General features: G+C 58.1%; 52 protein-coding genes and 1 tRNA gene. 26 read left to right on the top strand and 27 right to left on the bottom strand.

The genetic code is table 11. The annotated features are described in order from the left end of the window. Positions 1 to 222: 222 nt before the first annotated feature. Positions 223 to 1,029, top strand: coding sequence for a TSUP family transporter (locus PMI28_RS23530; protein ID WP_007983263.1), 807 nt, complete (start codon positions 223 to 225; stop codon positions 1,027 to 1,029). 30 nt (positions 1,030 to 1,059) lie between these two features. Here the strand turns inward: PMI28_RS23530 and PMI28_RS23535 are convergent, their stop codons facing one another. Continuing rightward, positions 1,060 to 1,509: a hypothetical protein gene (locus tag PMI28_RS23535; RefSeq protein ID WP_007983261.1), complete on the bottom strand. Its 450-nt coding sequence runs from the start codon at positions 1,507 to 1,509 to the stop codon at positions 1,060 to 1,062. Between the two features lie 254 nt (positions 1,510 to 1,763). Between PMI28_RS23535 and PMI28_RS23540 the strand changes: the two genes are divergently transcribed. The 6 genes from PMI28_RS23540 to vapC all read left to right on the top strand — a co-directional run bounded on the left by PMI28_RS23540 (position 1,764) and on the right by vapC (position 5,582). After that, positions 1,764 to 2,822 (top strand): PDDEXK nuclease domain-containing protein, encoded by a 1,059-nt coding sequence (locus PMI28_RS23540; RefSeq protein WP_007983259.1) that lies wholly within the window; start codon positions 1,764 to 1,766, stop codon positions 2,820 to 2,822. A gap of 68 nt (positions 2,823 to 2,890) precedes the next feature. Beyond that, the gene (locus tag PMI28_RS23545) at positions 2,891 to 3,865 is read left to right on the top strand and encodes an alpha/beta hydrolase family protein (RefSeq protein ID WP_007983258.1); all 975 of its coding nucleotides are present in this window, start codon (positions 2,891 to 2,893) and stop codon (positions 3,863 to 3,865) included. 36 nt (positions 3,866 to 3,901) lie between these two features. Beyond that, a complete protein-coding gene (locus tag PMI28_RS23550) occupies positions 3,902 to 4,318 on the top strand; it encodes a hypothetical protein (protein ID WP_007983256.1) in 417 nt (138 codons plus the stop codon). A gap of 6 nt (positions 4,319 to 4,324) precedes the next feature. Then, positions 4,325 to 4,774: a hypothetical protein gene (locus PMI28_RS23555; RefSeq protein ID WP_007983254.1), complete on the top strand. Its 450-nt coding sequence runs from the start codon at positions 4,325 to 4,327 to the stop codon at positions 4,772 to 4,774. Between the two features lie 170 nt (positions 4,775 to 4,944). Further along, positions 4,945 to 5,175 carry a type II toxin-antitoxin system VapB family antitoxin gene (gene vapB, locus PMI28_RS23560; protein ID WP_007983252.1) on the top strand — a complete coding sequence of 77 codons (231 nt, stop codon included), beginning with the start codon at positions 4,945 to 4,947 and terminating at the stop codon, positions 5,173 to 5,175. Further along, the gene (gene vapC, locus PMI28_RS23565) at positions 5,175 to 5,582 is read left to right on the top strand and encodes a type II toxin-antitoxin system tRNA(fMet)-specific endonuclease VapC (protein WP_007983250.1); all 408 of its coding nucleotides are present in this window, start codon (positions 5,175 to 5,177) and stop codon (positions 5,580 to 5,582) included. Before vapB ends, vapC begins: the two co-directional genes overlap by 1 nt. Before the next feature lie 77 nt (positions 5,583 to 5,659). Here vapC and gabP read toward each other — a convergent pair whose 3' ends face one another. Then, on the bottom strand, positions 5,660 to 7,051 hold the full coding sequence (gene gabP / locus PMI28_RS23570; protein WP_007983248.1) for a GABA permease: 1,392 nt from the start codon (positions 7,049 to 7,051) through the stop codon (positions 5,660 to 5,662). Positions 7,052 to 7,615: 564 nt separating this feature from the next. On the opposite strand from gabP, the gene PMI28_RS23575 reads away from it, so the two are divergent. From PMI28_RS23575 to PMI28_RS23605, 7 genes are all read left to right on the top strand, one after another. Then, positions 7,616 to 8,389, top strand: a complete 774-nt coding sequence (locus PMI28_RS23575; RefSeq protein WP_007972784.1) for an ABC transporter ATP-binding protein — start codon at positions 7,616 to 7,618, stop codon at positions 8,387 to 8,389. A gap of 13 nt (positions 8,390 to 8,402) precedes the next feature. Then, positions 8,403 to 9,149 (top strand): ABC transporter substrate-binding protein, encoded by a 747-nt coding sequence (locus tag PMI28_RS23580; RefSeq protein ID WP_007983246.1) that lies wholly within the window; start codon positions 8,403 to 8,405, stop codon positions 9,147 to 9,149. Between the two features lie 77 nt (positions 9,150 to 9,226). Then, on the top strand, positions 9,227 to 9,922 hold the full coding sequence (locus tag PMI28_RS23585) for an ABC transporter permease (RefSeq protein ID WP_007983243.1): 696 nt from the start codon (positions 9,227 to 9,229) through the stop codon (positions 9,920 to 9,922). Beyond that, positions 9,919 to 10,608, top strand: coding sequence for an ABC transporter permease (locus PMI28_RS23590; protein ID WP_007983240.1), 690 nt, complete (start codon positions 9,919 to 9,921; stop codon positions 10,606 to 10,608). Before PMI28_RS23585 ends, PMI28_RS23590 begins: the two co-directional genes overlap by 4 nt. Continuing rightward, the gene (locus PMI28_RS23595) at positions 10,589 to 11,818 is read left to right on the top strand and encodes a methyltransferase (protein WP_033063116.1); all 1,230 of its coding nucleotides are present in this window, start codon (positions 10,589 to 10,591) and stop codon (positions 11,816 to 11,818) included. The genes PMI28_RS23590 and PMI28_RS23595 overlap by 20 nt, the downstream gene beginning before the upstream one ends. Before the next feature lie 343 nt (positions 11,819 to 12,161). Continuing rightward, the gene (locus PMI28_RS23600; protein WP_007983236.1) at positions 12,162 to 12,986 is read left to right on the top strand and encodes an FkbM family methyltransferase; all 825 of its coding nucleotides are present in this window, start codon (positions 12,162 to 12,164) and stop codon (positions 12,984 to 12,986) included. 78 nt (positions 12,987 to 13,064) lie between these two features. After that, positions 13,065 to 13,140 (top strand) — tRNA-Thr (locus tag PMI28_RS23605). Between the two features lie 514 nt (positions 13,141 to 13,654). On the opposite strand, the gene PMI28_RS23610 is transcribed toward PMI28_RS23605, so the two are convergent. The 16 genes from PMI28_RS23610 to PMI28_RS23675 all read right to left on the bottom strand — a co-directional run bounded on the left by PMI28_RS23610 (position 13,655) and on the right by PMI28_RS23675 (position 28,966). Beyond that, positions 13,655 to 13,966, bottom strand: coding sequence for a TM2 domain-containing protein (locus tag PMI28_RS23610; protein ID WP_007983234.1), 312 nt, complete (start codon positions 13,964 to 13,966; stop codon positions 13,655 to 13,657). 619 nt (positions 13,967 to 14,585) lie between these two features. Next, positions 14,586 to 15,080, bottom strand: coding sequence for a class I SAM-dependent methyltransferase (locus tag PMI28_RS29390; protein ID WP_157395751.1), 495 nt, complete (start codon positions 15,078 to 15,080; stop codon positions 14,586 to 14,588). A 120-nt stretch (positions 15,081 to 15,200) separates the two neighbouring features. Continuing rightward, positions 15,201 to 16,367: a His-Xaa-Ser system radical SAM maturase HxsC gene (hxsC, locus tag PMI28_RS23615; RefSeq protein WP_007983232.1), complete on the bottom strand. Its 1,167-nt coding sequence runs from the start codon at positions 16,365 to 16,367 to the stop codon at positions 15,201 to 15,203. Next, the gene (gene hxsB, locus PMI28_RS23620; protein ID WP_007983230.1) at positions 16,361 to 17,818 is read right to left on the bottom strand and encodes a His-Xaa-Ser system radical SAM maturase HxsB; all 1,458 of its coding nucleotides are present in this window, start codon (positions 17,816 to 17,818) and stop codon (positions 16,361 to 16,363) included. The genes hxsC and hxsB overlap by 7 nt, the downstream gene beginning before the upstream one ends. Then, complete coding sequence (gene hxsD, locus PMI28_RS23625; RefSeq protein WP_007983228.1) at positions 17,811 to 18,113, bottom strand: His-Xaa-Ser system protein HxsD; 303 nt, start codon at positions 18,111 to 18,113, stop codon at positions 17,811 to 17,813. Before hxsD ends, hxsB begins: the two co-directional genes overlap by 8 nt. Beyond that, entirely contained in the window at positions 18,113 to 18,397 is a 285-nt protein-coding gene (gene hxsA2 / locus PMI28_RS31550) for a His-Xaa-Ser repeat protein HxsA2 (protein ID WP_081501386.1), read from the bottom strand. The genes hxsD and hxsA2 overlap by 1 nt, the downstream gene beginning before the upstream one ends. Before the next feature lie 626 nt (positions 18,398 to 19,023). Beyond that, positions 19,024 to 19,734: an SDR family NAD(P)-dependent oxidoreductase gene (locus PMI28_RS23630; RefSeq protein ID WP_007983225.1), complete on the bottom strand. Its 711-nt coding sequence runs from the start codon at positions 19,732 to 19,734 to the stop codon at positions 19,024 to 19,026. A gap of 44 nt (positions 19,735 to 19,778) precedes the next feature. Next, complete coding sequence (locus PMI28_RS23635; protein ID WP_007983222.1) at positions 19,779 to 20,435, bottom strand: DsbA family oxidoreductase; 657 nt, start codon at positions 20,433 to 20,435, stop codon at positions 19,779 to 19,781. Then, positions 20,432 to 20,653 (bottom strand): tautomerase family protein, encoded by a 222-nt coding sequence (locus tag PMI28_RS23640; protein WP_007983221.1) that lies wholly within the window; start codon positions 20,651 to 20,653, stop codon positions 20,432 to 20,434. The genes PMI28_RS23635 and PMI28_RS23640 overlap by 4 nt, the downstream gene beginning before the upstream one ends. A 219-nt stretch (positions 20,654 to 20,872) precedes the next feature. Then, positions 20,873 to 21,157: a helix-turn-helix domain-containing protein gene (locus PMI28_RS23645; protein ID WP_007983219.1), complete on the bottom strand. Its 285-nt coding sequence runs from the start codon at positions 21,155 to 21,157 to the stop codon at positions 20,873 to 20,875. Then, positions 21,147 to 21,464, bottom strand: coding sequence for a hypothetical protein (locus PMI28_RS23650; protein ID WP_007983216.1), 318 nt, complete (start codon positions 21,462 to 21,464; stop codon positions 21,147 to 21,149). The genes PMI28_RS23645 and PMI28_RS23650 overlap by 11 nt, the downstream gene beginning before the upstream one ends. Before the next feature lie 203 nt (positions 21,465 to 21,667). Continuing rightward, on the bottom strand, positions 21,668 to 22,954 hold the full coding sequence (locus tag PMI28_RS23655; RefSeq protein WP_007983214.1) for an OprD family porin: 1,287 nt from the start codon (positions 22,952 to 22,954) through the stop codon (positions 21,668 to 21,670). A gap of 258 nt (positions 22,955 to 23,212) precedes the next feature. Beyond that, positions 23,213 to 23,884: a DsbA family protein gene (locus tag PMI28_RS23660; protein ID WP_007983212.1), complete on the bottom strand. Its 672-nt coding sequence runs from the start codon at positions 23,882 to 23,884 to the stop codon at positions 23,213 to 23,215. A 311-nt stretch (positions 23,885 to 24,195) separates the two neighbouring features. Then, positions 24,196 to 24,408 (bottom strand): hypothetical protein, encoded by a 213-nt coding sequence (locus PMI28_RS23665; protein ID WP_007983210.1) that lies wholly within the window; start codon positions 24,406 to 24,408, stop codon positions 24,196 to 24,198. Positions 24,409 to 24,651: 243 nt separating this feature from the next. Next, complete coding sequence (gene aguA / locus PMI28_RS23670) at positions 24,652 to 25,758, bottom strand: agmatine deiminase (protein WP_007983207.1); 1,107 nt, start codon at positions 25,756 to 25,758, stop codon at positions 24,652 to 24,654. A gap of 295 nt (positions 25,759 to 26,053) precedes the next feature. Further along, positions 26,054 to 28,966: an aminotransferase gene (locus tag PMI28_RS23675; RefSeq protein ID WP_007983205.1), complete on the bottom strand. Its 2,913-nt coding sequence runs from the start codon at positions 28,964 to 28,966 to the stop codon at positions 26,054 to 26,056. A 255-nt stretch (positions 28,967 to 29,221) separates the two neighbouring features. Between PMI28_RS23675 and rfbC the strand changes: the two genes are divergently transcribed. The 4 genes from rfbC (at position 29,222) to PMI28_RS23695 (ending at position 33,557) form a co-directional block, all read left to right on the top strand. After that, entirely contained in the window at positions 29,222 to 29,767 is a 546-nt protein-coding gene (gene rfbC, locus PMI28_RS23680; protein WP_007983203.1) for a dTDP-4-dehydrorhamnose 3,5-epimerase, read from the top strand. Between the two features lie 94 nt (positions 29,768 to 29,861). Continuing rightward, on the top strand, positions 29,862 to 31,670 hold the full coding sequence (locus PMI28_RS23685; RefSeq protein ID WP_007983201.1) for a sensor histidine kinase: 1,809 nt from the start codon (positions 29,862 to 29,864) through the stop codon (positions 31,668 to 31,670). Then, positions 31,667 to 33,061, top strand: coding sequence for a sigma-54-dependent transcriptional regulator (locus PMI28_RS23690; protein WP_007983199.1), 1,395 nt, complete (start codon positions 31,667 to 31,669; stop codon positions 33,059 to 33,061). The genes PMI28_RS23685 and PMI28_RS23690 overlap by 4 nt, the downstream gene beginning before the upstream one ends. Before the next feature lie 40 nt (positions 33,062 to 33,101). Beyond that, positions 33,102 to 33,557 (top strand): YiiD C-terminal domain-containing protein, encoded by a 456-nt coding sequence (locus PMI28_RS23695; protein WP_007983197.1) that lies wholly within the window; start codon positions 33,102 to 33,104, stop codon positions 33,555 to 33,557. Positions 33,558 to 33,727: 170 nt separating this feature from the next. Here PMI28_RS23695 and cysQ read toward each other — a convergent pair whose 3' ends face one another. Both cysQ and nudE read right to left on the bottom strand, forming a co-directional pair. After that, positions 33,728 to 34,555, bottom strand: a complete 828-nt coding sequence (cysQ, locus tag PMI28_RS23700; protein WP_007983196.1) for a 3'(2'),5'-bisphosphate nucleotidase CysQ — start codon at positions 34,553 to 34,555, stop codon at positions 33,728 to 33,730. Next, positions 34,552 to 35,118, bottom strand: coding sequence for an ADP compounds hydrolase NudE (gene nudE / locus PMI28_RS23705; protein ID WP_007983195.1), 567 nt, complete (start codon positions 35,116 to 35,118; stop codon positions 34,552 to 34,554). The genes cysQ and nudE overlap by 4 nt, the downstream gene beginning before the upstream one ends. An 88-nt stretch (positions 35,119 to 35,206) precedes the next feature. Here nudE and yrfG point away from each other — a divergent pair, with 88 nt between their 5' ends. After that, complete coding sequence (gene yrfG, locus PMI28_RS23710; RefSeq protein WP_007983192.1) at positions 35,207 to 35,869, top strand: GMP/IMP nucleotidase; 663 nt, start codon at positions 35,207 to 35,209, stop codon at positions 35,867 to 35,869. Between the two features lie 154 nt (positions 35,870 to 36,023). Here the strand turns inward: yrfG and lysM are convergent, their stop codons facing one another. Next, positions 36,024 to 36,464 (bottom strand): peptidoglycan-binding protein LysM, encoded by a 441-nt coding sequence (gene lysM, locus PMI28_RS23715; RefSeq protein WP_007983190.1) that lies wholly within the window; start codon positions 36,462 to 36,464, stop codon positions 36,024 to 36,026. 128 nt (positions 36,465 to 36,592) lie between these two features. Here lysM and PMI28_RS23720 point away from each other — a divergent pair, with 128 nt between their 5' ends. From PMI28_RS23720 to PMI28_RS23735, 4 genes are all read left to right on the top strand, one after another. After that, positions 36,593 to 37,480, top strand: coding sequence for a LysR family transcriptional regulator (locus PMI28_RS23720; protein WP_007983189.1), 888 nt, complete (start codon positions 36,593 to 36,595; stop codon positions 37,478 to 37,480). Positions 37,481 to 37,572: 92 nt separating this feature from the next. Further along, complete coding sequence (gene fdhD / locus PMI28_RS23725; protein WP_007983187.1) at positions 37,573 to 38,412, top strand: formate dehydrogenase accessory sulfurtransferase FdhD; 840 nt, start codon at positions 37,573 to 37,575, stop codon at positions 38,410 to 38,412. After that, positions 38,409 to 40,757, top strand: a complete 2,349-nt coding sequence (locus PMI28_RS23730; RefSeq protein ID WP_007983185.1) for an FdhF/YdeP family oxidoreductase — start codon at positions 38,409 to 38,411, stop codon at positions 40,755 to 40,757. Before fdhD ends, PMI28_RS23730 begins: the two co-directional genes overlap by 4 nt. Positions 40,758 to 41,112: 355 nt before the next feature. Continuing rightward, a complete protein-coding gene (locus PMI28_RS23735; RefSeq protein WP_007983183.1) occupies positions 41,113 to 41,601 on the top strand; it encodes a glycine zipper domain-containing protein in 489 nt (162 codons plus the stop codon). 66 nt (positions 41,602 to 41,667) lie between these two features. On the opposite strand, the gene PMI28_RS23740 is transcribed toward PMI28_RS23735, so the two are convergent. The 3 genes from PMI28_RS23740 to PMI28_RS23750 form a co-directional block, all read right to left on the bottom strand. Beyond that, positions 41,668 to 42,090, bottom strand: a complete 423-nt coding sequence (locus tag PMI28_RS23740) for an acyl-CoA thioesterase (protein ID WP_007983181.1) — start codon at positions 42,088 to 42,090, stop codon at positions 41,668 to 41,670. A gap of 178 nt (positions 42,091 to 42,268) precedes the next feature. Next, entirely contained in the window at positions 42,269 to 43,495 is a 1,227-nt protein-coding gene (locus PMI28_RS23745) for a 3-hydroxyacyl-CoA dehydrogenase (RefSeq protein ID WP_007983179.1), read from the bottom strand. A gap of 218 nt (positions 43,496 to 43,713) precedes the next feature. Continuing rightward, positions 43,714 to 45,648, bottom strand: a complete 1,935-nt coding sequence (locus tag PMI28_RS23750) for a RecQ family ATP-dependent DNA helicase (RefSeq protein ID WP_007983177.1) — start codon at positions 45,646 to 45,648, stop codon at positions 43,714 to 43,716. 514 nt (positions 45,649 to 46,162) lie between these two features. Here PMI28_RS23750 and PMI28_RS23755 point away from each other — a divergent pair. From PMI28_RS23755 to PMI28_RS0128320, 3 genes are all read left to right on the top strand, one after another. Further along, positions 46,163 to 46,501 carry a hypothetical protein gene (locus PMI28_RS23755; protein ID WP_007983175.1) on the top strand — a complete coding sequence of 113 codons (339 nt, stop codon included), beginning with the start codon at positions 46,163 to 46,165 and terminating at the stop codon, positions 46,499 to 46,501. 230 nt (positions 46,502 to 46,731) lie between these two features. Beyond that, complete coding sequence (locus tag PMI28_RS23760) at positions 46,732 to 47,028, top strand: hypothetical protein (RefSeq protein WP_007983173.1); 297 nt, start codon at positions 46,732 to 46,734, stop codon at positions 47,026 to 47,028. 293 nt (positions 47,029 to 47,321) lie between these two features. After that, complete coding sequence (locus PMI28_RS0128320; protein ID WP_033063114.1) at positions 47,322 to 47,678, top strand: DUF1493 family protein; 357 nt, start codon at positions 47,322 to 47,324, stop codon at positions 47,676 to 47,678. A 136-nt stretch (positions 47,679 to 47,814) separates the two neighbouring features. Here PMI28_RS0128320 and PMI28_RS23765 read toward each other — a convergent pair whose 3' ends face one another. The 3 genes from PMI28_RS23765 to PMI28_RS23775 form a co-directional block, all read right to left on the bottom strand. Further along, positions 47,815 to 49,356 (bottom strand): phosphoenolpyruvate carboxykinase, encoded by a 1,542-nt coding sequence (locus PMI28_RS23765; RefSeq protein WP_007983170.1) that lies wholly within the window; start codon positions 49,354 to 49,356, stop codon positions 47,815 to 47,817. A 180-nt stretch (positions 49,357 to 49,536) separates the two neighbouring features. Beyond that, a complete protein-coding gene (gene hslO, locus PMI28_RS23770) occupies positions 49,537 to 50,439 on the bottom strand; it encodes an Hsp33 family molecular chaperone HslO (RefSeq protein WP_007983169.1) in 903 nt (300 codons plus the stop codon). 228 nt (positions 50,440 to 50,667) lie between these two features. Further along, a complete protein-coding gene (locus PMI28_RS23775) occupies positions 50,668 to 51,072 on the bottom strand; it encodes an RNA-binding S4 domain-containing protein (RefSeq protein WP_007983167.1) in 405 nt (134 codons plus the stop codon). Positions 51,073 to 51,191 lie beyond the last annotated feature (119 nt).

The following is a 51,191-nucleotide window of genomic DNA, read 5'->3' as shown; positions in this document are numbered from 1 at the left end:
CAGCCTCGCGGGCTCGGCAGCTGCTACAAAGGGTGTCGCGGCTGAAATTGCTTAACTGACTGGCGTTAGGCCCTGGTTCGTATTTTCGGACTTTAAAAATTTTCTTCCCCTATCTTTGCTTCAGACGATCCGTTAGTGCCGCAGGGCTGATTTTTTATGTGATCAGGCTCCTGAACGACCAGTCATGTGATTCATGGCCAATAACCATAAAGAGAGAATGCAATGTCTTGGGACGTAATAGGCATGTTGGCGCTCGTCGCTTTTTGCGCCGGTTTTTTTGATGCGATTGCCGGTGGTGGCGGCTTGATCACCTTGCCTGCATTGTTCCTGGCAGGTGTAGATCCGATCAGTGCAATTGCCACGAACAAATTCCAGGCCGCTTCGGCAACTGTTTCGGCAACGGTAACCTTTGCCCGCAAAGGCATGATCGAGTGGCGCGAAGGCCGTTTCCTGGTTATCTGCGGATTTATTGGCGGCGCCAGTGGTGCCTTGCTGGTCAGCTCTATTGATAAGCGCTATCTGGAAGTTTGCGTACCTATCATGCTGATTCTGGTAGCCATCTATTTTGCGCTCTCTCCAAAGCTGGCCAATGAAGATCGACGCAAGAGAATCGGCATTCTGCTTTTTTCGTTTACCGTGGCGCCGATCCTGGGCTTTTACGACGGTATATTTGGCCCCGGCGTGGGTTCTTTCTTTATTGTCGGATTTGTACTGCTCTGCGGCTTGGGCATGATGCGGGCAATGAGCTTTACCAAACTTGCCAACGCCTCATGCAATCTCGGTTCGCTGTCGGTCTTCATTACCAAAGGTGTGATTATCTGGCCGGTAGCCATAGCCATGGCTTTGGCGGCCTTCGTCGGCGCTCAACTGGGTGCACGAGCCGCTGTTCGGGTCGGACCACGGTTGATCAAACCCATGTTGATCGTGGTCTGCTGCGCCCTGGCCATCAAGCTGCTGAGCGTAGAAACCAACCCTTTACGCGTTGCACTCATCCAAGCGTACGCGGGTGTTAATAACGAACAACCCTGAGTCGCAGGACTCAGGGTTTAGAGCTTCTCGTTAACTCGCATCATTCCAGTGGAAAACCAGGTTACGCGCCGCACCACTACCGACATCGGCAACGTCATGCCGTGTTTCGCCGTTGCGCGTTGCAATGACCGTGTACTTACCGGCAGGCAGTTTCACGTAAACCAGCGGACCGGCGTTATTGAGCGTCAGCACGGTTTGCCCCGGGGCTTTCTGAATAACGACGGTCACGTCAGAAGTGTATTCATTCCCCGACCCGACAGAAAACGTCATGTGCAGGTTGTAACCAGTGGTCTGCTGGATGGCCTTGGACTCATCCTCGCCGATACCGCCGGACAGGTAGGCAATGCCGTTTTGCTCCTGGCTTTGCACCTGCACGCCCGTGCTGTCGATGGGCTCAAGACTGGTGGCGGGCGACATCGCTGGAAACATCAGCACGCCTACGGCGGTGAGGGGCAACAGGAGTGAATGGAGGTATTTCATGATGACGACTCCCGGGCTCTACAGAACCCAATCGTTACATCCTTTGGATTTCCGGTCGGAGGCAGGGGTTTTAGATTGATTTGGCCTGAGTACGAAACGTACTACGCTATTTGTTCCTCAGCCCTCGCCTGCCCTCCGATACGTCCTGCCAGCGAACCCGGTATTTCCTGCCTGTTTCTCAGTAACTCCCGGCAGCTTCGAAGGGTGCTCACTTGCCATTCTCTTTCGCTGTCCAATCTGCTGCGGAAGACCTCATGACGGCCCTCACACCCAACGACACTCACGACCCCTATCTGGCTTCACTGCTGGGCAACCTTGGCAAACTGATCCATCAGGCACGCCAGAAGGTGCTTCGGGCGGTCGATACCGCTCAAGTGCAAACCTGTTGGCAGATCGGGCGACATATTGTCGAGTTCGAGCAGGAGGGGGCTCGGCGGGCGAGGTATGGCAAACGTTTACTGGCCACTTTGGCGAAAGTGCTCAGTGCCGACTTCGGCAAAGGTTTTGACGAGCGCAATCTGCGTTATATGCGAGATTTTTATCAAACTTTTCCAATTTGGAACGCAGTGCGTTCCGAATTGAGCTGGACCCACTACCGCCGTCTGCTTCGGGTCGACAACGACAGCGCCCGTCTCTGGTACATGAATGAATCAGCCATCCAAAACTGGTCAAGCCGCGCCCTGGAACGCCAGATCAATACCTTGTACTACGAACGCCTGCTGGCGAGCCGCGATCGCGGCAGTGTCAAGCAGGAGGCCGCCACCAACATTCAAAACATGAAGGCCAGCCCTCGGGATTTCATCCGTGATCCGGTGGTACTGGAGTTTCTGGGTTTACCCAATGCCGGCAAGCTTCAGGAAAGCGAGATCGAACAAGCGTTGATCGAACAACTGCAAGGCTTCTTGCTGGAGCTGGGCAAGGGCTTCGCGTTCATTGCCCGCCAGCAACGCATCAGTACCGACAGCAAAGACTTCTACATCGATCTGGTGTTCTACAACTACTTGCTCAAGTGCTTCGTCATCTTCGATATCAAGCGCGGTGAACTGACCCATCAGGATGTGGGGCAGATGGACATGTACGTGCGCATGTACGACGACCTGAAACGCGGCGTGGAAGACGGCCCCACTGTCGGCATCATTCTCTGTGCGCAAAAAGATGAATCCGTGGTGCGTTACTCGGTGCTTGAAGGAAATGAACAACTGTTCGCCAGCAAGTACAAGCTCGTCCTGCCGAGTGAAGAGGAACTCCGTAACGAACTGGATCGGGAACGGGCAGCACTTGAAGAACGACTGCTCGATCAATCACTGCGTTGAGGCCAATGGATTGTTCATCAACGACATCAAGACTATCGTTGGCAGCTACCCGTAAAGGTCCGACGCCGATGAATTTGCAGGACACGCCTTCACTCGTTCCAACTCAAATCGAGTTGCCATTGCAATGCGTCGCGTCCGGCGAACCGTTCAAGGAAACCGCTGCAGACGGCTTTGTCCTCGGTGGCTTCACCTGGCGACACCCTTCTCGGCACGCCACTCGTCCGGTCGTGATCATCAACGCCGCCACCTCGGTTCGTTGTCGTCATTACTCGCGCTTCGCCGACTACCTGTTCGCCCACGGCTTCGATGTCATCACCTACGACTACCGCGGCATCGGTGAGTCGCGGCCGGCATCGCTCAAAGGTCTCCAGGCTTCATGGACCGATTGGGGAGCGCTGGATTTCGAGGCGATGCTCAAGCGCGCACAGCGTGAGTTTCCCGGACAGCCTATCGATGTGGTCGGCCACAGCTTTGGCGGCTGTGCAGCGGGCCTGGGGGCGTCCGGGCACCTGATCCGGCGCCTGGTGACGGTCGGTGCGCAATTCGCCTACTGGCGCGACTATGCGCCTGCCCATCGCTGGCGCATGTTCGGCAAGTGGCATGTACTGATGCCGCTGGTGACGATGATCTATGGCTACTTCCCGGGCAAACGCCTCGGCTGGCTGGAAGACACACCCGCTGGTGTGGTTCGTGACTGGAGCCTCTCCACTGCCCGTTACGAAAAACGCCCCAGCGGCCGCGCGATCAGCACAACCTCCGGGCAACTGCCCTTTGCCGGTGTTACCGCGCAAACCCTGGCCATCAGCATCAGCGACGATCCCTACGGCACGGTCCCGGCCATCGAACGCCTGCTCGGCTACTTCACCGGCAGCACAAACTCCCACCTGCGTATCCATCCCGAAGACATCGGCGAAGAAGAAGTCGGACATTTCGCCTTTTTTCGCAGCGCATACCAAGCCACACTATGGCCCATTGCACTGTCCTGGCTGCAAAACGGCGAACTGGCCCCCGATACCCCCGGGCGGCGAGTACCGCGCAGCTAAGTCAATTGCCCTTTCAACGAATACGGAACGACGCCCATGGCCTCCGCCAACAAGCAGCACAAACGCGCCTCCCGCGCCAAGGCCAAGGCCAAGCAGAACCGCACCCAGCGGGCGGCCGCGCCGGTCGAACTGGACCCGAACGACGATCGCATCGACTTCGAGTCGGTTGACCTGACCGAGCTGTTCAAGAAAATGATCGACGCCGAAAAAGTCAGCCAGCAAGCCATGTGCACGGCCTTCCTCGAAGACCCGCTGCTGGAACTGGTGTACGAGCAGGAAGGCGAGGAAGGCGCGATGGACTTCATCCTTGCCGCACTGATCGAGTACCGTCAATGGTCCACGGAAACCGACGAGGCCGGCGCCCTGGCGTGGATCGAATCACCGGCCTTCCAGGCCGACTACGTGGCGGCGTCCGACGCCATTGCCGCGCAAACCCAACAGAAACCGAACTGAGTTCCCATGGCCTCCCTGAACAAGCAACAGAAACGCGCCAAGCGTGCAAAAGCCAAAGCCAAGCAAATCCGCATGGTCGGCAGAAAATCCATCGTGGATCAGGACCTGCCCGATTTCCCCGAGCCGATCCCGGAATACACCCTGGCGATGTTCAGCAAAATGCGCGACGCCGAAGCCGTCAGCCGCAGCGAAATGCTCTCGGTGTTGCTGACGAACCTCGCCTTTATCATCATCGACCATCCAGAACTGCTGGACATGGAAAACGCCGACGACGAAGGCATGGCCGCCACCCACCTGGCCGCCGACATGCTGATCGACTACCGCATGTGGGCCGACGGCATGGACCGCGACGCCGCCCAGGCATGGCTGAGCGAGCCACAGTTCATCGCCGATTTCGGCGCGGCACTGGATGTCTACCGCGAGTCGCTGGAAGTACCGGAAGAAAAAGCCGAGTAAGTGTTGCTGCTTGAACAAACACGGCCGCTTCTCATCACTGACAGCGGCCGTTTTTTTGCTCTGAATTGGGCGCTTTCCTTCCGTCAGGCGCCGCGTATATCCCATTGACATATCCAACACAAAACCTATCCTTTGGACTCAAAGCGTCAGCAAAGGCGCAGGAGGCCCAAATGGAACAGACAACCCTTTTCATGAGCAATCGAAGCCAGGCCGTTCGCCTGCCAAAAGCTGTGGCCATGCCAAGCGACGTGAAACGGGTCGACGTCGTCGCCGTCGGCAGAACCCGCATCATCACGCCCGCTGGTGAAACCTGGGACAGTTGGTTCGATGGCGAAAGCGTCACGGCAGACTTCATGACCGATCGCGAGCAACCTGCCGAACAGGAGCGTGAGTCGTTCTGATGATCAAGTACATGCTCGATACCAACATCTGCATCTTCACCATCAAGAACAAACCACAGGCGGTACGGGAGGCGTTCAACCGTCATCACGGCCAACTGTGCATCAGTGCGATAACGCTGATGGAACTGATCTACGGAGCGGAAAAGTCAGCAGCCCCCGAAAAAAACCTGGCGGTCATCGAGGGCTTCGCTGCCCGACTTGAGGTCCTGCCCTTCGATAACGAAGCGGCAGCACACACCGGAATGATCCGATCCGAACTGGCAAAGGCCGGCACCCCCATAGGCCCGTACGACCAAATGATTGCCGGGCACGCACGCTCACGCGGGTTTATCGTGGTCACTAACAACCTGCGGGAGTTCGAGCGTGTTCCGGGGTTGCGTGTAGAAGACTGGGTTCATGTCGAATGAACACAGAGCAATCGACAGAAACAAAAACGGCCGCTCGTCATCACTGACAGCGGCCGTTTTGCATTACGCGATATGGATCAGTTCAGCACTACCGCGCCACGCTTTTCCAGTTTGCGACGGCGCGCAACCAGCAAGCCGGCCGCTACTACCAGGGCACTGAGCAAGCCGGTCGCGAGGATTTCCACACGATGGGCATCCTGGAACAGCATGATGGTCAGGGCCGCAACGATGAATACGATCACCGCGTAGGTCAGACCCGGGAACAGCCACATGCTGAAGGCGATTTTCTCCCCGCGCGCTATACGCTGCTTACGCATGCGCAGTTGCGAAATCGCGATCACCAGGTACACCAGCAGCGCGATGGCGCCGGAGCTGGCCAGCAGGAATTCGAACACCGCAGCCGGGGCCACGTAGTTGGCGAATGTTGCCAGGAACGCTGCGCCAGTGGACAACATGACCGCCCAGTAAGGCGTGCCACTTTTGTTGGTGCGCGTGGACATGGCCGGTGCATCACCGCGCTTGCCCAGGGAGAACAACATACGCGACGACGTGTAGAGCGCCGAGTTCAGGCAACTGGTCACGGCAACCAGTACCACGATGTCGACGATAATCTTGGCATTCGGGATGCCCATGCGCTCAAGCACGGTCTGGTAGGAGCCGAGGCTGGCCAGAACCGGGTCGTTCCAAGGCACCAGGGCCACAACGATGAAGATCGACACGAGGTAGAACAAACCGATCCGCCAGATCACCGAGTTGGTGGCCTTGGAGATTTGCTTGCCAGGGTTTTTCGATTCCGCGGCCGCGATGGTCACGATTTCGGTACCCATGAAGGAGAACATGGTGGTCAGGATGGCACCCAGTACAGCGCCCATGCCGTTTGGCAGGAAGCCTTGGGTGTCGAACAGATGCGAAACACCGCTGACCTGGCTGTTCGGCAGGAAGCCGAAGATCGCCGCTACGCCGAGAATGATGAAACCGATGATCGCCAACACTTTGATCAGGGCAAACCAGAACTCGAATTCACCGTAGTTCTTTACGCTGAAGAGGTTGGTCACGGTCAGCAGCATCGTGATGACCAGAGCAAAGGCCCAGATGTCTACGCCAGGGAACCAGGCATGCAGGATGGTCGCGGCAGCGTTGGCTTCCAACGGGATGACGAGCACCCAGAACCACCAGTACAACCAGCCGATGGTGAAACCGGCCCAATGACCGATCGCGCGGTCGGCGTAAGTCGAGAACGAACCTGTGTCCGGCGAGGCAACGGCCATTTCGCCGAGCATGCGCATCACCAGCACCACCAACATGCCGGCGGCGGCGTAAGCCAACAGAACAGCCGGACCTGCAGCGGCGATGGCGTGACCCGAGCCGACGAACAAGCCGGCGCCGATAACCCCGGCAATCGACAGCATGGTCACGTGGCGCGGTTTGAGCCCCTGTTCGAGGCCATTAGAGCTTTGGGTACTGCTCATTAAAACTACCTTTGTAAGGAGAAGCGAATGCATGCATCCCGTTCGGCGATCCTTCTCGTAAAAAGAAGCCAACGGGGCGTTCTGGATTCTGCACGCAATAATTGCGCCAAAATGTTTCAAATCCCTCTAGCCCGGCGATCTCGCTTTGACCGGACGGTCATCGCAACCCATTGAATTTAATGGCACTTCGCCAGAACGTTACCCTGCGACCCACTTTGCGTGACAAATCAGCGCACCGGAAACACACCTGAAAATGGCCCTGCGCACATTAAAAGTGCACAACCTGTGCATTTGGCCGGATAGCGCTTCCAACACCCCGTCAAAGCTGGCAACATCGCGCCTTTTTTTGCGACAGCCACCGCGCTTTTTATCGACGAGCAAGGTTCAAACGGCTGTTCGGTTGTTGATGGGGCGACAGTCTGCTGCGCCGATGCGACAACCTGCCACACGCCAGCCGTTTACCGTCCGTAGCGCTGTTGGCTGCCATTGAAACGCTATGCTAGGTTGGCCGCCTCGTCAGGAAAGCCGCCAACAGCAGGAGCGCAACATATATGAGGAACGCACATGGCTGAGGCCACGCCCGCGCTTGAAATCCGCAACTTGCACAAACGCTACGGTTCGCTGGAGGTGCTCAAAGGCATCTCGCTGACCGCCCGCGACGGCGATGTGATCTCGATCCTGGGTTCCTCCGGCTCCGGCAAGTCCACGTTCCTGCGCTGCATCAACCTGCTGGAAAACCCGCATCAGGGCCAGATCCTGGTGGCCGGCGAAGAACTCAAGCTCAAGGCCGCGAAGAATGGCGAGCTGGTGGCCGCCGACGGCAAGCAGATCAATCGCCTGCGCAGTGAAATCGGTTTTGTGTTTCAAAACTTTAACCTGTGGCCGCACATGAGCGTGCTCGACAACATCATCGAAGCCCCGCGCCGCGTGCTCGGCCAGAGCAAGGCCGAAGCCATTGAAGTCGCCGAAGCCCTGCTGGCCAAGGTCGGCATCGCCGACAAGCGCCACGCCTACCCGGCGCAATTGTCCGGCGGCCAGCAACAACGGGCGGCCATCGCCCGCACCCTGGCCATGCAGCCCAAGGTCATCCTGTTCGACGAGCCCACCTCCGCGCTTGACCCGGAAATGGTCCAGGAAGTACTTAATGTCATCCGCGCACTGGCCGAAGAAGGCCGCACCATGCTGCTCGTGACCCACGAAATGGGCTTCGCCCGTCAGGTCTCCAGCGAAGTGGTGTTCCTCCACCAGGGCCTGGTAGAAGAGCAAGGATCGCCACAGCAGGTGTTTGAAAACCCGCTTTCGGCACGCTGCAAACAATTCATGTCCAGCAACCGCTAACGGAGCTATCCACATGCAGAACTACAAAAAGGTCTTCCTGGCTGCCGCCGTCACCCTGGCGTTCAGCGCCGGTGCCATGGCCGAGACCCTGAAGATGGGCATCGAAGCGGCTTACCCGCCGTTCAACAATAAAGATGCCAGTGGCAATGTCGTCGGCTTCGACAAAGAGATCGGCGACGCCCTGTGCGCCAAAATGAAAGTCGAGTGCTCGGTCGTGACCTCCGACTGGGACGGCATCATCCCGGCCCTCAACGCCAAGAAGTTCGACTTCCTGATCTCCTCGATGTCGATCACCGACGAGCGCAAGCAAGCGGTGGACTTCACCGACCCGTACTACTCCAACAAGCTGCAGTTCATCGCCAAGAAAGACGTCGACTTCAAGACCGACAAGGACTCCTTGAAAGGCAAAGTGATCGGCGCCCAGCGCTCGACCCTGGCAGGCACCTTCATGGAAGACAACATGCCGGGCGTTGAAGTCAAACTCTACGACACCCAGGAAAACGCCTATCTCGACCTGACTTCCGGCCGTCTGGACGGCATCCTGGCCGACAAGTACGTCAACTACGAGTGGCTGAAAAGCGACGCTGGCCGTGGCTACGAGTTCAAGGGCGACCCAGTGGAAGAAAGCGACAAGATCGGTATTGCCGTGCGCAAGAAGGACCCGATCCGCGAGAAGCTGAACGCTGCCCTGAAAGAAATCGTTGCTGACGGCACCTACAAGAAAATCAACGACAAGTACTTCCCGTTCAGCATCTATTGATCCTGACTGCCTGACCGGCACCGTCCTTTGGCGGCGCCGGTTCTCGGCCTTGCCTGCCGCGATTTGAAAAGAAATCCATGACTATCGACCTCTACGGATTCGGCCCGGCGCTCGCCGCTGGCGCGCTGATGACTGTGAAACTGGCACTCTCGGCCCTGTGCCTGGGGCTGGTGCTCGGTCTGCTCGGCGCCTTGGCCAAGACTTCCCCGTACAAGCCGCTGCAATGGCTTGGCGGCACTTATTCGACCCTGGTTCGCGGCATCCCGGAATTGCTCTGGGTGCTGTTGATCTACTTCGGCACGGTCAACCTGATGCGCGCCCTGGGCGAGTTCTTCGGCAACCCCGACCTTGAACTCAACGCCTTCGCCGCCGGCGTGATCGCGCTGGGCCTGTGCTTCGGCGCCTACGCCACGGAAGTATTTCGCGGCGCCATCCTCGCCATTCCCAAAGGCCATCGTGAAGCCGGCGTGGCCCTGGGCCTGTCGAAATGGCGCATCTTCACCAAGCTGATCATGCCGCAGATGTGGCGCATCGCCCTGCCCGGCCTGGGCAACCTGTTCATGATCCTGATGAAAGACACCGCGCTGGTGTCGGTGATCGGCCTGGAAGAAATCATGCGTCACGCGCAAATCGGCGTGACCGTCTCCAAACAGCCTTTCACCTTCTATATGGTCGCCGCATTCATGTACCTGGGCCTGACGGTACTGGCGATGACCGGCATGCACTACCTGGAAAAACGCGCCGCTCGCGGCTTCGCGAGGAGCACCCAATGAACTGGGAAGTCATCATCAAGTGGCTGCCGAAACTGGCACAGGGCGCGACTCTGACCCTGGAGCTGGTGGCGATCGCCGTGATCGCCGGTTTGCTGCTGGCGATTCCACTGGGTATCGCCCGCTCGTCGCGCCTGTGGTGGGTGCGGGCATTTCCCTACGGCTACATCTTCTTTTTCCGTGGTACGCCGCTGCTGGTTCAACTGTTCCTGGTCTACTACGGCCTGGCGCAGTTCGACGTGATCCGTAACAGTTCGATGTGGCCATACCTGCGCGATCCGTTCTGGTGCGCCACCGCAACCATGACCCTGCACACCGCGGCCTACATTGCGGAAATCCTGCGGGGCGCCATCCAGGCGATTCCACCGGGTGAAATCGAAGCGGCGCGAGCACTGGGCATGTCCAAACCCAAGGCACTGATTTTCATCATGCTGCCCCGTGCCGCACGCATCGGCCTGCCGGCCTACAGCAACGAAGTAATCCTGATGCTCAAGGCCAGCGCCCTGGCCAGCACCGTGACGTTGCTGGAACTGACCGGCATGGCCCGCACCATCATTGCCCGGACCTACCTGCCGGTGGAGATATTCTTCGCCGCGGGCATGTTCTACCTGGTGATGGCCTATGTGCTGGTGCGCGGCTTCAAGCTGCTGGAGCGCTGGTTGCGCGTCGATGCCTGCCAAGGGCGTTGAGGATGGCGTGTTGACGGGCGAGGCCCTGCTCGCCCGCTTCACCGCGCTGGATGCTTTTCTGACAGAGCATCAGGCGCTGTGGAAACCTCGGCCGTTTACTCATCTACAGCTTCCCTGGGAAGCGTCCTACCCGGCTCTGGCCGAATGGCTACGCGAGCGCTCGCTGGAAGACGCGGAAAACGCTCACAACCAACCTGCCCTCCTGAATGCACCCGAACCCTTTGCTTCGTTGGCGGCAACATCCGTTGCCTTGAGTGCTGTGGATGAATTGCCCACACGCGTACTCGAAGCGCCGGGCCATCGATTGAACGTCGACGTACCAGGGCGAAAATGGCAGCAAATCGAAGCCTTCTCCAGTCGATTGCAATTTTCCGAAGCACCGAAGCATTGGCTGGACTGGTGCTCGGGCAAGGGACATCTGGGGCGCCGCCTGCTGCAACCGGGGCAACAACTGACTTGCCTGGAACACGACCCGGCACTGGTAACCAGCGGCCAGGCACTCAGCCAACGCCATCACCTGCATGCGCTGCATATCGAACAGGATGTGCTTGCGACAGACGCAGCTAATTTACTGAGCGCAGACCACACACCCGTCGCGCTGCACGCCTGCGGTGATTTACATGTGCGACTGATTCAGCTCGCCAGCGCGACAGACTGCAAACAACTCGCCATTGCACCGTGCTGCTACAACCGGATCAGTCTTACCGAATACTCACCGATTTCCTCGGCCGCCAAAGGCTCCGGCCTACAGCTTTCCCTCGACGACCTTGCGTTGCCAATGAGCGAAACCGTTACCGCCGGCGCCCGCGTGCGACGTCAACGCGACACCTCCATGGCCCGGCGCTTGAGTTTCGATCTGCTGCAACGGCAACTGCGCGGCATTGACGAATATCTGCCAACCCCTTCCCTCCCCAGCGCCTGGCTGGACAAACCCTTCGCCGATTACTGCTATCACTTGGCCGCACTAAAAGAATTATCCACAATCGGCCCGCAAGATTGGCCGGCCCTCGAAGCCGCCGGTTGGCAGCGACTGGCCGAAGTACGCAACCTCGAGCTACTACGCGGACTTTTCCGACGTCCTCTGGAGCTTTGGCTGGTCCTTGACCGGGCACTTTTCCTCGCCGAGCAGGGATACAGCGTCCGTGTCGGCATCTTCTGCGAAACCCCGCTCACGCCGCGCAATTTCCTGCTTCTGGCCGAACGCGCTTAAACACACCCAGCCTGTGGATAACTCTGTTGATGGAATTATCATGGATCCAATATCCACGCCTGCTTCAGGGCCAAAACCACACTGTTCATTTTTTGTACGACTACATAAAAAATCATAAAAACAAGCATTTGCGAACGAATGAGAACGAGTCCACAAATTCGGGTTTTATCTAGTGCGTTATAAATCGCATTGTGCATAAGCATTCAGCGAAAAGGACATAAATGCCTAATCCCGGACCGCAAGCAGGGGAAATTGCACCGTTTCATTACTCTTGCTATACACACACGCTAGGGCGCCAGCAGCGCAGCCACGAACAAGAACATTCTTCCGACAGGATGCGCCAGTGACGTTCATTTCTTACGCACAGAATTTCGAAGACATACGCCTGTGGCGCGCCCTCAAAACCGTCGAGAACGGTTTCTACATCGACGTCGGGGCAAACGATCCCACCCATGACTCAGTCACCAAGGCGTTCTACGACAACGGCTGGACCGGCATCAACGTCGAACCGATGCCCAACTACTACGAAGCCTTGTGCCAGCAACGCCCCAAAGACACCAACCTGCAATGCGTGGCCGGCGAAAGCGCCGACAGCCTGACCTTCTACGGCATCGCCGGCACCGGCCTCTCGACCGTCGACCCGGCCATGGCACAGATGCACAAAGACGCCGGCATGGACGTGCGCAGCCAAACCGTCCAATCCCGCACCCTGACGTCCATCTGCGAAGAACACGCCCAGGGCCGCGCTATCCACTTCCTGAAGATCGACGTCGAAGGCCACGAAGAGACCGTCCTGCGCGGCATGGACTTCACCCGGTGGCGGCCGTGGGTCATCCTCATCGAAACCCCGTGGGAGCGCGACCAGAGCTGGGAAAACCTCGTCACCGGCGCCGGCTACCAGTCCATCCTGTTTGACGGCATCAACACCTACTACCTCGCCGAAGAACACCTGAACCTCAAACCCGCCTTCGATATCCCGCCGTGCAACCTGGACGAATTCCGGTTCTGCAAAGGCCACAACTTCAGCCACCCGATCAGCGACACAGAAAACCAGCTCGCCGCCGCCCTGCAACGCGCCGAACAGGCCGAAGCACAACTGCGCGCAATGCAAAACAGTCGAGCCTGGCAAGCCATTCAGAAACTCAAGAAAACCCTGCTGCGCGCCTGACCTGACGCCCGCGTAAAAATAGTCAAAATTCAGGGGTTTACAGAACCAATCCAATCGCTATAATCGTCGCCCTGACACGCCGGTATAGCTCAGATGGTAGAGCAACTGACTTGTAATCAGTAGGTCCCGGGTTCGATTCCTGGTGCCGGCACCATACAAAACGAAGCCCTCGTAGAAATACGAGGGCTTCGTTGTTTCTGGCATCCAGAAATCCAACTGCCACAAACAGCCCTAGTCGATACCGTCTGCCCCCCACGCCAAATCTGCCTGCGCTACCAGTTACAATTTCACTTCAGCGCGACGTTGACGATCTCTTCCTGCGACCTAAAATGCCCCCCAATACACCCGCCAAGCCTAGGTTGACCCAGTCAACAAGCTCAAATCGTGCGGGTTTTTTTTGCCTGGAAAAAACTACATCAGGCCCTTCGACAAGCCGGCCCTCAGCGTAGAACAGCAATTTGAGCTGCTAAGCAACGAGGCTTGCACGTCGATCTGTCCACTGATGGCCAGGCTGGCCAAAGTTGAGATTGCCGGTACTCAAATCGATTCGTTACCAGCAAGAGCTGACAGGGTCTGGATCCTTTTCTGGGTTGATCCAGCGGGGCAGAACCTCATCAGTCGTGTTTACTCAGCGGCCTCCAAGACTGACTCGAATCGGGTAACGAACTTTAATTTTCCTGCATGAGAGCCACTTCAAGGCGGGCATTGTGTCGAACTTTTTCAGAATGCTCACGAATAATGCCAGGAATCAAAAAGAGGTCCACTAGCAGCCAGATGCCTGTGACGATAAAAGGGATCAGAGTAAAAACCCCGACGATCGTGATAATCAATTGGGTGACCGCAGTTCCGGTCTTACCGAGATAGAACCGATGGCCACCGAAGCCTCCCAGGAAAAACCACAGCAGATAAGCCACGCCTGTAGACTTTTGAGCATTGGCGACCTTTTGCTCAATTAGCATCTCAGCTTGCAGGGAAGACATTCAGATTTCCTTTCCCGTCAGGGAGTCCAAGTGCCGGGATGACACTAAGGTCAATTGAAGCGCAACGATGGCATCTTGCAATCAATCATTTGAAATTGAGTGAGCTGGCGGCGCGTTTTTCAAGGTCGCCGGCTAAAGGCAAAACATGGAGCAATAGAGTAGGCGAACACCCTCAACATCTCAGTGCCCCGCTGGCCCATCCAACCCAAGCTGCAAAGCCGCCTTGGTTGGATGGATCTCACTTATAAAATCTAAACGCCGCTGACGAGTCTCTAGAAAACCACAGATTTCCACCGGTGGATAATTTCATCCACGACCTCAGAACATCCGAAAATTCGAGCCTTCACCCAAATTATCCACAGACGTAGAAAAGATCGGGCAAAGCACTGTCGTCGACAGCAACCCAGGTAGCCAGAACCTTTAAGGTTACGCCACACCGTGGTGGTTCTCCCAAAGTGCGATTAGCGTCCGGCGGCTCGCACGGTCACAGCGATGTGATGGATACACCTTCAATGAATCGCTTCATGATCGTCCCCCGATACAATCTCGACGATCAGAAGATTAGTCAATCCTCAGCGTTTTCACACAGTCTGAACCTGAAGCCGACGATCAGATGCGCCTATAAAGCTACGAGCGATTCATGTTTTTTCTGGGCAACCACTTTCACGGTGGCATTTTTTTTATCAGGACCTACAGGTCGCTCTAAGTAATACTTGATAGTAAACTGTTTTTCTAAAAGCCTTTTCACTTCTCCGGAAAGACTCAGCTCTCGCCAGTTTTCGCCATTGCCAGCAATGCTTTCATAAATAAAAAAACCGTCCGGCTGGATTGCATCAATCAAATTAGCAATTAAATCTTCATGGTATAAATGAATAACTATGACAGCTGAGAATGCGTTATTTAAAAACGGTAGTAATTGCCGGCAATCCAGAATCACCGGATGTATGTTTTTGCAACTTAAATACCATAAGTCGCTAAAACTTTTATAAGAAAAATCAGCGGCTATTACATTCGCAAAATGCTTTGATAACAAGACGGAATTACGACCATAGCCGCACCCCAAATCAAGAACAAGAGACCCTTCAGGTAAATTCAGCCCGGATATCTCTCTCACCAAAAAACTTGATGGCTCATTGGATATTGGCTTTTTATGTCGACTGTATTTTTCTATAATTAATTTACTCCGCAGCGCAACAAACTACCGAACAGTCTTGATGCTGACCTTTAACGTAGATCAACAAAAAGGTATTAGGCTCTTACTGTAGCCATGCTTGATCCCTGACGAAAAAAATCCTCCGCAGTCCGACTTGCGGGTGCATACCTCACACTCGGTGGCGTATTCATTCTTCCAGTCACTGATTGACTTGCGGTAATAGGGATAAATGTCTGAGTTCACTAGGCAGAGTTGATGATTGTAGACCGAGATATGCATGCCATACTTGGCCAGAATTCCAACCGATTTGCTGAGTATGTCTTTGTACTCGAATGGGTCGATCCATAGCTCATCAAGATTTGCCCTAGTAAACCCCATCATCTCAAGGCCCATCAGCGCCACATGATCAACAAACAAAAGATTACGTACGATGAACTCACATAGTTCAGGAAGGCGTTGTATCGATAGCTTGTGGATGACGACTCGGATCTCAACCTTCTGGCCCAAGCGTTTCAAATTGAGAATGCCCTGAATGGTTTCATCGAACGCGCCTTGGGCCTGGACAATGTAGTCATGCAGAGTTGGATCGTCTGAATAGACAGGGATTCCGATCATCGCGTCGGGCAATTCAATTTGCGCATACCGTTCAGCGAACACTGGATCCTTGAAACTGCGCCCGTTCGAGAGAATGTGAATCGCGGTTCTTGGCAGATAACTTTTTGTCAGGCTGATAATATTAAGGAAACGTTCCCGACTGGTCGTCGGCTCGCCCCCGGTAAATACCAACTCGCGGGTATCTTTTGGAATCAGCGGAATCAGGCTCTCGATTTCGTCGAGTATCCATGAGTCATCAGCGGCTTTCGGCGGTTGGGAACACATGAGGCAGTAATGATTACACTGCTCTGTGACCAGGATACTGTTGTGGGGCGACGATGCACGAAACAACACTCGGATGCTCTGACGATCCGCTGAAAGCCGGATAACGTCGCCATCACCGATATAGCTGTAGTCATCCGGCAGAATTGAAAAATCAGAGTCCAAAGGGAGCGCATCAACCAGATACCGATGTTTCTCAACCAGCAAATAGTGCGCGAATCCTTGGGGAATCTGGTTATCGGAAACCATGTAGGCCATTTCTCGTCGCAAAACTTCAGGCAAATTCCGACTGGTTGATACTTTGGCCAAGGTGATGGTCTTATCAACATCAACCGCATGTATTCGGATAATCTTTCCGCCGAGCTTCAGCATCGGTTGGCCCACCCCATAAAAATCCGTTTCGTTTGCTCATCGCTTCCCATCAGTTCTATGAGGTACTTGAAGATCGACATATTCCGCTTGCAGAAAGCAGACTCAGGCTTTCTTGCCACCACATCCTTGTGTATTGCGTGATGGTAGACAGGCTCAGCGCCACAGTAAGGTTCGAACGCACAGTCAGAACACATGGGGGCACTTAAAGTGAAGGAGTTTTCCAGTGCATCCAGAAGCTGATCCGAGAGGATGATCTCCTCATATGAATGCTCAAGAATGCTCCCCAACCGGAACGTATGATCACCCATTTCGGCAAGCATACGGCTTTCATCTGAGGCGTAGACCGATCCGTCGTAGTTGAACACGATGGCTGCGATACCAGCACCGGCAGGGTTCATTAAATCAACAAACCCGGGGTCCCCTGATGTCAGCATTTTTGTCAGCACGATCGCGGAATACTGCTCAACAAATCGTATACCCGATTTGTTTAGCTCAATGATGTACTCAAGACCTTCCTTGTAAAATTCCAGCCAGCGCTCCGTGTCATACGACATGAATTTCTTGGTCTTGATAGCAAAGCCGTAAGGGGAAAGCGTGCGCAGGAAGATGCCATCAAAGCCCAGGCGCAAGTATTCATCAATGATCTCACGTGCTCGTGGCAGGCTCTTATCTGTGGTTGTCATCAGGGCTGACACTTGGTCATAGCCGAGGGCCGCACGGGCTTTCTTCAAGCCTTCCTCGAAACGCTGGTGACTATCTCGACCTGGCCGTGGGCGATTTGCATTATGTAGATCCATTGGCCCATCAAGAGAAGATGAAAGCACGATGTTGTGCTGCTTACAGAAATCGAGCATGTCATCCGTCAGTAACGATAAAGTAGTCGCAATGACGAACCGCAGGTCACGTCCTTCCTTGAGGTTACGTTTTTTTGCCTCAAGAACGACGTACTTCACCATCTCAAAGTTCAGCAGCGGCTCGCCACCCTGAAATTCAATTTTGATGGCTGGATTCGGAGACCTAAAAACGAAATCTAACGACTTGTCTGCCATCTCCGTGGTCATGTCGAATTCGCCTTTGCTCTCCGACTGCCTCGATACCTGGCAATACGGGCAGCTATGGTCGCAGCGAAGGGTCACCACAAAGATATGCAGATTGGTGAACTGGGCCAACCTGGACAGCCGCGTGCGAATCTTGAGTGCCAGAAGCTGGAGTGGAGCCTGCTCATTGGTGAATCGAATGAACTGTTTTGATCGCAGCGTAGCAATCAGTTCTGGTGAGAGCGCAAACGTCTTGCTTATGATCGGCTCAAGCATCGGCGCCGGTATGACATGAAACTCGCCAGCCATGTTGGTGATGACGTACTCGTCGTCATTCAGGCGATCAAACTTAAAGGGCAGCAACTCGTAGGTCTGTTGCTGCGCGTAGAACTCCAGCTTCTGGAATTTACTCACTAGTCAGCCCGGTTTTTGAAAAAGCCAGTCCAAGGATCAGGTTCTTGATCGGCTGCGTCTCAACGTTCAGCCGGTGGCGCAGTTGGTAGTCAAGTACGTCCTTCTTGAACTCTTGCACTGCAGTCAGAAAGGAAGGCTCGTCAACACCAATATTCGAGGATAAGGCACAGATAAATTGCCCCCCTGTTGATGTGATATCAACCGTCAGTGAATTGATTGAGCGATAAGCGGCTTTTTGCAGAACCTGCGCGTCATAAAGCCGCTCATCAAAGACAAGCGTATCCGAGAGTGCCATTAGGAGCCCGAGGTATGAGAGGCATGAGAAACGTGAGAGGCATGTGAACTGTGAGAACTGTGGTAAGCCATCATCTGACCTTGGTCCCCGCGTTTGAGAACAAAGGCGAATTGATCATCGCCACTGCGTACCAAAAGGTTTTCGCTTTGTGCATCGGTTTGGAACGTGTGCGTGGCGTCGGTTCTGGGCTCGACAACCTCATGAGTAGTTATCGCTGAAGCTTGTTCTGTGGCTATGGCTGCAGCCAGAGTAGTCAGAGGAACTAGAAAAGAACGCTTTTTCATTTGGATGTCCCTATCATTGTGGGGGTTATTTTTGAGTTTCGGCGCGCGCCTCTGTGATGTCAATATGCAATCGATTTTTGGCGCCTTTTCCCGATGGCGGGCATTCTCGAAGACTAGCAGCGTATGGCTTCTCTCGCTGGATTCATGCCTTAAGCACCTCCTTGTGTTCTTCAGCGAGCTTCCCGACAGGTAATGCAGAGCCATAAATTCGAGGCGGCATTGAGCGAGGAATACTTTTCTGCCGTGGAAACCGAAGCCGACTTTTTCAACACAATCGGCCGTCTGCTGCCTGTCGCCACTGGTAGCTCTATTTTCTACGGAGGGGATGGTCGACAACGTTCGAACTCAGGAGGTTTACCATTCCGTATGCAGCTCTGAATGCTTTACTTGCAGACCGACAACGTGCTGACATCTAAAAAATCCCGAGTTCGATTCCACCGAACACCATAATTAGCTGATTCATTTATAGTTACTAGTTGGGGTACGCCGAATTTTCCAGCGAACTCCAGGCGCCCGAAAAACCTAATTTCGCCGAAATATACCGTTCGTATGGTGCCACCATACAAAACAAAGCCCCTGCAGAAATGCAGGGGCTTTGTTGTTTCCGGGGTTTGAAAAAATCGCTTTCAGTGACCCGCGCTCTGACCACCGTCCACGTGCAGGATTTCGCCAGTAACAAACTTGGCGCCGTCCAGGTACACGACAGCTTGCGCAATATCATCGATCTCGCCCATGTGTCCGACCGGGTGCAGGTTGCCCAGTGCGGCATGGGTTTCTTCGCCGTGCATCGGGGTCTTGATGATGCCCGGGCTGACCGCGTTCACCCGAATCCCGCGCTTGGCGTACTCGATGGCCAGGGATTTGGTTGCCGCGTTGAGGCCGCCCTTGGTCAGCGAAGCCAACACCGATGGCACGCCGTCGATGGCGTGGTCCACCAGGCTGGTGGTGATGTTGACGACGTGGCCGCTGCCCTGCTTTTCCATTTCGGCGATGGCGAGTTGGGTGATGTAGAAGAAGCCATTGAGGTTCACCGACAACACATTGGCGTAGTCTTCTGCGGTGTACGCGGTGAACGGCTTGGCGATGAAGATCCCGGCGTTGTTGACCAGGGTATCGATGCGGCCGAAACGGGAAATCGCTTCACGGATGACGCGTTGAGCGGTTTCCGGTTCGCCGATGTCACCGGCCACGGTGTGAATGTCCGGATCGGTGGACGGCTTGATCGAGCGCGAGGTGGCGACGATCCGGTAGCCGAGTTCACGAAAGGCTTTGACCATACCGTCGCCGAGACCTTGGGAGGCGCCGGTGATTACGATGACTTTTTTCGAAATGCTCATGATGAAGACCTCTGACAATAAAGAATGGGGTAGAAAATCTGTGATCAGGCGTCGGCCGGTGCCTTGGCCATTTCTCTCAACATTTGTTCGTAGTACTCGACCGATTGCGAACCGGACACCAGGTGGCGACCGTTCAGCACCATGGCCGGGACCGAGTTGATGCCACGCTGCTGGTAGTACGTTTCAAGTTCCCGCACCTCAGCGGCGAACGCACCAGACGCCAGCACCTCTTGTGCAGTTGCCCCGTCCAGCCCCGCTTCAGTCGCCAGACTCACCAGCGCCTGGTGATCACTCGGGTTCTGGCCTTCGCTGAAATAGCCCCGCAGCAGCACCTTCTTCAGCTCGACTTGCCGGCCTTCCTGCAACGCCCAAAGCAACAAGCGGTGTGCATCAAAGGTGTTGTAGAAATGCGTGCGCTTCTCCAGATCGAATTTGAAGCCGATGGCCTCGCCGCGAGCGATCTGCATGGCCTTGCCGGCGGCGACGTCGTCGGCGGTTCTCCCGTACTTGCGCATCAGGTGCTCGACCGCTTGCTCACCTTCGGCCGGCATGTCCGGGTTCAATTCGAACGGCTTGTAGGTCAGCTCGACCGAGACCTCTCCGGCCACGTTCTCGATCGCTTGCTCCAGCGCAGTCGCCCCCAGTGCGCACCAGGGGCACACGACATCGGAGATGAAATCGATGGTGACGGAGGACGTCATGACTTGCCCTCCGCCTCAGCCAGTTGCTTGCGGTACTGGGTGGTGGTGATTCCGGCGTAACCCCAGTTATCGGTGTCGACTTCCTCGATCACGATGTGGGTCAGGTCAGGGCGCTTGTTGAGGACGCGTTCCAGGGTTTCAGTGATTTCTGCGATCACCTGGGCTTTCTGCTCAGGGGTAACGCCATCGCGGGTGATGCGTACACTTACGAAAGGCATGAGGGAAACTCCAGTGACCTTCCCGTCGGGATGATGGGAGAGGCGTTGGAGATGAATGTATGGGGTTGGCGGGAGGGGATAAAGGTGGGGGCGGGAACTTCATTCGTTACGCGGGGTAATCAATAAAAGAGAAGACATGCAAAGTACTCGCGCCCATCGAGAGACTTGGCAACTTTCTCAATTTCGGCAATGTGTCGAGAAGGGAGTTTGGCTTCCTAGCTAAATCGCTTGGAGGTCAAGTAAGGCCTCTGGATGCTGACTCGCCACACGCAGCAACGTTTGTGCGGCTCCCGTCGGTTGCCGCCGCCCTTGCTCCCAGTCCTGTAGCGTACGCAAACTGACTCCAATCAGCTTGGCGAATGCACTTTGAGACACACCCACTTTGGCCCGTGCTTCAGCTGCCGCAGACAACGGCACCTCTGTCACGCGAGCGGCTTTGCCTGCTTTCATTTGACGCACAGAGTCCAGCAAGTCCTGCTGGAATTGCTCCAGTTCATTGACCATTGCTGATTTCCTCCTTCAGTTGCTTAAGGAAGGCTACGGGTAAATTGTCAAATTTCGCCTTGGTGTAGGCGATTAGCAACCAGATAGAGCCTTCAGAAAGCGTGTTGTAGTAAATGACACGAGTACCGCCTCGTTTGCCCATTCCGCTACGGGACCAACGAACCTTGCGCAGACCACCGCTACCAGGAACCACATCGCCAGCCAACGGATTAGTCGCCAGCCAGGTAATGAATTCATGACGTTCGCCATCGTCCCGGATGGACTCAGCATAACGCTTGAAAATTTCGGTTTCGATAATCGTGAACATGGGCGAACTATACGGCAATGCCGTATACACGAGCAATCGGTTCGAAGTGCTAAGACATGTCGCCGCGGACGACACGTTCGCAAGACGTGTTACCGAAATCGAGTTTCGGCGACATGAACACATCAAAAGCAAAAAAAGCCCCAAACCAGTCGGGGCTTTTCCTTTCTCAGCCTTTGATCAGGCCTCGATACCGCAACCCATCATCAGAAAATGTTGATCGGGTAATCCACGAACACACGCACTTCGTTGCCGCTGACGTTGTACTCGCTCGACTTCTGCGACACGCGCAGGACCGAGCTGCGCAGTTTCACGCTGAGGTCTTTGGCCGGGCCGCTTTGTACGACGTATTTGATCTGGTTGAAGATCTCGCGCTCGGTGCCGCCTTCGCTGGTGGACGTGGTGATGTTGTCACCGCGCACATAGGCCACGTTGTAGCTCAGACCCGGTACACCGAAGGTGCTGAAGTCGAGGCCGTAGCCCAGCTGCCAGCTGCGTTCGTCTTCGGCGTTGAAGTCGGACCAGTAGGAGTTCGCCAGGTAGATGGTGTTGCCACCGTCGCCGATGCGACCTTGGTCTTTCTGGTAGCCGCCGTAGGCGTAACCCAGGTTGCTGTCGCCAGTGCTGCGCTGGTGCGCGAGGGTGAACGAGTGTGGGCCGGTGATGAAGGTGGCCGCCAGGCTCCAGATTTTGTTGTCGTCGCCGGTGATAGCGTTTTCGCGAACGTAGGAGTCTTCCAGCTTGGTGCGGTAGCCGTTGAAGTCCAGGGTCAAGGACTGATCCTTGTCGATCGGGAACACGTAGTTGGCGTTCACGTATTGTTTCTTCAGCACGTCTTCGACGTCGGAAGCGTACAGCGCGGCCTTGAACTGTTCGGTGAACTGGTAGCTACCGCCCAATACGTTGATCGACTTCAAGCCACCGCTGTCACGGCCTTCGGCGCTTTTACGCGATTCGGCGGTGAAGCGACCGGCGTCCAGTTGCAGGCCTTTGATCTCTTTGGAAGTGATCAGGGTGCCGGTGTAGCTTTCCGGCAGCAGGCGCGAGTTGTCGTAGTTCAGCACCGGCAGGGCCGGCATCTGGTCGCCGTAGGTCAGGGTGGTGCTGGACAGGCGGAACTTGATCGCTGCGCCGCCCTTGGACAGGTCGTCAGCCGGCTGGCCGCTGTCGCCTTTTTTGAAGAAATCGATGCCTTGCGCGCCGCTACGGTCTTCGCTGCGCTCCAGGTTCAGTGCATACAGGCCGAAAGCGTCTACACCCACACCCACGGTGCCTTGGGTGAAGCCCGACGAGAACGTGCCGATGGCCGCCTGGCCCCACTCGGATTTATCCGGATTGCCGTCTTTGAAGTCACGGTTGATGTAGGCATTGCGCAGCAGCACTTTGAGGCTGCTGTCTTCAACAAAACCCTTGGATTCGGCCTGGTCGTTCGCCATGGCCTGTGTAGCGCTCAAAATCCCCAGTGCGATCAGGCTGATTCGCTTGTTCAACATTTTGTTTTTTCCTTGATACGGTTGATACGCGCTGTGTCGAACGGCCGAAACGGCGCTATTGCGCTCTTATTTCAAGGCGAAAACAAAAAGGCCCGCCCACGATTTCTCGCGGCGGGCCTTTTATTGTTTTGAGTCGTGGCGGTCGGCCACAGGCGTTGGGCCGAATCGTAGCTGCGCGCTCAATAACGTGTCAATTTCATGAGTCTTCTAAAAATAGGCGAAAAACGTCTAAGAAACTGCTTTACGCGGCAGGAATATTCAATCAATGCAGCTATCGAGACCACAAGCTGCTACAGAATTGGATGAGTCGTGCTCGGGGAGCGACTGACCCAGCCACTGCGCGAATGCCTGGGGTTTGCCCAGCCACGGCCCGATATCGATCAAGGTGAATTGATCATTGTGCTCAAGAGCCAGGGTCGGAAAACCCTGCCCGCCCACCTTGGCCAGAAGCGCCCGGCTGTTCCTGATGTGGCCTTCGGTGTCGGCAGCCATGAAGGCTCTTTCGAAGCCTTGATGGTCCAGCCCCATGTCGTGGGCCAGTTCAAACAGTACCGATTCGTCGGCGATGCGGCGCCCCTCCACGTAGTGAGCACTTTGCAAACGCCCCAGCAACTCCAGCCCGCGACCTGCCATTTGCTCGGCAGCCAACACTGCAGCGATCGGTGGCGTCGAGTCGAACACGGCGCTGTGATCACGCAACAAACCTTCGAAATAGGCTTCACCGAACGGCTGCCCGCTGTATTCGGCGATGCGCCGGTCGTGAGGCATGACGTAATTGCGCAGTTGCGGCGAGACCCGTTGCCGATTGGCCCCCGTCATCATGCCGCCGCCGTGGGCAATCACGGGCAGCACAGCCTGGGCGGCTTGCACCAGTGGTTTGGCGCCGTAGCACCAACCGCATAACGGGTCGTAAATGTAATGCAGGATCATGGGAAAGCTCCGACAGAAATTCAGGAAAATTCGATGTCGGCAGATTAGTGCCGCAGCGCCCCCGGAAAAACGCCGGATTGGCTTCCAGTCTGTTGCCTGAATCGGTCGAATGGTTGCGCCACAAACCCCGTAGGAGCGAGCTTGCTCGCGATAGCGGAGGATCAGTCGACATTTACATTGACTGGCACGACGCCTTCGCGAGCAAGCCCGCTCCCACAGTCGATCTCCCGTGTTTGGGAGATTTGTATCAGGCAAAAAAAAACGCTGCCATCCCGGCAGCGCTTTTCTTGATCAATCCGTTGTTATTCTTCTTATCCTTCCATCACATCCCACAACGCATCCAGTTCCGCCTCGCTGAATAAACCAGCAGGGTAACGCTCGATCATCGTCCGGCGCGGATCAGTTTCGCTGATCTGACGCATTCCATTGGACTTGAACCAGTGCGCCAGAATCTGGAGCGATTCGCTGTTTACTGCCAGGGGATGCAACGCCTTGTTGCTCACTACATTCGCTTCGGCGTTCATTTCAGCGCTCTCTCCTGGTTTGTGAGCGGCTAACTTATCCAAGGTTTATGACAGAACATCGAAGTCCTCTCCCTCCCCGAGTTACAACAGCAGAGATACAAGAGCTGTGCCAAGGTTTCTGAATGTGGCCAGGCGGATACAAAAAAGCCCGCAGCCCTTCAGGGCTGCGGGCTCTGCGTAACGCAGGAGGCAAATCGACAGCCTGAGGGATTTCGCAATCAACTCAAGCTGTTACGACCGCACTCACTCCTTGTGCGGCGCGGGTTGCTGCTGGGTAAGGCAGTGAATATTGCCGCCACCCAGTAACAGTTCACGACCGGGCACCATCACTACTTCATGCTGCGGGAACAGATTCTGCAGGATTTCCTTTGCCGGGCCATCCTGCGGATCGTCAAAGCTCGGCGCGATGATGCCGCCGTTGACGATCAGGAAGTTCACGTAGGAACCGGCCAGACGCACAGTCGGGTTACGTTCCTGCGTACCATCGACCGGATCGACTCCGGCACATTCTTCCTCGGTCGCAAACAGCGGGCCCGGGATCGGCATTTTGTGCACCGTGAATGGGCGGCCTTTGGCGTCGGTGCTGCTTTGCAGCACTTTCATCGCCGCCTGGCAGCGCGGGTAGTTCGGGTCTTGCGGATCATCGGTCCAGGCCAGCAGCACTTCACCCGGACGCACGTAGCAGCAGAAGTTATCCACATGGCCATCGGTTTCGTCATTGAACAAGCCATCTGGCAGCCAGATGATTTTATCCACAGCCAGGTTCGCACTCAGGACCGCTTCGATTTCTTCGCGGTTCATGTGCGGGTTACGATTGCGGTTGAGCAGGCACTCTTCAGTGGTGATCAGGGTGCCTTCGCCGTCGACGTGAATCGAACCGCCTTCAAGCACGAAGCCTTCGGTGCGGTAACGCGGGCTGCGCTCGATCTCGAGGATCTTGCCGCCGACCTGCGAGTCACGGTTCCACGGCGAATACAGGCCGCCGTCAAAACCGCCCCAGGCATTGAAGTCCCAGTTCACACCGCGGACTTCGCCACTGTTATTGATGACGAAGGTCGGACCGGAGTCGCGAACCCAGGCGTCGTCACTGGACATTTCCACCACGCGAATATTCGGCACGTCCAGACGGGCACGGGCGTTTTCGTACTGGCCGGCGGAAACCGCCACGGTCACCGGTTCGAAGCGGGCGATGGCCTTGGCCACTGCCGCGTGTGCGGCCTGTGCCGGTTTGCCACCCAGGCGCCAGTTGTCCGGGCGCTCGGGCCAGATCATCCAGGCCTGGGTTTGGGGTGCCCATTCGGCTGGCATGTAGAAGCCGTCGGCGCGAGGGGTGCTGTTCAACGTGGTCATGACTCAGGACTCCAGAGTGGCGTTGATGCCTGACAGAAATGGAAGCGCATTGGTACACGCCGTGGACTGTGGTGACTTTATATCCGATAAATATCGGCTTTTAAAGCACCATCAATCCACGATTACAAAAACAATCGATAAAAAGCCGATATCAATCGAATTAACACCCTGCCCAATGTGGGAGCGGGCTTGCTCGCGAAGACGATACTCCAGGCGCAAGAAATGCTTCGGATGTACCGCCCTCTTCGCGAGCAAGCCCGCTCCCACATTGGGCCGCATTCAGAGGTGGGCCGGTTTACAAACCTTCCGCCAGCACCTTCGACAGCATGTCCACGAAGAAGTCCACGCTCTGGCGCGAGGTGACCATCGGCGGTTTGATCTTGAGGATGTTCAGGTAATCGCCGGTCGGCTGCATGAAGATCCCCAGCTCACGCAAGCGATCGCACAGCGCGGTGGTTTCTTCGGTGGCCGGCTCCAGGGTTTCGCGGTTGCGGATCAGTTCGACGCCCAGGTAAAAACCGGAACCATGCACCGCACCCACTAACGGATGAATATCGATCAACGCTTCGAGGCGCTTCTTGAAATGCCCGCCAACGACCTGGGCGTTCTCCCAGAGCTTTTCCTCTTCCATCACATCCAGCACGGCCATGCCGACCTGGCAACTGACGGGGCTGCCACCGGCGGACGAGAAGAAGTAACCCTCGGCCTCGAGTGCCTCGGCGATTTCCTGGCGGGTGATGACCGCGCCCAGTGGCTGGCCGTTGCCCATGCCTTTGGCCATGGTGATGATGTCCGGCACCACGCCTTGCTCTTCGAAGCCCCAGAAGAAATCGCCCATGCGTCCGTAGCCGACCTGCACTTCATCGGCGATGCACACGCCGCCCTGGGCCCGGACCATGCCATAGACTTGTTTCAAATAGCCGGGTGGCAGCGAGATACCGCCGGCATTGCCGTACACCGGTTCGCAGATGAAACCGGCCAGTTGGCGTTCCTGCCCGGCGATTTTCGCCAGGTTGTGCTCGACGCTGCGCACATAATCCGGCGCACTGTCGGGACCACGGAATTCACCGCGATAAGTGTTTGGCGCGGTCACCGGGTGCACCCAGTCCGGGCGGCTGCTCAAGGCTTTGGGGTTGTCGGCGATCGAGGTCGACACCGAGTCCGCGCCCACCGTCCAGCCGTGATAGGCCTCCAGCACGCTGAGCATGTCACGGCCACCGCTGTAGGCCCATGCCAGGCGAATCGCCAGGTCGTTGGCCTCACTGCCGCTGTTGACCAGGAACACGCGGTCCATGCCGTCAGGGGACAGTTTCAGCAAGCGTTCGGAGAACTCGGCCACGGCTGCGTAGTTGAAGCGCGAGTTGGTGTTGAGCAACGACCACTGCCGACTGGCGACCGCCGCCATGCGCGGATGACCGTGGCCCAATACCGCGACGTTGTTGAGCATGTCGAGGTAGGAGCGTCCTTGCATGTCAATCAGGTGGTTACGCCAGCCACGTTCGATGCGCGGCGGATCGACGTAATAGTGTTTTTGCGTGCGGGCGAAACTGGCGTCGCGCCGGGCCAGCAAGGTCGCGCCATCGAGTTCTGCTTCGGCGTCACAGGCCAGCCCCAGCAGTGCCGCAGGTGATGGGCACAACGCCTGCCAGGCAGCGGCGCGCGATGGCGTGCAGAACAACGGCGCATCGATCGACACGCCCCGGCACAACTGCACAATCAATGGCCCACTGACCGAACCCAACACCTGGCCTTTGACCAGTGCCGCGCCACTGTGCAGCGACGGCGTGACGCCCCATAGCCGCACACTCAATTGCGGACCGTCCAGTTGCAGCACGCCCGTCGATGGGTAATGCACCACCCCGGCAAACGGCGCTTCGACCGCCGTGCCCTGAGGCACGCGCAACTCGACGTGCAACGGGCAAGTGTCCGGTTCAGCGGCGCTGTCCGGCCGGGTGCGGGACAATCGGTATTGCCCGTAACGGCTGGCCGCCAGACCATGTGCCGTGGCCGCTTCATCCAGCAGGCGCTGATCGACGCCCGCCTGCTCCCAGTTCCCGGCCTCGAAGTGCGGACTGAGCACGCCCAGGTCGATCAGCGCGAACTCACGTCCCACCAGACTCGGCAACAGTGGCGCGAAGCCTTCGCTGCCGATGGCTGGCAGGTTCTGGCCAACGGCCGTGAGGATCGCCGCTTCCATCAACGCCAACGGCACCGAGGTGGCCACGCGGAAGATTTCCCATTCATGGACCAGGTTATCGCGACTGTAGGCATTGCCCGGATCGATGCTGACTTGCTGTTCGCCGCTGAGCACCAGCACCGCCGCACGGGCGACGATCAGCGGCCATAGCGCCAGCAGCTCTTCGTGTTGCAACGGGTTGACCGCGTGATACGCCTGGATCGCCGGCAAAATGCAGAACGGATCGCCCTCGCCATGATGCAGCAGTGCGGCGCAGGTCACCGACAGATCGGTAATGCGCCAGGTGCGCACCAGGTCGCCGAAATCGATCACGCCTTGCAGCTGCCAATGGCGCAGCGCATCGCGCTGCCACACCACGTTGTCGTCGGTGATGTCCATGTGAATGGCCTGCACCGGCAGCTTGTCTTCCAATGGCTGCAAATGACGCTCGGCTTGTGCGGACGCTTCGACGATCAGTTTGCGCCGGGCTTCATCCTTGATCACCGGCAGCAAGTGCGCGATCAAGGCGTGGGCATGGCGGGCGTCCCATTGCAGAGTGCGCACCAGACCCGGATGGTCGAAATCCGCCAAGGCCAGGTCCATTTCGCCGCACAGTCGGCCGAAACCGGCCACCACCGTACGACTGAAATGCCCCAGGCTCGTCAAGGGCTGGCCTTCGATGTAATCGAGCAGTCGCACATGCACCGCCTGGCCACCCACCTCCAGTGACAGCAGGTCTGCACCGTTTTTTGCCGGCATCACCCGTGGTACATGCACCTGCGGGTGTCCGTCCAGATGCTTGAGCCCGGCGTGCTGGGCCTGCAGCTCCAGCGCCGAATAATCGCCACGGCAGATTTTCAGGACGAAACGCCCCCGCTCGCTGTCGACGCGGTAGTTCAGGTCCTGCTGGCTGCCAAGGGCCTGCAGTTTGCCGCTGAACCCGTAATGTTCTTCCAGCAGCTCTAGCGCTTGCTCCGCAGACACCTGCGGGCTGGGCAAACTGGCGCGATGAATCAACGTGGCGAGCGGCATACAACGACCCCTGAAATTTTATTAGGCGCCTATATCGCCACTGCTCCGGGCGATACGCAACCCCCCGCAAGCCGGTATGAGGGCATTTGTGGGAGCGGGCTTGCTCGCGAAGGCGGGGTGACAGGCAGCCTGAATGTGACTGACACGCCCTCTTCGCGAGCAAGCCCGCTCCCACAGGTTTTGCTCTGGGACTCGCCTCCAATGGCACTTTGCGCAAGAATGGCGGCCCTAAATGCATGCATCTGGAGAGCCACCATGAACGTAGTGACCACCGACCTGCCCGGTGTTCTGATCCTCGAACCCAAGGTCTTTGGTGACGAGCGTGGTTTCTTCTATGAGAGCTTCAACGCCAAGGCTTTCGAAGAAGCTACCGGCCTGAACCCCCAGTTCGTTCAGGACAACCATTCCCGCTCGCAAAAGGGCGTGTTGCGTGGTTTGCATTACCAACTGACTAACACACAAGGCAAACTGGTTCGCGTCACGGCCGGTGAAGTGCTCGACGTTGCCGTGGACATCCGCCGCAGTTCGCCACATTTCGGTAAATCGGTTGCGGTGCGTCTGTCCGCCGATAACCATCGCCAGCTCTGGGTACCGGAAGGCTTTGCCCACGGTTTCGTGGTGCTGAGCGAATTCGCCGAGTTCCTCTACAAAACCACCAATTACTACACCCCGTCCGCCGAGCGCTGCATTCGCTGGGACGACCCGGACCTGGCGATCGACTGGCAACTCGAAGGTACGCCGCAACTGTCGGTGAAAGATCAGGCCGGCGTGTTTTTCAAGGACGCCGACGTCTTTGCCTGAAAGGCCGCTTGAAATTCCCTCCATCAAGATGCACCTGACCCAAGCTGCGCAAGCCTAGGCATAATGCGCCTGTACCCACAGGCGCATGCTGCTCATGAAACCGACTCTCCCCCCCAGACCCCGTTGGCGCAGCCTGGCCCTGCTGGCACTGTGCCTGGCGCCGTTGCTGTGGCCGCTGGAGCATCTTGCCGAGCGCTATTACCGCAGCGAACTGGCCAGTCAGAATCGTCAGACTCTCGACCTCTACGTCGCCAACCTGTTGGGTACCCTGCACCGCTATGAAGTGTTACCGCAGATCCTCGGCGACCTGCCGGCTCTACGCGCGGTTCTCGGCGCACCTGACGACGGTGTCACCCAAGGCAATGCCAACCGCCTGTTGAAAAATATCGCCACCCAGACCGGTGCCGAAGTCATGTACCTGATGGATGCCACCGGCAAGACCCTGGCCGCCTCCAATTGGGACAAGCACGACAGTTTTGTCGGGCGAAATTTTTCCTTCCGGCCATATTTCAGCGAAGCCATGGCCGGCCAGCTCGGGCGCTTTTTCGGGCTGGGCACTACCTCCGCCAAGCGCGGTTACTTCTTCGCCGCCGGTGTTCGCGATGGCGAGAAAATCGTCGGCGTGCTGGTGGTCAAGGTCGACCTCGACCACACCGAAAGCCTGTGGGGCAAAACCCCGGAGCAGCTGCTGCTGACCGACCACAACGGCGTCGTCATTCTCACGTCGCGACCGGAGTGGCGATTCCGCTCGACCCGTCCGTTGAACGAGGAAGAAAGCAAAGCCATCACCGCGATTCAACCCTACCCGACCCGCGACCCAAAACCGCTGGAACTCAATCCCAACGCCTGGCTGACCCAGACCCGGCAAATCACCGAAACCGGCTGGAATGTCAGCATCCTTGCCCCGCGAACCTTGATCGACCGCCCGGTGCGCACAGTGGTGGCCATCGGTGGCGCAACGCTGCTGGTGTTGATGCTGCTGCTCGGCCTGATGATGCAGCGCCGCCGCCATTACCTCGAACGCATTGCCTTTGAAGCCAAGGCCCGCCGCGAGCTGGAAGGCCGGGTCGCCGAACGCACCAGCGATCTCGAAGGCCTGAACCGACGCCTGAAACAGGAAGTGCTGGAACGCGAACAGGCCCAGCAGGAACTGGTACGCGCCCAGGATGATCTGGTGCAGGCCGGCAAATTGTCGGCACTGGGCACGATGTCGGCGAGCATCAGCCACGAACTCAACCAGCCGCTGGCAGCGATTCGCAGCTACGCGGAAAACGCTGAAGTGCTGCTCGACCACCAGCGCACCGACGATGCCCGCGGCAACCTCAAGCTGATCAGTGAATTGACCGGTCGCATGGCCTCGATCATCGCCCACTTGCGCGCCTTTGCCCGGCGCGACCGGCATGCTCCGGAAAGCGTTGCCCTGCAACCGGCGCTGGATGATGCCCTGGCCTTGCTGGCCAAGCGCCGACGCAGTATGGACGTCGAGCTGATCCGCGACTTGCCCGCCGCCACCTTGTGGGTCGAGGCCGGGGAAACCCGCCTGCGACAGGTGCTCGGCAATCTGCTGGCCAACGCCCTGGATGCCCTGACGGAAAAAGGCCCACCACGCAAACTCTGGCTAAGTGCCCAATCCACGGCCGATGGCGTCAACCTGTACATTCGCGATAATGGCCCCGGCTTTTGCATGGAAGCCCTCGGGCGTGCCAGCGAGCCGTTCTACACCACCAAGACCCGAACCCAGGGCCTGGGTTTAGGGCTGGCGATTTGCGAAACCCTGATGCGCGCCTTCGGCGGTGAACTGTCGTTCGCCAACCACAAGGAGGGCGGCGCCCTGATTACCCTGAAACTGCGCGCAGGCGCACCGGGCGTGAGCCTGCAACCGTCCGAGGACCGAAGTGCATGACCATCGACAGCCGCATTCAGGTCGTGTTGATCGACGACGATCCCCACTTGCGCCAGGCCTTGAGCCAAACGCTGGATCTGGCCGGCCTGAAAATCCTGCCGCTGGCCGAAGCCAAAGGCCTGGCCGCGCAACTTGAACGCGACTGGCCGGGCGTGGTGGTCAGTGACATCCGCATGCCTGGCATGGACGGTCTGGAACTGTTGACCGAACTGCACGCCCAGGACCCGGAATTGCCAGTGCTGCTGATCACCGGCCACGGCGATGTGCCGCTGGCGGTGCAGGCCATGCGCGCCGGGGCCTATGACTTTCTGGAAAAGCCGTTTGCCAGCGACGCCCTGCTCGACAGCGTGCGCCGTGCGTTGGCCCTGCGCCGGCTGGTGCTGGACAACCGCAGCCTGCGGCTGGCCTTGAGCGACCGCAATGAACTGAGCGCCCGCCTGGTTGGCCAATCACCTTCGATGCTGCGCCTGCGCGAGCAGATCGGCGCCCTGGCGGCGACCAGGGCCGACGTGCTGATCCTCGGCGAAACCGGCGCGGGCAAAGAAGTCGTGGCCCGGGCGCTGCACGATTTATCGAATCGTCGTAACGGACCGTTCGTAGCCATCAACGCCGGCGCTCTCGCCGAGTCGGTCGTGGAAAGCGAACTGTTCGGCCACGAGCCCGGCGCCTTCACTGGCGCGCAGAAACGCCGCATCGGCAAATTCGAATTTGCCAACGGTGGCACGCTGTTCCTCGATGAAATCGAAAGCATGAGCCTGGATGTACAGGTCAAATTGCTGCGTTTGTTGCAAGAACGGGTGGTCGAACGCCTGGGCGGCAATCAGTTGATCCCGCTGGACATCCGCATCATCGCCGCCACCAAGGAAGACCTGCGTCAGGCGGCCGATCAGGGGCGTTTTCGCGCCGACTTGTATTACCGCCTGAACGTCGCACCGTTGCGGATTCCACCGTTGCGCGAACGGGGCGAAGACGCCCTGATGCTGTTCCAGCATTTTGCCGATGAAGCCAGTGCCCGCCACGGCTTGCCGCCCCATGAGCTGCAACCGGGGCAACGTGCCTTGCTGCTGCGCCACACCTGGCCCGGCAACGTGCGTGAACTGCAAAACGCCGCTGAACGTTTTGCCCTGGGCCTGGAGCTGGCACTGGACAACAGCGAGTCATCGCACGCGGCCGGAACTCCGGTGGAAATGGTCAGCGGCGGGCTGAGCGAACAAGTGGAAAATTTCGAAAAAACCCTGATCGCCGCCGAACTGGCTCGTTCGCACAGCTCCGTGCGCAGCGTCGCCGAAGCGCTCGGCATTCCGCGCAAGACCCTGCACGACAAACTGCGCAAACACGGTTTGAGTTTCGCCGACAGTGGCGCCTCGGCCCACCCTGACGACCTCGACTGAGCTACCGTCCAACCATCCACTTCGAGCAAGAGGCCCCTGAATGAGCCGCGACAGTCGACAACTGGAATCCGTTCTCCATCACGACATTCCCCTCACCCGGGACATGGGCCTCACGGTGCTCGACTGGCATGACCAGCAATTGCGCCTGCACTTGCCGCTGGAAGCCAACGTCAACCACAAGAGCACCATGTTCGGCGGCAGCCTGTATTGCGGCGCGGTCCTGGCTGGTTGGGGCTGGCTGCACTTGCGCCTTAAGGAAGAAGGGATTACAGATGGGCACATTGTGATTCAGGAAGGGCAGATCAGCTATCCGCTGCCGGTGACAGGCGATGCAAACGCCATTTGCCAGGCGCCGGACCCGGTGATCTGGAAGAAATTCCTGACCACGTTCCAGCGATACAGCCGAGCGCGGTTGACCCTGCATACGCGGGTCGTCAATGAAGGCCGTGATGAGGATGCGGTGAGGTTTGTGGGGCAGTACGTGTTGCACCGCTGAATGTGAGGGGTGTTGTACAACCTGTGGCGAGGGGGCTTGCCCCCGTTGGAGTGCGCAGCACTCCCACGTCCAGCGTCCGCAGCGTGTCAGACACAATGAGATTGCATGTTTTTGGGGCAGCTACGCTGCCCAACGGGGGCAAGCCCCCTCGCCACAAAGTAAAGGTGAGCTCAGGAGCGTGCCAGTTCCAACAACTTCTCCCGCCACGCCGCCTTTGCCGGCAGCGCCAGAAAGAACCCATTCAACAGCGACTCCCGCGCCGGATAGCTGAACGGCTCACCGCTCAGCTCCAGCACTTCACCGCCGGCGCCTTCCAGCACACCTTGCGCCGCCGCCGTGTCCCACTGTGAAGTCGGTGCGAGGCGCGGATAGCAATCCGCCGCCCCTTCCGCCAGCAGGCAAAACTTCAGCGAACTGCCGATATTGGCCAGTTGCAACTCGCCAAGGCTGGCGCTCAACCCGGCCAGCAAACGCTCCTGTTCCGGGCTCGAATGACGACGGCTGGCCACCACGGTGAACGACTCGCCTGGCGCCGGGACGTCTCGCACCTGAATCGCCATCGGCGTGCCGCCCTTATCGCCACGCCATGCGCCGAGCCCGGCACCACCGACATAGAAACGCCCGTTGGTCGGCATCGACACCACGCCGAACACCACTCGACCGTTTTCGATCAGGGCGATGTTGACGGTGAACTCCTCGCTGCCACTGATGAACTCCTTGGTGCCATCCAGCGGATCGACCAGCCACCAGCGCTGCCATCCGGCACGCACGCTTTGGGGAATGTTGGCGTCCTCTTCGGAGAGCACCGGGATGTGCGGATCGAGCGCCGTCAGCCCGGCCAGAATCAGGTGGTGCGCGGCCAGGTCGGCAGCGGTAACCGGTGAATCATCAGCCTTCGCCGTGACGGCCGTGCCTGTGCGCCAGAACGGCAGGATCGCATCACCGGCCTGCAGGGCCAGCTCAATGACCGGTGCCATCAACGGATGCGGGAAATTCATGACTGGAACGCTCCGCGCTGGGTCAACAGGTCACGGGCCAGGTACAGCGCCGCCAAGGCACGGCCTTCGGTAAATTTCGGGTTTTGTGCCAGCGCCGAGAGCTCACGCAGATTGATCTTGTCCACCCGCATCGGCTCTGGTTCGTCGCCTTCCAGGCGCTCCTCGTAGAGGTCGGTGGCCAGCACCACCTGAATCTTCTGGCTCATGTAACCGGGGGACAGTGACAGCTCGGTCAGATGCTCCAGCTGTCGCGCGCCGAAACCGGCCTCTTCCTTGAGCTCACGCTCGGCCGCCGCCAGCACGTCTTCGCCCGGTTCGATCAAGCCCTTGGGCAACGACATTTCATATTCATCCGTGCCGCCGCAATACTCCTCGACCAGCACCGCATGCTCGGCATCCAGCATCGCCACGATCATCACCGCGCCGTACCCGGCACCCTTGCCGACCAGGCGTTCATAGGTGCGCTCCACGCCGTTGGAAAAACGCAGCTTCAGCTCTTCCACGCAGAACAATCGACTGGTGGCGACAATTTCGCGGGCGAGTATGGTGGGTTTCTGGCGCATGCAAAGCTCCTTGGCGTGAACGCGCTACTATAACGCGGCTTACCCGATTGTTTATGCCAGATATCTTTCTACCGCCCGAGACTTTGCCATGCCTTCATTACCGTGGTCCGACATCGATACCGTTCTGCTGGACATGGACGGCACGCTGCTGGATCTGCATTTCGACAACCACTTCTGGATGGAGCATTTGCCCCGGCGTTACGCCGAACTGCACGGGGTCAGCCGGGCCATGGCCGAGATGGAGTTGCAGCCGTTGTTCGAGCGCAATGCCGGCCAGTTGCAGTGGTACTGCCTGGACTTCTGGAGCGCCGAATTGAAGCTGTCGGTGCGCGACCTGAAACTGGAAACCGCGCACCTGATCGCCCTGCGCCCGGATGCCGACACCTTTCTGGCAGCGATCAAACGGGCCGGCAAGCGCGTGGTGCTGATCACCAATGCCCATCGGGATGCGCTGTCGTTGAAGCTGGAAAAAATCGAACTGGCGCCCTACTTCGAACGCCTGATCAGCTCCCATGACTACGGCTTCCCCAAGGAAAACCCGCAATTCTGGGATGCGCTGCAAGCCGATATCGATTTCGATCCGGCGCGCAGCCTGTTCATCGACGACACCTTGCCGATCCTGCGCAGCGCACGGGACTTTGGCGTGGCGCATTTGCTGGCCGTGCGCGAGCCGGATAGCCGCAAAGGGCCGAAGGACACCGCGGAGTTTGCAGCGGTCGGGGATTATCGGGATTTGATTGCGGGGCTCTGAAAAGACGCAGTCACTGTGGCGAGGGAGCTTGCTCCCGCTCGGCTGCGCAGCAGTCGCAATTCAGCTGACGCGATCTATCTGAAAGAACGCATTGCCCGAATTGGGAGCGCTTCGCACTCCAGCGGGAGCAAGCTCCCTCGCCACAGGTTTTGTGCTATTCAGGAATCCGCAACGACTGCCCCGGATAGATCTTGTCCGGGTGCGCCAGCATCGGTTTGTTAGCTTCAAAAATCTTGTTGTACTGGTTGGCACTGCCATATACGGCCAAGGATATCGCACTGAGGGTGTCGCCCTTTTTCACGGCCACGAAACGTGCGGCAGCAACTACAGGCCCGGTCACAGCGATCTGATCATCCACGCTGCCAACCCCGGCGATGTTGCCCACCGCCAGCAGGATCTTCTCCTTCTCTTCCTGGCTCGCCACTTCGCCGGTCACCGTGACCTTGTCACCATCGACCGTCGCCTGCACATTCGGATTGCCCAGCCCGACCTTGCTGATGTGCGCCTTCAACTGCTCACTGGCATTGGCGTTGCCCGGCGTCAGCAAATCCAGCAGTTTTTCGCCTGCTTCTTTCACAAAGCTCAAAAGACTCATGGTGCACTCTCCTTGGGGTTCGGGTTCCAGACGCCAAAGCCTAGACCACGACCGTTACCTGCGATTCCAACCCGACCAATGACCCCGCTTGCGATAGAATCCGCACCTTCCCGCATCCTGGAGCGAAGATGGACATCAAGCAGCTGAAATTCCTCATCGCGCTCGACGAAACCCGCCATTTCGGCCAGGCCGCCGCACGCTGCCACATCACCCAGCCGACCCTGTCCATGCGCCTGCGCAGCCTCGAAGAAGAGCTCGACCTGCCGCTGGTCAATCGCGGCCAGCGCTTCGAAGGTTTCACCGCGCCGGGCGAGCGGGTACTGGCCTGGGCACGCACCGTTCTGGCAGCCTACGACGGCTTGTACGCCGAAGCGGCAGCCTGTCGCGGCAATCTGGTCGGTACGTTGCGGCTGGGTGTGGTGCCGCTGTCGAGCTTCGATCCGCTGCCGCTGTTGCAACACCTGCATGCCGAGCACCCGAACCTGCGCTTCGAACTTTCGGCGCTGAGTTCGGAACAGATACTCGAACAACTGGCGAACAATCGTCTGGATCTCGGCGTGTCGTATCTGGAGCGCCTGGACGCCGAACGCTTCGACTCGCTGACCTTCAGTGAAACCCGCATGGGCCTGCTCTACGACCAGCGCTTTTTCACCTTTGGCGAGGCACCGCTGAGTTGGGAATCGTTGATTGAACTGCCACTGGGCATGCTCACCAGCGGCATGCACTTTCGCCAGTCCATCGACCACAACTTCCACAGTCGGGGCCTCAACCCGCAGCCTATGTTGCAAACGGATGCCGTCCATCAACTGTTACAAGCTGTGCACGGCGGCCTGTGCTGCGCCGTGATGCCATCGGACGGCGGCCTCGAAGGTCTGACCGATCATCTGCGCCTGCAACCGATCGAAAACGCCCAGACCCTAGGCCGGCTGGGGCTGATCATGCGTCGCAGCGCGCCACGCTCGGCCTTGGCGGAGGCCTGTTTCGCGATTTATCAGCAATCGCTGATCGGTGCCTGATCGACGGCATCTATCGGTAGATCAGTAATAGCGATTAGACGCGACAAGTTGCCGCGCCTAGTCTTAAAGCTGATCAAACCGTCGGTGATGCCATGAACACCAAGCGCCCAGCCTGCGCGGCGCCTGCCCTCGAAACACCCGCGCCCGCGGCCAGCCAGACGTACAGCTACAGCAACCTCGAGCACTCGGAATCAGCCAGCACCGCGCTGGCCGAGGAAGTGGCGCTGGCGATCGCCTACAACGGCATCAGCCAGGCCGTCATGCTGGTGACACCGACCGACCTCGAAGACTTCATCGTCGGCTTCAGCCTGGGCAGCGGCATCATCCAGGACGCCACGGACATCTATGACCTGCAACTGAGCGGCTCTGGCTCGGCGCAATACGCGCAAGTGACCATTGCCAACCGCGCTTTCTGGAACCTCAAGCAGCAGCGTCGGCAACTGGCCGGTACCAGTGGTTGCGGGCTGTGCGGCGTGGAAGCGGTCGAACAGGCTTTGCCGGACCTTCAGGTATTGCCCGGTGCCCCGTTGCCGCCGGTCGAATGGCTTGTTGGCCTGCGCGAACGCATCGGCGCCTTCCAGCCCTTGGGCCAGCATTGCGGCGCGGTGCATGCGGCAGTGTTCATGAATGACAAGGGCGAGTTGCTGCTGGGCCGCGAAGACATCGGTCGGCACAACGCCCTCGACAAGCTGATCGGTGGACTTGTCCGCCAGAACATCCCGACCGCGGGCGGCCTGGCGATTGTCACCAGTCGCTGCAGCCTCGAATTGATCCAGAAAGTCTTGCGCGCAGGCATCCAGACCCTGGTCAGCCTGTCGTCGCCCACGGGCCTTGCCGTGCAATGGGCCCGTCGCCACAACCTCAATCTCATCCATCTGCCACAGAAGAATGCGCCGCGGGTCTACAGCCCAACGTTGGAGAATCAAGCGTGAGTCAACACCGTCAAGCCGACCAGAAACCCGTCCCTCGCTACAAGCCCTACAAAGGCCCGGCCGGCGGCTGGGGCGCACTGATCAGCGTGGCCCAGGCCTGGTTGACCAGCGACAACGCACTGAAAAACCTGCGCATGATGCTCAAGACCAACAAGAACGGCGGCTTCGACTGTCCCGGTTGCGCCTGGGGTGACTCTCAGGAAGGCGGCATGGTGATGTTCTGCGAGAACGGCGCCAAAGCGGTGAACTGGGAAGCGACCAAACGCCGTGTTGATGCCGGGTTCTTCGCCAAACACAGCGTCACCGCGCTGCTGGAACAAAGCGACTACTGGCTCGAGTATCAGGGCCGCCTGACCGAGCCGATGAGCTACGACGCCGAAACCGATCGCTACAAACCGATCAGTTGGGACGATGCCTTCGCGCTGATCGCCAAACACCTGAACGGCTTGTCGAGCCCGGATCAGGCCGAGTTCTATACCTCGGGGCGTGCCAGCAACGAAGCGGCTTTTCTCTATCAGCTGTTCGTGCGCGCCTATGGCACCAACAACTTCCCTGACTGCTCGAACATGTGTCACGAGGCCAGCGGCGTTGCGTTGTCGCAAAGCGTCGGTGTCGGCAAAGGTACGGTGACGTTCGACGACTTCGAACACGCCGATGCGATTTTCGTCTGGGGCCAGAACCCCGGCACCAACCACCCGCGCATGCTCGAACCGCTGCGTGAAGCGGTGAAACGCGGCGCTCAAGTGGTGTGCATCAACCCGCTCAAGGAGCGCGGCCTGGAACGTTTCCAGCACCCGCAGCACGCGATCGAAATGCTTACCAACGGCGACAAGCCGACCAACACTGCGTTCTTCCGCCCGGCTCTGGGCGGTGACATGGCGATCATGCGCGGCATGGCCAAATTCCTTTTGCTGTGGGAGCGCGATGCGCAGAAAACCGGCGCCCCGGCAGTGTTTGACCACGACTTCCTCAATGAACACAGCGCCAACGTGCTGGAGTACCTGGCGACCATCGACGACACCCCATGGGAGCAGATCGTCGAGCAGTCGGGCCTGACGCTGGTAGAGATCGAACAAGCGGCACGCATGTACGCCAGGAGCAAGAACGTCATCATGTGCTGGGCCATGGGCATCACCCAGCATCGCCATTCGGTGGCGACCATCCAGGAACTCGCCAACCTGATGATGCTGCGTGGCAACATTGGCCGGCCGGGGGCCGGTCTTTGCCCGGTGCGTGGTCACAGCAACGTGCAGGGCGACCGGACCATGGGTATCAACGAGCGCCCACCCGTGGCTTTCCTCGATGCACTGGAGCGCCGTTTCCAGTTCAAGGTGCCACGCCACAACGGGCACAACGTAGTCGAGGCCATTCATGCGATGGCTGAAGGCCGGGCGAAAGTCTTCATCGGCCTCGGCGGCAACTTCGCCCAAGCCACGCCGGACAGCCCGCGCACCTTCCAGGCGTTGCAAAACTGCGACCTGACCGTGCAGATCAGCACCAAGCTCAACCGCAGCCATTTGACCCACGGCAAGGACGCGCTGATTCTGCCGTGCCTGGGCCGCACCGACATCGATATCCAGACCGAAGGCCCGCAAGCGGTGACCGTCGAAGATTCGTTCAGCATGGTCCATGCCTCTAACGGTCAATTGCAGGCGTTGTCGAACCAGATGCGTTCGGAACCGGCGATCCTGGCCGGCATCGCCGCCGCAACCCTGGGCAACCATCCTGTGGACTGGAACTGGCTGGTGGCCGATTACGGCCGCATCCGCGACCTGATCGCCGAGACCATTCCGGGCTTCAAGCACTTCAACGAGAAAATCAAGAATCCCGGTGGTTTCTATCTGGGCAACAGCGCCGGCGCACGCAAGTGGAACACCGCCTCGGGCCGGGCCAATTTCCGCCCGAATGTGCTGCCAAAAGACCTGGTGCACGAACGCACCCGCGCCACGGGTGTGTTGCCGGACCTGATCATGCAATCGATGCGTTCCCACGATCAGTACAACACCACCATCTATGGCCTCAACGACCGTTATCGCGGCGTGAAAGGTCAGCGGGACGTGTTGTTCGTCAACGAAGCCGACATCATTCGCCTGGGCTTCAGACCGGGGCAGAAGGCGGACATCGTTTCGCTCTGGGACGATGGCATTGAACGTCGGGTAAAAGGCTTCACGCTGCTGGCGTTCGATATCCCGGCCGGGCAAGCGGCGGCCTACTACCCGGAAGTGAATCCGCTGGTGCCACTGGAAAGCACCGGCGATGGCAGCCATACGCCAACGTCGAAGTTTGTGGCGATTCGTTTGGAAGCGGCGAGTGAGACCGGGTTAATCATGGCCAAGTCTGCGTAACACTTCGCCTGAGCCGGCCTCTTCGCGAGCAAGCCCGCTCCCACATTTGATCTTCAGCGAACACAAAATTTGTGTACGGTAGAGATTCAATGTGGGAGCGGGCTTGCTCGCGAATACGGTAGATCAAGCAACAAATTTTCCGGATCCAGCACTTTCCAATCGCCCACAAAAAAGGCCGTTTTCTCATGAAAACGGCCTTTGCGAAGTAGTAACAGACCGGCAAAAAAACGTTAAGTTCCGCCCAAAAAACAGCAACTTGCAATATTGTATACAGGTCGTGTTATTCGTCGGATTTCGATTGTCACGCCCATTCCAGAGCCTCAGGATCGCGCCGTCATCCCCTTGAGGTTCCTCCATGAAGTTCTCCTCGATTCTCTTGTTGTCCCTTGGCCTGGTCAGCGGTATTGCGTCTGCTGGCGGCACCACCGAAGCCGGTGTAGGCGGCGCATTGGGCGGGGTTCTGGGCTCGGTCGTCGGCCAGTCGTTAGGCGGCAATACAGGTTCCACCATCGGCGCGGCCCTGGGCGGTGCGGGTGGTAGTGCCGTCGGCGCAAACAAACACAGCCGTGGTGAAGCAGCCCTTGGCGGTGCGTTGGGTGCCGCGGGCGGTAACGTGGTCGGCCGCAGCATGGGCGGCACCAGCGGCAGCCTGATCGGCGCCGCAGCAGGCGGCGGCGCCGGTGGCGCGCTGGGTAACTACATGGGCAAAGAGTACGATGATGAAGACGGCGATCGTCGTTCGTATCGCGACCATGGTGATCGTCGTTACTACCGTGACGGCCATCCGGGTCGCGGCCATGCCTATGGCCATCGCAAGCACCACCACAGGTACTACCGCGACTAAGGCCTCGAGCGCCTTGCCGGTGAGCACATCAAAAATCGCAGCCCAAGGGCTGCGGTTTTTTTTGCCTTACTGAACCACCAGACGCTGCAGCGCTCCGCGCAACCCTGCTGGAATCGCCACGGGTTGATTCGACACCCGATCGACAAACACATGCACGAAGCGCCCTGCCGCACAGGCTTCGTCTTCCCCTTGCTTGAACACTGCCAGTTCGTATTGCACCGAGCTGTTGCCCAACTTGCCCACCCGCAGACCGATCTCGATGCGATCCGGGAAGGCAATGGAAGCAAAGTAATCACAAGCCGAGCTCACCACGAACCCCACCACCTCACCGTCATGGATATCCAGGCCGCCGACTTCGATCAGGTAGGTATTCACCGCCGTATCGAAGAAGCTGTAATAGGTAACGTTGTTGACGTGACCGTAGGCGTCGTTGTCGTGCCAGCGGGTGGTGATGGGCTGGAAGTGGGGGTAGTCGGTGCGTTGGGGCATCAGCGTTGGTTCCTGAGTAGGTTCGCCAGTCTAAGGCGAAAACCGCGTTATCGTTCTTCGCGAGCAAGCCCGCTCCCACATTTGATCTTCGGCGAGCACAGATTGTGTGTGTGTACGACCGATATTCAATGTGGGAGCGGGCTTGCTCGCGAAGGCGCCCTTACAGGCACCCCGTCAATCAATGGTCGGCAACCCCCTTGCCGGCCGCCGCCAGCTCACCAATCAACCGCGCCGGTTTCCAGTGATCGCCCTGACGCGTCTCAAGGTCCATCAAGCGCCGATGAATATCCGCCAACCCTTGCTGATCGGCCCAGGCCATCGGCCCGCCCTTGTCCGCCGGGAAACCGTAGCCATTAAGGTAAACCAGATCGATGTCATGAGCTGACCGGGCAATACCCTCCTGAAGGATCTTCGCGCCCTCGTTGACCAATGCCAGCAAGCAGCGTTCCAGAATTTCTTCCGGGCCGATCTCGCGACGCTGGAACCCCAGCCCTTGGCTGACGGCCAGCACCAATGCATCCACCTGTGGATCATGTTCGGCCTGGCGACTGCCCGGCTCATAGTGGTAATAACCATTGCCACTCTTCTGGCCAAAACGCTCCATTTCGCACAGTCGGTTATCCACCTGAACTTCCGGCGCATCCTGCCCGACACCGGAGAGTTGCCGCGCGCGCCACTGCAGGTCGACGCCAACCACGTCGAACATGCGGAACGGCCCCATGGCGAAACCGAAGCCTTGCAGTGCCGCATCCACTTGATAGGGATAAGCCCCCTCCAGCAGCATTTTGCGCGCCTCCAACACGTAGGTATTGAGCATGCGATTGCCAATGAAGCCGTCGCAATTACCCGCCACCACACTGACCTTGCCCATGCGCTTGCCCAACGCCAGTGCAGCCTCGATGACTGCCGGTGCAGTCTGGGCACCGCGGACGATTTCCAGCAATTTCATGATGTGCGCCGGGCTGAAGAAGTGCAGCCCCAGAACCTGCTGCGGCCGGTGTGTGACCGAAGCAATGGCGTCGATATCCAGCGCCGAAGTATTGCTGGCCAGAATGGCTTCGGGTTTGAGCAGGCCATCGAGCTCGCGGAAGATTTTCTGTTTGAGCTCAAGGTTTTCGTACACCGCTTCGATGACCAGGTCGACATCGCGGATGGCCGTAAAACCTTCTGCCGCCGTAACACGCGCGACACGGGCATCGGCTTCGCGCTGGTCAATCCGGCCCTGGCGCACGTTATGGGCGTAGGTGTCCGCCACGGTGGCCAGCGCTTGCTCCAGCATTTGCGGGTTATTGTCGACCCACTGCACGGCCACTCCGGCGTTGGCCAGGCACATGACAATGCCACGGCCCATGGTGCCCGCGCCGATGACGGCGGCGCGCTGAATACTCGACGGTGTCTGGCTCATGTTGTGTTCTCTTGTTGGCGATCCGAAGACAACCACCACCTTAGTCAGCCAGTGGATTTTTTTGAAATTTATTCCTGTGATGAGCAACATTCAGCGGATGGATGTGCCCCCAATCTCTGTGGGAGCGGGCTTGCTCGCGAAGGCAATCAATCATTCAACAGTGATGGTGCCTGACCCACCGCCTTCGCGAGCAAGCCCGCTCCCACATTGATCGTGTTTCAACCGAGCATATGTTGCTCGGCCCAACTGCGCACCGCGGCATACGGATAATCTTCCAGCGCTGCAAAACCGGGAATCGACCGTGCCTTGAGTTTGGTGAATAGCGGTACGCTGATCCCGCACAGAAACCGTGTCACTCGCTCAGCCGAGGGCACGTTGCCTGTGTGCTGCTCGTGCCTGTGGATAAAATCGCCACATAGCGCCCCGAAGTTTTTATCCACAAGCGCCGGCAACTCCGGTGGTGCGGGCAACCGAGCCACTTGTCCGTGACACACCGAACAATGCCCGCATTGCTGCGGTGCATTGTGGTCGCCGAAATACTCGGCCAGGCGATAACCCAGGCAATGGTCGGTGGCGAACAGATCCAGCATCGCGTGAATCCGCGCAATCTCGGTTTGTTCATGCCGAGTGAAATACCCGTGCAATTCTTCACTCAATGCAACACTGTCGAAACCACTTTGCAGCACGCCGTAGACCTCGGTCATCTGCTTGCTTTCCAGTTCGACCCATCCCTTTTCCTGAAAGTAATCCAGCGCCTTGACCACCCGACTGCGCTCGGCCTGGTGCTGCTCATACAACGCGTCGAAATTCACCGTGGCCCAGGTCCGTGCACGGCTGGAGGTCTGGATAATCGCAGCGACGAAATCCCTGCGCTCGCCTTCGAAACGTGCCAGCAGCGCTTCGGGTTCCTGCAAATATTTGAAACGGTACTCGGCGTAGTACGCGTAGCGCGGGGCGATCAACCCGCGCAATTCGAGTTGTACCAGCAAGGTCTTGAGCGGCAACTGACGAATGTTGCTTTGATCCGCCAACGGCCCCAGAAGGAACTCCCATTGTCCTTCGGGTGCGACGGCGCGTATCTCGTCGAGCACATTGCGGATGCCGTCCAGCTCGGGCGTGTCGCCGTAGACGAAGTTCTCCAGCACATTGAGGCTGTCGCGGTTGGCCAATACCAGGCAGTCCGACGGCTGACCGTCACGCCCGGCGCGGCCGATTTCCTGGCTGTAGTTCTCGATGGATTTGGGTAGGTCGAAATGCACCACGTTACGGATGTCACTCTTGTCGATGCCCATGCCGAAAGCGATGGTAGCGACAATGCAATTGGACTGTCCGCCCATGAAACGCTTCTGGATACCTTCGCGCTGATCGTGGGGTAAACCGGCGTGATAGGCCTCCGCTTGAATACCATTGCGGTTCAGGTGTTCGGCGATGTGTTCGGCGGTTTTCTGCAAAGTGACGTAGACGATGCTCGGCTGGCCGGGTCGCTCGCTCATCCACTCTACGAGACGTCGGCGCTTGTCCTGGCCGCGCACCGGCTCCACCAGCAAATTGAGGTTGGGTCGATAGAAACCGGTGGTCACGACATCGTCCGCGGCGATGGCGAATTTCGTCTGCATATCCGCAATGACTTTGGGTGTCGCTGTAGCGGTCAGCAGCAACACCTGCGGGATGTTGAACTGGCGCTGGTAATCGGGAAGCTTGAGGTAATCCGGGCGGAAGTTGTGGCCCCATTCCGAGATGCAGTGCGCCTCGTCCACCACCAGCAGCGAGATCGGTACTTGCTGCAGGAAATGGCGGAAACGCTCGTTCTTCAGACGCTCCACCGAGATCATCAGAATCTTCAACTCGCCGGATTTGGCGCGAGCCATGACGTCGCTGGCGTCATCGCGGCTTTGCGCCGAATCGATACTGCCAGCGGCAATGCCATGGCGCTGCAGGAACGCCAACTGATCCTGCATCAGCGCCAGCAACGGCGAGACCACCAGCGTCAGGTGTGGAAGCAACACTGCCGGCAACTGATAACAGAGGGATTTGCCGGAGCCGGTAGGGAAAATCGCCGCCGCCGAACGCCCGGCCAGCACGGCACTGACGGCGGCTTCCTGACCAGGTCGAAACTGTGGATAACCGAAAACCTGTTCCAGGGTGTTGTGCATAAGCTGTCACTCCGTTGACCGCTGCGATGAGCAAAGCCTAGCCGGCGATTGCAGCGCGTCGAGAAAAGGTCGGGGGCAAAAACGATACGGGATGATACAGCGGATGGGCGCCTTTCAGATCGCCTTCGCGGGCAAGCCCGCTCCCACACCGATCCATGCCGTCCACAGGCTTGAGTACGACGCAAAAAACTGTGGGAGCGGGCTTGCTCGCGAAGAGGCCGGCACAATCACCTCAAACCCGAAATACCCGACAATTTCTGAAGCACTGTTTACCGAGATATGCTGCACAAAGACTGACAACTCTGTAGGCGTTTTTACCTTCAGCCGTTTCGTCGCCCACCCCCCAGACAATGCGTAGTCCCCGTCCTCAGAGCACGATAAACACCCTACAAAACCTGTCCATCTCAGCCGTCTTGTCCCGCTACGCCACGCCCTCCTATAGTTGCCGGCGCGGCTGAAAACAGTGTCTCGGCCTGCCGGAAACACTTGCCGATTTCGCACAGGACCCACCTGGATGGACAACCCCGACTCTCTGACAAATCGCTATCACCCACTCAAATCCCGCTACAGCGAAACCCCGGTGCTGGTCATCGATACCGAGGCCGACCCTTTCGAAATCCTCGACGCCGCCCGACAACGCATCCGCGCCGCCAGCGACCTGCTCGAAACCCTTTATTGCACGTGTTTCAAACAGGCCGAAGCGAGCGACCTCCCCAAGATCGTCAGCGCCCTGTACCTGCTGACCCAGGACGGCAACGACCTGCTCGACATCGCCCGGCAGCGCTTGCCGAAACACGTTGCTTGCCCCACCACAACTCCCTGTGGGAGCGGGCTTGCTCGCGAAAAACGATAACGCGGTCCCGTTGAGGCCATATAAATGCAAGAAAATTCACTGTGGATAACTCCGTCAGCAACGACCTATGGAAGCTTCGGCAAGGTCCTACATAAGAAGACACCTTGTCGGCTATCGACGACCAGAGACTCACACCTATAGTCCGGGCTGTCGCTGCCAAATCAGCGACTCGGGCTTGGTCACCTGAAAAGAGAGAATTCATCATCCCAACTGAATAGAGGTGTTCTTCAGTGACCACATTAAATCCATTTCCGAAACGCTACCGCCCGCTCGAAACCAACCTCACCGACACCCCGCCCCTGATCATCGACACAGAGGCCAACCCCCAAGACATCCTCGAAGCCGCCCTCCAGCGCATCCGGGCCTCCAGCGAGCTGCTGCAAACCCTGCACTGCCAAAGCTTCAAGGACGGCGATGTCGAAGACATCCCGCACATCACCCACGCCCTCTACCTGCTAACCCAGGACGGCTGCGACCTGCTCAAGGTTGCCCAGCAACGCATGCTCAACTGGAAAGCCCCCGCCTGACGTCGACTGAAGATCAGTTCCCATGTTCTGCGTGGGAACGATCAAAACAACGAGATTTGCTCCAAAGGACAAAATGCGAGGAAAGCCGCCATCGAGCGCAGGAGATAACCATGAGCAAATTTTTTAATGAGCTAATGGAAAGCGTGCAACAGATGAACGAGATCCTACGGGATGAAAGTCAGCCTTCCCCGCGACCTGAAAACATTGAGCCCGGAAACAATCAAGTCAGTCGCTCCTTCCTCTCGCGATCGGCAACCAATAAGATCCGACCAAGCCCAACCGGACACCCCGCAATGAACCTCGCCCCCAACTTCCCGGACGACCACGCCATGCAACTGCTCATGCAGTTGCTGCACGAAGAACTCGGTCTGCCCGAACGCAAAACCATCAGCCTCAACACCTCGATCAACTTTGATCTGGGCTGCGAAGGCGCTGATGCTCGGCACCTGATGGAAGCACTGGAAGAACAGTTCGCCATCGACTTCGTCGACTACGACGCCTATCGCTACTTCCAGCCTGAAGGCTTTGATGTGTTTCTCAAGCGACGGGCGAAGGGGCGTGGCGATAAGGTTCCACTGACTATCGAAATGCTTTACCAAGCGATAAAAGCGCAACGCTGGGATACGCGAAAACTGGAAGGGATCAGTTGAGCGCGTAAATGCCATTATTCTGGCCGTTTGAAGCCTTTTCAGCTGGAATAATGGTATCTGCGCCTCACATCGTCCGAATCGCACCCACAAAAAAGCCGCCCCGAGGGGCGGCTTCTTCATTACCTCAATCCAACACTTACAACTTTGGACCAGCAGCCTTGATCGCGTCGCTCACTTCGAACTTCTTGAAGTTCTCGATGAACAGGCCGGCCAGTGCTTTGGCGGCTTCGTCGTAGGCGGCTTTGTCGGCCCAGGTGTTGCGTGGGTTCAGCAGGCCAGTCTCAACGCCCGGTACGGCCAGTGGCACGTCGAGGTTGATGGTGTCCAGGTGCTCGGTCTCGGTACCGATCAGAGCGCCGCTCTGGATCGCTGCGATCACGCCGCGGGTGGTCGGGATGTTGAAGCGTTTGCCGACGCCATAGCCACCGCCGGTCCAGCCGGTGTTGACCAGGTAGACCTTGGAGCCGAAGCCGCGGATGCGCTTGATCAGCAGTTCAGCGTATTCGCCGGCCGGACGCGGGAAGAACGGTGCGCCGAAGCAGGTGGAGAAGGTCGACTTGATGCCGCTGCCCGAACCCATTTCAGTCGAACCCACCAGTGCGGTGTAGCCAGACAGGAAGTGGTAAGCCGCTTGCTCTTCGTTGAGAATCGACACTGGCGGCAGCACGCCGGTCAGGTCGCAGGTCAGGAAGATCACAGCGTTCGGCTCGCCGCCGAGGTTCTTCTCGGAGCGCTTGGCAACGTGCTCCAGCGGGTAAGCGGCGCGGCTGTTCTGGGTCAGGCTGACATCGGCGTAGTCGGCGTGCTTGGCATCGTCGATAACGACGTTTTCCAATACCGCGCCGTGCTTGATGGCTTTCCAGATAACCGGCTCGTTCTTCTCGGACAGGTCGATGCACTTGGCATAGCAACCGCCTTCGATGTTGAACACCACGCCCTCGCCCCAGCCGTGTTCGTCGTCACCGATCAGGTAACGGCTTTCATCGGCGGACAGGGTGGTTTTGCCGGTGCCGGACAGACCGAAGAACAGGGTCACGTCGCCTTCTTCGCCGATGTTGGCGGCGCAGTGCATTGGCAATACGTCGGCAGCCGGCAGCAGGAAGTTCTGCACCGAGAACATGGCTTTTTTCATTTCACCGGCGTAACGCATGCCAGCGATCAGCACTTTCTTCTGTGCGAAGTTGATGATCACGCAGCCGTCGGAGTTGGTGCCGTCGCGCTCTGGCACGCACTCGAAGTTGGCAACGTTGAGGACCTGCCACTCGTCACGACCCGCCGGGTTGTACTGAGCCGGGTTGATGAACAGGCAACGGCCGAACAGGTTCTGCCAGGCAGTCTGGGTGGTCATCTTCACGGCCAGGTAATGCTCGGAAGCCGCACCTACATGCACGTGGGAAACGAAATGCTCTTGCGCGTTGTTGAATGCCTCAACGCGAGCCCACAGGGCGTCGAACTTGTCGGCCGGGAACTTGCGGTTGATCGGGCCCCAGGCGATGGCGCCTGTGGTGCTCGGCTCATCAACGATGAAACGATCGACTGGCGAACGGCCGGTACGGTGACCGGTACGAACAACCAGTGCGCCGGTATCGGCAAGCTCGCCTTCACCGCGGTTGAGGGCTTCTTTAACCAGATCATCAACACTCAGATCGGTGTACACGGCATTATTGGCTTGCGTCATGAGGTTCCCCGTCGGCCAGTGGCCGAGTGCTCCAAACGTTTTTGTAGTAGAAAGTCGTGCACTACTACCGCGAAAAAAGTGGGCCGGATTATGCCAGAAAAGCCCAAAAAAAGTAGGCCCCTCCTGTCGTAACGGCATTAATCCGGCGGTAGCCAGTGAATTTACCTGCGCTGAACCGTTTTAGTGACGAGTATCTGACGGCGTATCGATACCCGCACCGGCGAACAATTGAGTGACATCGGCGGCATCGAACAGGTATTGCTGGTTGCAGAACTGGCAGTCGATCTCGATGTTGCCACCGTGCTCAACCACCAGTTTTTGCGCGTCTTCCATACCCAGACTGACCAGTGCATTGGCCGAACGTTCACGCGAGCAGCTGCAGCGGAAACGCAGCTTTTGCACATCGAACAGACGCACCTGCTCGTCGTGGTACAGGCGATGCAGCACGGTTTCGTTGTCCAGACTCAACAGCTCATCGGCGGTCAGCGTACCGCCCAGCGTGGTGATGTGCTGCCAGCTGGCGGCGCGCTCGTCTTCGTCTTTCAAACGGTCCGCAGGCAGTTGTTGCAGCAACAGGCCACGGGCGCGACGGCCATCGGCGTACAGCCAGAAACGCGTGCCGATTTGCTGGGACATGACGAAATAGTTGGTGAAGCATTCGGACAGGGTGGTGCCGTCGAGGTCGACAATGCCCTGGTAGCGCTGGCCCTGTTTCGGGTCGATGGTCAATGCCAGGACACCATCGGGCATCAGGTCGGCCAGGGTGGCATCGGGAGCGATTCGGTCCGCGTCGTAACGGGCCAGGCCACGGATGTCGCGCTCGCTGGAGCACTCGATCATCAGCAGCGGGATCGGGCCTTCGGAACGGGCCTGCAGAATCAACAGTCCATCGAACTTCATGGTGCCGACCAGCAACGAAGCGGCTGCCATCAGCTCGCCGAGCAGTTGCGCGACCGGCTGCGGGTAGGCGTGTTTGGCCAGGACTTCGGCGTAGCTGAGCTCCAACGAGACCAGCTCGCCACGGGTGTCGCTGTCATCGAAGATGAAGCGTTGGGTGAAGTCATTATCCGGTAGGTCAGTCATAAGTCTGGGTATCTGAAGTGGTGACAAAAGTGATTACAGAATTCGAGGTTGCGCTTTGGCCATAGCGTCTTGCTGTCTGGTTATGGCTTACAGGCCGGCGACTGTGTGCGCTTTACGACGAATGGCACTGCCGATGGCTCATGTAGGGTAGGCGAATTACCCCATATGGCTACGCGCAAGCACAATTACAAGTCTTCGCCTGTTTGAGTGATCGACGGACACGGTCAATCATTCGTTGCTGCTACCACGAAACTTGAACAGATCCCGCCGCTGTTTCTTGCTCGGTTTGCCATCGGTGCTCACGCCCAGAGCGCCTGCTTTACGCTCGGCGGCGGCGTTTTCGCGCTTGGCGATGCTGGCTTCAGTTTCGGCGTACAGCAGCTGCGCCTCCGGTGCGCCACGGCGAACGATCGACAACGCCTGGACCACCACCGTGCGCTCATCGAAACCGGTGCGAATCACAAACTCATCGCCGACACGTGGCTCTTTACCCGGCTTGCAACGTTCACCCCGACAATGCACCTTGCCGCTTTCAATCGCCGCCTTGGCCAAGGCGCGGGTTTTGTAAAATCGTGCAGCCCACAACCATTTATCGAGGCGGACTTTGTCGTCCTCTTCGTTTTTTTGTGCCATGGAATTTCCTCATTCTGAAATATTGGTGAACTGTACTACCGTTTCTGTCGTGCCAAGAATTACTCCGTCCCGGACTACAATGCTGACATTCCATAACCTCCTTGCGAGGCTGGAAATAC

Origin of the sequence: Pseudomonas sp. GM48 (assembly GCF_000282335.1) — a bacterium.
Lineage (GTDB): Bacteria > Pseudomonadota > Gammaproteobacteria > Pseudomonadales > Pseudomonadaceae > Aquipseudomonas.
This window is presented reverse-complemented; position numbering and strand designations above follow the sequence as displayed.

Bases quoted from the DNA above. Each gene is read 5' to 3' on its own strand.
- PMI28_RS23530 (WP_007983263.1), top strand. From the start codon at position 223: ATGTCTTGGGACGTAATAGGCATGTTGGCGCTCGTCGCTTTTTGCGCC.
- PMI28_RS23535 (WP_007983261.1), bottom strand. From the start codon at position 1,509: ATGAAATACCTCCATTCACTCCTGTTGCCCCTCACCGCCGTAGGCGTG.
- PMI28_RS23540 (WP_007983259.1), top strand. From the start codon at position 1,764: ATGACGGCCCTCACACCCAACGACACTCACGACCCCTATCTGGCTTCA.
- PMI28_RS23545 (WP_007983258.1), top strand. From the start codon at position 2,891: ATGAATTTGCAGGACACGCCTTCACTCGTTCCAACTCAAATCGAGTTG.
- PMI28_RS23550 (WP_007983256.1), top strand. From the start codon at position 3,902: ATGGCCTCCGCCAACAAGCAGCACAAACGCGCCTCCCGCGCCAAGGCC.
- PMI28_RS23555 (WP_007983254.1), top strand. From the start codon at position 4,325: ATGGCCTCCCTGAACAAGCAACAGAAACGCGCCAAGCGTGCAAAAGCC.
- vapB (WP_007983252.1), top strand. From the start codon at position 4,945: ATGGAACAGACAACCCTTTTCATGAGCAATCGAAGCCAGGCCGTTCGC.
- vapC (WP_007983250.1), top strand. From the start codon at position 5,175: ATGATCAAGTACATGCTCGATACCAACATCTGCATCTTCACCATCAAG.
- gabP (WP_007983248.1), bottom strand. From the start codon at position 7,051: ATGAGCAGTACCCAAAGCTCTAATGGCCTCGAACAGGGGCTCAAACCG.
- PMI28_RS23575 (WP_007972784.1), top strand. From the start codon at position 7,616: ATGGCTGAGGCCACGCCCGCGCTTGAAATCCGCAACTTGCACAAACGC.
- PMI28_RS23580 (WP_007983246.1), top strand. From the start codon at position 8,403: ATGCAGAACTACAAAAAGGTCTTCCTGGCTGCCGCCGTCACCCTGGCG.
- PMI28_RS23585 (WP_007983243.1), top strand. From the start codon at position 9,227: ATGACTATCGACCTCTACGGATTCGGCCCGGCGCTCGCCGCTGGCGCG.
- PMI28_RS23590 (WP_007983240.1), top strand. From the start codon at position 9,919: ATGAACTGGGAAGTCATCATCAAGTGGCTGCCGAAACTGGCACAGGGC.
- PMI28_RS23595 (WP_033063116.1), top strand. From the start codon at position 10,589: ATGCCTGCCAAGGGCGTTGAGGATGGCGTGTTGACGGGCGAGGCCCTG.
- PMI28_RS23610 (WP_007983234.1), bottom strand. From the start codon at position 13,966: ATGTCTTCCCTGCAAGCTGAGATGCTAATTGAGCAAAAGGTCGCCAAT.
- hxsC (WP_007983232.1), bottom strand. From the start codon at position 16,367: ATGCTGAAGCTCGGCGGAAAGATTATCCGAATACATGCGGTTGATGTT.
- hxsD (WP_007983228.1), bottom strand. From the start codon at position 18,113: ATGGCACTCTCGGATACGCTTGTCTTTGATGAGCGGCTTTATGACGCG.
- hxsA2 (WP_081501386.1), bottom strand. From the start codon at position 18,397: ATGAAAAAGCGTTCTTTTCTAGTTCCTCTGACTACTCTGGCTGCAGCC.
- PMI28_RS23630 (WP_007983225.1), bottom strand. From the start codon at position 19,734: ATGAGCATTTCGAAAAAAGTCATCGTAATCACCGGCGCCTCCCAAGGT.
- PMI28_RS23635 (WP_007983222.1), bottom strand. From the start codon at position 20,435: ATGACGTCCTCCGTCACCATCGATTTCATCTCCGATGTCGTGTGCCCC.
- PMI28_RS23640 (WP_007983221.1), bottom strand. From the start codon at position 20,653: ATGCCTTTCGTAAGTGTACGCATCACCCGCGATGGCGTTACCCCTGAG.
- PMI28_RS23645 (WP_007983219.1), bottom strand. From the start codon at position 21,157: ATGGTCAATGAACTGGAGCAATTCCAGCAGGACTTGCTGGACTCTGTG.
- PMI28_RS23650 (WP_007983216.1), bottom strand. From the start codon at position 21,464: ATGTTCACGATTATCGAAACCGAAATTTTCAAGCGTTATGCTGAGTCC.
- PMI28_RS23655 (WP_007983214.1), bottom strand. From the start codon at position 22,954: ATGTTGAACAAGCGAATCAGCCTGATCGCACTGGGGATTTTGAGCGCT.
- PMI28_RS23660 (WP_007983212.1), bottom strand. From the start codon at position 23,884: ATGATCCTGCATTACATTTACGACCCGTTATGCGGTTGGTGCTACGGC.
- PMI28_RS23665 (WP_007983210.1), bottom strand. From the start codon at position 24,408: ATGAACGCCGAAGCGAATGTAGTGAGCAACAAGGCGTTGCATCCCCTG.
- aguA (WP_007983207.1), bottom strand. From the start codon at position 25,758: ATGACCACGTTGAACAGCACCCCTCGCGCCGACGGCTTCTACATGCCA.
- PMI28_RS23675 (WP_007983205.1), bottom strand. From the start codon at position 28,966: ATGCCGCTCGCCACGTTGATTCATCGCGCCAGTTTGCCCAGCCCGCAG.
- rfbC (WP_007983203.1), top strand. From the start codon at position 29,222: ATGAACGTAGTGACCACCGACCTGCCCGGTGTTCTGATCCTCGAACCC.
- PMI28_RS23685 (WP_007983201.1), top strand. From the start codon at position 29,862: ATGAAACCGACTCTCCCCCCCAGACCCCGTTGGCGCAGCCTGGCCCTG.
- PMI28_RS23690 (WP_007983199.1), top strand. From the start codon at position 31,667: ATGACCATCGACAGCCGCATTCAGGTCGTGTTGATCGACGACGATCCC.
- PMI28_RS23695 (WP_007983197.1), top strand. From the start codon at position 33,102: ATGAGCCGCGACAGTCGACAACTGGAATCCGTTCTCCATCACGACATT.
- cysQ (WP_007983196.1), bottom strand. From the start codon at position 34,555: ATGAATTTCCCGCATCCGTTGATGGCACCGGTCATTGAGCTGGCCCTG.
- nudE (WP_007983195.1), bottom strand. From the start codon at position 35,118: ATGCGCCAGAAACCCACCATACTCGCCCGCGAAATTGTCGCCACCAGT.
- yrfG (WP_007983192.1), top strand. From the start codon at position 35,207: ATGCCTTCATTACCGTGGTCCGACATCGATACCGTTCTGCTGGACATG.
- lysM (WP_007983190.1), bottom strand. From the start codon at position 36,464: ATGAGTCTTTTGAGCTTTGTGAAAGAAGCAGGCGAAAAACTGCTGGAT.
- PMI28_RS23720 (WP_007983189.1), top strand. From the start codon at position 36,593: ATGGACATCAAGCAGCTGAAATTCCTCATCGCGCTCGACGAAACCCGC.
- fdhD (WP_007983187.1), top strand. From the start codon at position 37,573: ATGAACACCAAGCGCCCAGCCTGCGCGGCGCCTGCCCTCGAAACACCC.
- PMI28_RS23735 (WP_007983183.1), top strand. From the start codon at position 41,113: ATGAAGTTCTCCTCGATTCTCTTGTTGTCCCTTGGCCTGGTCAGCGGT.
- PMI28_RS23740 (WP_007983181.1), bottom strand. From the start codon at position 42,090: ATGCCCCAACGCACCGACTACCCCCACTTCCAGCCCATCACCACCCGC.
- PMI28_RS23745 (WP_007983179.1), bottom strand. From the start codon at position 43,495: ATGAGCCAGACACCGTCGAGTATTCAGCGCGCCGCCGTCATCGGCGCG.
- PMI28_RS23750 (WP_007983177.1), bottom strand. From the start codon at position 45,648: ATGCACAACACCCTGGAACAGGTTTTCGGTTATCCACAGTTTCGACCT.
- PMI28_RS23755 (WP_007983175.1), top strand. From the start codon at position 46,163: ATGGACAACCCCGACTCTCTGACAAATCGCTATCACCCACTCAAATCC.
- PMI28_RS0128320 (WP_033063114.1), top strand. From the start codon at position 47,322: ATGAACCTCGCCCCCAACTTCCCGGACGACCACGCCATGCAACTGCTC.
- PMI28_RS23765 (WP_007983170.1), bottom strand. From the start codon at position 49,356: ATGACGCAAGCCAATAATGCCGTGTACACCGATCTGAGTGTTGATGAT.
- hslO (WP_007983169.1), bottom strand. From the start codon at position 50,439: ATGACTGACCTACCGGATAATGACTTCACCCAACGCTTCATCTTCGAT.
- PMI28_RS23775 (WP_007983167.1), bottom strand. From the start codon at position 51,072: ATGGCACAAAAAAACGAAGAGGACGACAAAGTCCGCCTCGATAAATGG.